General features: G+C 71.5%; 43 protein-coding genes and 1 CRISPR repeat array (2 of these 44 running past the window's edge). Of the genes, 22 read left to right on the top strand and 21 right to left on the bottom strand.

The window, feature by feature from the left end; translation table 11 throughout:
• Positions 1-2,683: a CRISPR direct-repeat array (repeat unit 28 nt; unit sequence GGCTCATCCCCGCGTAGGCGGGGAGCAC); it reaches 1,252 nt to the left of the window's first position.
• Between the two features lie 28 nt (positions 2,684-2,711).
• The 9 genes from cas2e to GCL72_RS08025 all read right to left on the bottom strand — a co-directional run bounded on the left by cas2e (position 2,712) and on the right by GCL72_RS08025 (position 13,692).
• The gene (cas2e, locus tag GCL72_RS08065; RefSeq protein WP_153144186.1) at positions 2,712-3,107 is read right to left on the bottom strand and encodes a type I-E CRISPR-associated endoribonuclease Cas2e; all 396 of its coding nucleotides are present in this window, start codon (positions 3,105-3,107) and stop codon (positions 2,712-2,714) included.
• Entirely contained in the window at positions 3,104-4,048 is a 945-nt protein-coding gene (gene cas1e / locus GCL72_RS08060) for a type I-E CRISPR-associated endonuclease Cas1e (RefSeq protein WP_153144185.1), read from the bottom strand. The genes cas2e and cas1e overlap by 4 nt, the downstream gene beginning before the upstream one ends.
• Before the next feature lies 1 nt (position 4,049).
• The gene (gene cas6e / locus GCL72_RS08055) at positions 4,050-4,739 is read right to left on the bottom strand and encodes a type I-E CRISPR-associated protein Cas6/Cse3/CasE (RefSeq protein WP_153144184.1); all 690 of its coding nucleotides are present in this window, start codon (positions 4,737-4,739) and stop codon (positions 4,050-4,052) included.
• On the bottom strand, positions 4,736-5,431 hold the full coding sequence (gene cas5e, locus GCL72_RS08050) for a type I-E CRISPR-associated protein Cas5/CasD (RefSeq protein WP_153144183.1): 696 nt from the start codon (positions 5,429-5,431) through the stop codon (positions 4,736-4,738). Before cas5e ends, cas6e begins: the two co-directional genes overlap by 4 nt.
• Positions 5,428-6,546: a type I-E CRISPR-associated protein Cas7/Cse4/CasC gene (gene cas7e, locus GCL72_RS08045; RefSeq protein WP_153144182.1), complete on the bottom strand. Its 1,119-nt coding sequence runs from the start codon at positions 6,544-6,546 to the stop codon at positions 5,428-5,430. Before cas7e ends, cas5e begins: the two co-directional genes overlap by 4 nt.
• A gap of 50 nt (positions 6,547-6,596) precedes the next feature.
• Positions 6,597-7,256 (bottom strand): type I-E CRISPR-associated protein Cse2/CasB, encoded by a 660-nt coding sequence (gene casB / locus GCL72_RS08040; protein ID WP_153144181.1) that lies wholly within the window; start codon positions 7,254-7,256, stop codon positions 6,597-6,599.
• A complete protein-coding gene (gene casA / locus GCL72_RS08035; RefSeq protein WP_153144180.1) occupies positions 7,246-8,943 on the bottom strand; it encodes a type I-E CRISPR-associated protein Cse1/CasA in 1,698 nt (565 codons plus the stop codon). The genes casB and casA overlap by 11 nt, the downstream gene beginning before the upstream one ends.
• A 2-nt stretch (positions 8,944-8,945) precedes the next feature.
• Positions 8,946-11,786 (bottom strand): CRISPR-associated helicase Cas3', encoded by a 2,841-nt coding sequence (gene cas3 / locus GCL72_RS08030; RefSeq protein WP_170289594.1) that lies wholly within the window; start codon positions 11,784-11,786, stop codon positions 8,946-8,948.
• A 508-nt stretch (positions 11,787-12,294) separates the two neighbouring features.
• A complete protein-coding gene (locus GCL72_RS08025) occupies positions 12,295-13,692 on the bottom strand; it encodes a galactokinase (RefSeq protein WP_153144178.1) in 1,398 nt (465 codons plus the stop codon).
• Between the two features lie 176 nt (positions 13,693-13,868).
• On the opposite strand from GCL72_RS08025, the gene GCL72_RS08020 reads away from it, so the two are divergent.
• Positions 13,869-14,291, top strand: coding sequence for an organic hydroperoxide resistance protein (locus GCL72_RS08020; RefSeq protein ID WP_153144177.1), 423 nt, complete (start codon positions 13,869-13,871; stop codon positions 14,289-14,291).
• A 237-nt stretch (positions 14,292-14,528) separates the two neighbouring features.
• On the opposite strand, the gene GCL72_RS08015 is transcribed toward GCL72_RS08020, so the two are convergent.
• From GCL72_RS08015 to GCL72_RS08005, 3 genes are all read right to left on the bottom strand, one after another.
• Positions 14,529-16,871 carry an alpha-L-rhamnosidase gene (locus GCL72_RS08015; protein WP_153144176.1) on the bottom strand — a complete coding sequence of 781 codons (2,343 nt, stop codon included), beginning with the start codon at positions 16,869-16,871 and terminating at the stop codon, positions 14,529-14,531.
• A 47-nt stretch (positions 16,872-16,918) separates the two neighbouring features.
• Positions 16,919-18,214, bottom strand: a complete 1,296-nt coding sequence (locus GCL72_RS08010; protein ID WP_153144175.1) for an MFS transporter — start codon at positions 18,212-18,214, stop codon at positions 16,919-16,921.
• Between the two features lie 165 nt (positions 18,215-18,379).
• Complete coding sequence (locus GCL72_RS08005) at positions 18,380-19,423, bottom strand: LacI family DNA-binding transcriptional regulator (RefSeq protein WP_153144174.1); 1,044 nt, start codon at positions 19,421-19,423, stop codon at positions 18,380-18,382.
• Positions 19,424-19,726: 303 nt separating this feature from the next.
• Here GCL72_RS08005 and GCL72_RS08000 point away from each other — a divergent pair, with 303 nt between their 5' ends.
• The 7 genes from GCL72_RS08000 to nagB all read left to right on the top strand — a co-directional run bounded on the left by GCL72_RS08000 (position 19,727) and on the right by nagB (position 29,225).
• Positions 19,727-20,488, top strand: a complete 762-nt coding sequence (locus GCL72_RS08000; RefSeq protein WP_153144173.1) for a GntR family transcriptional regulator — start codon at positions 19,727-19,729, stop codon at positions 20,486-20,488.
• Positions 20,485-21,663 (top strand): anhydro-N-acetylmuramic acid kinase, encoded by a 1,179-nt coding sequence (locus GCL72_RS07995; protein WP_153144172.1) that lies wholly within the window; start codon positions 20,485-20,487, stop codon positions 21,661-21,663. The genes GCL72_RS08000 and GCL72_RS07995 overlap by 4 nt, the downstream gene beginning before the upstream one ends.
• 84 nt (positions 21,664-21,747) lie before the next feature.
• Entirely contained in the window at positions 21,748-23,271 is a 1,524-nt protein-coding gene (locus tag GCL72_RS07990; protein ID WP_153144171.1) for a sodium:solute symporter, read from the top strand.
• Complete coding sequence (murQ, locus tag GCL72_RS07985; protein WP_153144170.1) at positions 23,268-24,194, top strand: N-acetylmuramic acid 6-phosphate etherase; 927 nt, start codon at positions 23,268-23,270, stop codon at positions 24,192-24,194. The genes GCL72_RS07990 and murQ overlap by 4 nt, the downstream gene beginning before the upstream one ends.
• Complete coding sequence (locus GCL72_RS07980) at positions 24,191-25,243, top strand: BadF/BadG/BcrA/BcrD ATPase family protein (RefSeq protein WP_153144169.1); 1,053 nt, start codon at positions 24,191-24,193, stop codon at positions 25,241-25,243. Before murQ ends, GCL72_RS07980 begins: the two co-directional genes overlap by 4 nt.
• Positions 25,240-28,239 carry an FAD-binding and (Fe-S)-binding domain-containing protein gene (locus GCL72_RS07975; RefSeq protein ID WP_246161085.1) on the top strand — a complete coding sequence of 1,000 codons (3,000 nt, stop codon included), beginning with the start codon at positions 25,240-25,242 and terminating at the stop codon, positions 28,237-28,239. The genes GCL72_RS07980 and GCL72_RS07975 overlap by 4 nt, the downstream gene beginning before the upstream one ends.
• A 203-nt stretch (positions 28,240-28,442) precedes the next feature.
• Positions 28,443-29,225, top strand: coding sequence for a glucosamine-6-phosphate deaminase (gene nagB, locus GCL72_RS07970; protein WP_153144168.1), 783 nt, complete (start codon positions 28,443-28,445; stop codon positions 29,223-29,225).
• Positions 29,226-29,470: 245 nt separating this feature from the next.
• Here the strand turns inward: nagB and GCL72_RS07965 are convergent, their stop codons facing one another.
• Genes GCL72_RS07965 through GCL72_RS07945 form a run of 5 tightly spaced genes read right to left on the bottom strand, consistent with a single transcriptional unit; the run spans position 29,471 to position 33,318 of the window.
• Positions 29,471-30,514: an NAD-dependent epimerase/dehydratase family protein gene (locus GCL72_RS07965; RefSeq protein WP_153144167.1), complete on the bottom strand. Its 1,044-nt coding sequence runs from the start codon at positions 30,512-30,514 to the stop codon at positions 29,471-29,473.
• A complete protein-coding gene (locus GCL72_RS07960) occupies positions 30,511-31,335 on the bottom strand; it encodes an S-methyl-5'-thioadenosine phosphorylase (protein ID WP_153144166.1) in 825 nt (274 codons plus the stop codon). Before GCL72_RS07960 ends, GCL72_RS07965 begins: the two co-directional genes overlap by 4 nt.
• A complete protein-coding gene (locus GCL72_RS07955) occupies positions 31,332-31,985 on the bottom strand; it encodes a class I SAM-dependent methyltransferase (protein WP_153144165.1) in 654 nt (217 codons plus the stop codon). Before GCL72_RS07955 ends, GCL72_RS07960 begins: the two co-directional genes overlap by 4 nt.
• Before the next feature lie 8 nt (positions 31,986-31,993).
• Entirely contained in the window at positions 31,994-32,671 is a 678-nt protein-coding gene (locus GCL72_RS07950) for a TIGR04282 family arsenosugar biosynthesis glycosyltransferase (protein WP_153144164.1), read from the bottom strand.
• Positions 32,668-33,318 carry a glycosyltransferase family 2 protein gene (locus GCL72_RS07945; RefSeq protein WP_153144163.1) on the bottom strand — a complete coding sequence of 217 codons (651 nt, stop codon included), beginning with the start codon at positions 33,316-33,318 and terminating at the stop codon, positions 32,668-32,670. The genes GCL72_RS07950 and GCL72_RS07945 overlap by 4 nt, the downstream gene beginning before the upstream one ends.
• Positions 33,319-33,378: 60 nt before the next feature.
• On the opposite strand from GCL72_RS07945, the gene GCL72_RS07940 reads away from it, so the two are divergent.
• The 7 genes from GCL72_RS07940 (at position 33,379) to GCL72_RS07910 (ending at position 39,930) form a co-directional block, all read left to right on the top strand.
• Positions 33,379-34,737: a hypothetical protein gene (locus tag GCL72_RS07940; RefSeq protein ID WP_153144162.1), complete on the top strand. Its 1,359-nt coding sequence runs from the start codon at positions 33,379-33,381 to the stop codon at positions 34,735-34,737.
• Positions 34,738-34,951: 214 nt separating this feature from the next.
• Positions 34,952-36,178 carry a pirin family protein gene (locus tag GCL72_RS07935; protein ID WP_153144161.1) on the top strand — a complete coding sequence of 409 codons (1,227 nt, stop codon included), beginning with the start codon at positions 34,952-34,954 and terminating at the stop codon, positions 36,176-36,178.
• 53 nt (positions 36,179-36,231) lie between these two features.
• Positions 36,232-36,783, top strand: a complete 552-nt coding sequence (locus GCL72_RS07930; protein ID WP_153144160.1) for an NADPH-dependent FMN reductase — start codon at positions 36,232-36,234, stop codon at positions 36,781-36,783.
• A 76-nt stretch (positions 36,784-36,859) separates the two neighbouring features.
• The gene (locus GCL72_RS09795; RefSeq protein WP_211365002.1) at positions 36,860-37,459 is read left to right on the top strand and encodes a TetR/AcrR family transcriptional regulator; all 600 of its coding nucleotides are present in this window, start codon (positions 36,860-36,862) and stop codon (positions 37,457-37,459) included.
• A 45-nt stretch (positions 37,460-37,504) separates the two neighbouring features.
• Complete coding sequence (locus GCL72_RS07920; RefSeq protein WP_153144159.1) at positions 37,505-38,266, top strand: acylneuraminate cytidylyltransferase family protein; 762 nt, start codon at positions 37,505-37,507, stop codon at positions 38,264-38,266.
• 47 nt (positions 38,267-38,313) lie between these two features.
• On the top strand, positions 38,314-39,558 hold the full coding sequence (locus GCL72_RS07915) for a glycosyltransferase family 2 protein (RefSeq protein WP_153144158.1): 1,245 nt from the start codon (positions 38,314-38,316) through the stop codon (positions 39,556-39,558).
• Positions 39,559-39,618: 60 nt separating this feature from the next.
• Complete coding sequence (locus tag GCL72_RS07910) at positions 39,619-39,930, top strand: hypothetical protein (protein WP_153144157.1); 312 nt, start codon at positions 39,619-39,621, stop codon at positions 39,928-39,930.
• Here the strand turns inward: GCL72_RS07910 and GCL72_RS07905 are convergent.
• Positions 39,879-41,948 (bottom strand): glycosyltransferase family protein, encoded by a 2,070-nt coding sequence (locus GCL72_RS07905; protein ID WP_170289593.1) that lies wholly within the window; start codon positions 41,946-41,948, stop codon positions 39,879-39,881. The genes GCL72_RS07910 and GCL72_RS07905 overlap by 52 nt on opposite strands.
• Before the next feature lie 214 nt (positions 41,949-42,162).
• Between GCL72_RS07905 and GCL72_RS07900 the strand changes: the two genes are divergently transcribed.
• A complete protein-coding gene (locus tag GCL72_RS07900) occupies positions 42,163-43,044 on the top strand; it encodes a hypothetical protein (protein WP_153144155.1) in 882 nt (293 codons plus the stop codon).
• A 32-nt stretch (positions 43,045-43,076) separates the two neighbouring features.
• On the opposite strand, the gene GCL72_RS07895 is transcribed toward GCL72_RS07900, so the two are convergent.
• Complete coding sequence (locus GCL72_RS07895; protein ID WP_153144154.1) at positions 43,077-44,669, bottom strand: N-acetylneuraminate synthase family protein; 1,593 nt, start codon at positions 44,667-44,669, stop codon at positions 43,077-43,079.
• Between the two features lie 22 nt (positions 44,670-44,691).
• Positions 44,692-45,567, bottom strand: a complete 876-nt coding sequence (rfbA, locus tag GCL72_RS07890; protein WP_153144153.1) for a glucose-1-phosphate thymidylyltransferase RfbA — start codon at positions 45,565-45,567, stop codon at positions 44,692-44,694.
• A gap of 73 nt (positions 45,568-45,640) precedes the next feature.
• On the opposite strand from rfbA, the gene rfbB reads away from it, so the two are divergent.
• Both rfbB and GCL72_RS07880 read left to right on the top strand, forming a co-directional pair.
• Positions 45,641-46,639 (top strand): dTDP-glucose 4,6-dehydratase, encoded by a 999-nt coding sequence (gene rfbB, locus GCL72_RS07885; RefSeq protein WP_153144152.1) that lies wholly within the window; start codon positions 45,641-45,643, stop codon positions 46,637-46,639.
• Between the two features lie 2 nt (positions 46,640-46,641).
• Positions 46,642-48,108 carry a sugar nucleotide-binding protein gene (locus GCL72_RS07880; protein WP_153144151.1) on the top strand — a complete coding sequence of 489 codons (1,467 nt, stop codon included), beginning with the start codon at positions 46,642-46,644 and terminating at the stop codon, positions 48,106-48,108.
• 21 nt (positions 48,109-48,129) lie between these two features.
• On the opposite strand, the gene GCL72_RS07875 is transcribed toward GCL72_RS07880, so the two are convergent.
• Positions 48,130-48,834 carry an inositol monophosphatase family protein gene (locus GCL72_RS07875; protein ID WP_170289592.1) on the bottom strand — a complete coding sequence of 235 codons (705 nt, stop codon included), beginning with the start codon at positions 48,832-48,834 and terminating at the stop codon, positions 48,130-48,132.
• 200 nt (positions 48,835-49,034) lie between these two features.
• Between GCL72_RS07875 and GCL72_RS07870 the strand changes: the two genes are divergently transcribed.
• From GCL72_RS07870 to GCL72_RS07855, 4 genes are all read left to right on the top strand, one after another.
• The gene (locus GCL72_RS07870) at positions 49,035-50,033 is read left to right on the top strand and encodes a rhamnan synthesis F family protein (protein WP_153144149.1); all 999 of its coding nucleotides are present in this window, start codon (positions 49,035-49,037) and stop codon (positions 50,031-50,033) included.
• Entirely contained in the window at positions 50,026-53,415 is a 3,390-nt protein-coding gene (locus tag GCL72_RS07865; RefSeq protein ID WP_153144148.1) for a glycosyltransferase, read from the top strand. Before GCL72_RS07870 ends, GCL72_RS07865 begins: the two co-directional genes overlap by 8 nt.
• The gene (locus GCL72_RS07860) at positions 53,405-54,736 is read left to right on the top strand and encodes an alginate O-acetyltransferase AlgX-related protein (protein WP_153144147.1); all 1,332 of its coding nucleotides are present in this window, start codon (positions 53,405-53,407) and stop codon (positions 54,734-54,736) included. Before GCL72_RS07865 ends, GCL72_RS07860 begins: the two co-directional genes overlap by 11 nt.
• 341 nt (positions 54,737-55,077) lie before the next feature.
• Positions 55,078-57,671, top strand: the 5' portion of a protein-coding gene (locus GCL72_RS07855; RefSeq protein WP_153144146.1) for a rhamnosyltransferase WsaF family glycosyltransferase. Its footprint extends 442 nt past the window's final position; 2,594 of the gene's 3,036 nt are visible here — the first part of the coding sequence; it begins with the start codon at positions 55,078-55,080; the stop codon falls past the right edge of the window.

Raw genomic sequence — 57,671 nt, 5'->3', positions numbered from 1 at the left:
CGCCGTCAGCACGTGCTCGCCGTTCGAGAGCGGCTCATCCCCGCGTAGGCGGGGAGCACCGACGGGACCGGGCGTGCACCCGACTGCTTCGGGGCTCATCCCCGCGTAGGCGGGGAGCACGGTCTCCCAGCGTGGCGGGCCGGTGCCTGTCGAGGCTCATCCCCGCGTAGGCGGGGAGCACTGAACAGCTCGCGCGGTTTGCCCCGCGCCACTGGGCTCACCCCCGCGTAGGCGGGGAGCACATGGAGAACCCGTTGGCCGACCTGGTGCCCCGGGGCTCATCCCCGCGTAGGCGGGGAGCACTGTGCCGAGAGGAGGCGGACGCGTACCGCGCGGGGCTCATCCCCGCGTAGGCGGGGAGCACGGCCAGCAGCGCCCGAACTCGGATGCGTGTGTCGGCTCATCCCCGCGTAGGCGGGGAGCACGCTACCGCGGTCTCCTGCGCTTCGAGCGCTTCGGGCTCATCCCCGCGTAGGCGGGGAGCACGTGCCCGTACTTTGCGCCGCGCAGGAACACATCGGCTCATCCCCGCGTAGGCGGGGAGCACTTGCCCAGGAGCTCCTTGCCGCCCTGCCAAGCCGGCTCATCCCCGCGTAGGCGGGGAGCACCGGCGACCAACCCACAGGTTCGAGATGGTGCTCGGCTCATCCCCGCGTAGGCGGGGAGCACTCGCCGCACTGTGCGGCGAACTCCCACGCGGCGGGCTCATCCCCGCGTAGGCGGGGAGCACGCGGTCGGTTCCGAGTTCGTGTTTGGTCGCCTGGGCTCATCCCCGCGTAGGCGGGGAGCACTGTACTTGGTGCCGTTGACAGTGACAGTGATCAGGCTCATCCCCGCGTAGGCGGGGAGCACGGTCCCATCTCCTGGCCGCTATGGAGGAGATCGGGCTCATCCCCGCGTAGGCGGGGAGCACGACGCGAAGCACTTCCGTGTGGTCATGGACGAGGGCTCATCCCCGCGTAGGCGGGGAGCACAACGCCTCACCGGATGCGACGATCATTACTCACGGCTCATCCCCGCGTAGGCGGGGAGCACGGTGGAGCATCAGCGACCAACGTCTGAGCCGTGGGCTCATCCCCGCGTAGGCGGGGAGCACGGCGGTTTCGTCGTCTGGGCGCTGGTCGATGGGGGCTCATCCCCGCGTAGGCGGGGAGCACTGACATCCAGCGGTTCTATGACCAGTACGGGAAGGCTCATCCCCGCGTAGGCGGGGAGCACATGGGCTTGGGCTTGCTGTTCACGCTCGGAGGCGGCTCATCCCCGCGTAGGCGGGGAGCACGATCACGTGGCGCGACGCGTATTCGACTCTCGCGGCTCATCCCCGCGTAGGCGGGGAGCACCCGGTCCCGTAGTCGTGGCCGCGTACCCACCCGGGCTCATCCCCGCGTAGGCGGGGAGCACTTGCTGTTGCATTGGGAGCAGATCACCCTGACGGGCTCATCCCCGCGTAGGCGGGGAGCACTCGTCAGGGAACCGCCAGTGGTCCTCCGGGTATGGCTCATCCCCGCGTAGGCGGGGAGCACTGGATGTGGTAACCGAGGCTCGCGGCGGTGCGGGGCTCATCCCCGCGTAGGCGGGGAGCACGCCTTCCACAGCGACTTGCCGGACTGGGTCGGCGGCTCATCCCCGCGTAGGCGGGGAGCACTCGACTTCAAGGGCATTGCCCTGACCGCTGGCCGGCTCATCCCCGCGTAGGCGGGGAGCACTACATCATCCTCGGGAAGTTCGCCGTCGTGAACGGCTCATCCCCGCGTAGGCGGGGAGCACGTCGCCGGTGACTTCGGCGCGCTCGCAGGTGTAGGCTCATCCCCGCGTAGGCGGGGAGCACCATTTACGGGAGTCGATCCAGCCGGGCGCACCGGGCTCATCCCCGCGTAGGCGGGGAGCACGTAGTGCGGGTGCGCGGTCAGCCGCGGTAGGGGGGGCTCATCCCCGCGTAGGCGGGGAGCACGAACAAGGCTATGGCCCGGCAGATGGGGGGCGCGGCTCATCCCCGCGTAGGCGGGGAGCACGTCTGCTCCCAATTCCCGTACTGGTCATAGAACGGCTCATCCCCGCGTAGGCGGGGAGCACTGCCTTCAACTTCATCGACGGCCTGGACGGGCTGGCTCATCCCCGCGTAGGCGGGGAGCACGTGGTCCTGGAGCCCGGCACCGAGAACATTTTCGGCTCATCCCCGCGTAGGCGGGGAGCACTGGGGCTGCTCATATGTCCCTCCTGAACGCGTCGGCTCATCCCCGCGTAGGCGGGGAGCACTGCGGGACCATCGGACCCTCCATGCCGCCAAGGGGCTCATCCCCGCGTAGGCGGGGAGCACGCGCCGCAAACGACCCAGGCAGCACACGCACGCGGCTCATCCCCGCGTAGGCGGGGAGCACAACCCGTCGTCGTCCGCGTCTGGTGCGTACCAGGGCTCATCCCCGCGTAGGCGGGGAGCACATGTCGAATACTCGTTCGACACTCGGAGGGCACGGCTCATCCCCGCGTAGGCGGGGAGCACCCGGAGGATGCCAGCCGCCCGATAGCAGTCGCGGGCTCATCCCCGCGTAGGCGGGGAGCACACCGCCATGAAGCGAAGGTCGGTGATCATGTCGGGCTCATCCCCGCGTAGGCGGGGAGCACAGATCAGGTGTTGTGGTGTGCGGGTCATGATGCGGCTCATCCCCGCGTAGGCGGGGAGCACACTTCCTGACCTGCGATGTTAGCAAGAGTCAGGGAGTTTCAGATGCACTTTCGTCGTTGCCTCCGTCGTAGCGGCGCATCCATGAAGCACGTCGAGCACGCCTCTGGCCGCGTGCGGTGCTCCATCCGGTCCGGGTCTGTGCAGTACGCCGCTTGGTCGGGCGCTTCATGACTGTGATGCCGTCGAGGTCGGTTGGCTGCCAGCTGTGATCATGGACATGAAACTCGAGTCGTTGCTCGTTGGTGCTCGAATGGACGAGCAGCGCTCGTCCTTCCTGACACATGGTTTGCACCCGGGCCCAGAGCTTCTCGCGGACGCGCTTGTTGACATTGCCGACAAAGACGCCCGGGCTGATCTCCAGCAGCCATTTCGTGAGGTCTCCCCGAAGGCCCGGTGGGGAGGCAGTCAGGACCAGAACCATCATGATGAGCCTCCATGGTTCACGCCAGACTTCACGTCACCGTGTGGGTCCCAGAGGCTCAAGTCATCACGGTCTCGATCCCAGAGGTCGGCTTCAGAAACTTTCTCCATCATGAGCAGTCCCTGGATATCTCGTGCTGTCCTGGAGAGAAGATCGGATGAGACGATCAGGTCACGCAGGCGACGACGAACGGCAGTCGAGGGTGTCTCTTCGCCTGCAGCGATCGTGTCGAAAGTCGCCGGAATGACCGTCTCCGCCTTGTAGAGGTCGGCGATGTCATAGACGAATGATCGAGATGTGCCCGAGTGCACGAATCCGAGCCCGGGTGAGCATCCCAATGCGGTGATCACGGATTGTGCGACGCCGTAGAGCGCCGCATTCGCCGCGGAAAGGGCCTGATTGATGGGATTTCTGGCGTCGAAGTTGTCGCGTTCATAGCGGCGACCTGACCAGGAAACCCCCGTGCGTTCGGCATGCTGCCGATAGATCTTCCGTACCCGAGCCCCTTCTCGCCCGCGGAGCTGATCCATCGAGAGCTTCGAGACGTCTTCTCCCGGGAAACGCATCTGGTACATCGCCCGTGCCACGCGCAGGCGGCTCCGCGTGTTGGACACCAGAGCCGCCTGGCGCTGCAGCAGCGCGGAATTCCGCGCTGTCTCGGCTCCCTGAGCATAGAACCGGACGCCCTGCTCTCCGCACCACACGACGCTCACTCCACAGTCACCCAGCAAGGACACGGCAGCATGGGTGATGCGAGTGCCAGGGCCCAGCATGAGACATCCGAGTCCGGCGGCCGGCAGATGGATGGTCCCTTCATCGTCGGTGGAGGTGATGGCATTCTCATCGCGATGGATGACAGATCGTTCGAGATAGACGAACGACAATCGGTCCTCGGCACGGAGCAGTTCCGTCGGCACAGGTGGGGGAACTCCGGGGATCGACATGTCAGATCCTTCTGAGCGTCATCAGCCCGCATCCGTACGCCTTGCCGCGTCCGATCCCGAACACGAGGGCACGCTGGAGCTGAGCGACGTCCGAGACGGTGAGGATGCCGTCGAACTGAGCCTGGCGCAGAGTGACACGACCGCATCCCTGTCCATCCCGATCTGCTCGGCGAAAACGACGATCGTCTCGTGCCGTGACGGTCAGGCTGGGCCCGTTCTCTGAGGCATCCTCGCCGAGAGGATCTGCGACGTCGAAGCCGAGTCCTTGAGACTTCCCCACCAGCCACTCGATCTGTTGGGCGACGGTGACATGGGGGACGACTTTGCCTCGGTCACCGTCGCCCTGGCGAAGAGACTTGACCGGGTTGGCCCGCAGACGGAAGCCCCACTGCTGCCCCCTCGTCAGCTGATTCAGGAAGGCCCCGTAGGCGGCACACTTTGCGGGGCTGGTCTCCCAGCCCGCCTGCTCGACCACATGGCCGAGGTCGGGTTTCTCAGGGGAGACCACATACAGCGTGCGGGTGCCGTCTCCCTCGTCTACACGCCACAGCACTCGACCGTCGGCCGATTCGGTTTCAGCTTCTGGAGGAAAAGCTCCCATCACTGCGGCATGCATCGCCTGTGGACTGCTAAACAGTCGGCGGGCGTCCCGCCGCAGCGGATTCAGCGCGAGTGTGGTGAACCATGTCATGAAGCTTGCACCGCCTCGAAGAAGGGATCAGCGGGTTCTGATCCGTCGGGGTTGTCGATTTCCACAGCTGCCCCGGCGACCACGGTCCTCCAGTCATACTTCCGGTGTGCGCGATCGAAGCTGACAGGGACGTCCCGTCGAGCGTCGCCGGCCTCTCCGGGAGCTGCATCACGGAGCATAGGAAGGTGCGTGACACGTGCACGGGTCCTGCGGTGCGTTCGGGACGCCTGCCACGGGACCGCCTGCAGAGCCTCCTCCACGTCGCCCTCGTGTTGTCCGATGAGCACGTCGGGATTGGCCGGGCAGGATCGTCTGCCCAAGTAGAGTGGGAACCTCGGGGAGCGGAGCGCACCTTCGAGAGCATTGATCATTGTGTTGTCGCCCGAGACTGCCGCGACGAACCGCGCATCGGACAAGTAGTAGCGGTACGAGAGCGGCTGAGACTTTCCAGACCGCCAGTCGATCGCCGTCTGGAAGTCACGCAGCAGGGAGCCGGGCTGGTCCACTCGGACTCCGAACGTCAGGGAGGCGAGGTCCTCCACGGCGTCTGACCGGCGTCGCCCCTGAGCTGCGGCGAGCAGCCCGAGCACTCCGGACTTCGTCGGCTCACTCTGCGTGTCACGGGTGTTGTAGCGACTCGAGGAACCCCAGGCCTGGAGGGGTCCTCGGAGCCTCAGGAGCAAGGAAGTCATGCCGTCTCCTCCACGGCCAGTGCCTCCTCGAGCTCGTCGAGCAGCTGGTTCCTGCTGACCGGGCTGCCGACCTCCGCCAACGCGTTCGCTAGCGACCCGATGGCCATGACCCAGGTCTTCTCCGCCGGAGCGTCGTAGACGGTCTCGAGGTCAGCGGCTTCGCGAGCCAGCTTCTCTGCGGCCTGGACGCGGCGATTCTCCCCCGGCGACTCCGCGACGGGTTCCTCGAAGGCATTGATCCAGGAGACGGGGCGGTCCGAACGCACGGAGACCACGACGGCCTCGGGCATCGTGCGGTTCGCGAAGGTGTTCTGCTTGCCCGTCGGCATCGACGTGATGAAGGACTGCACGAACGCCTTCGTAGCCTCGGCAGCGGCCTCCCGGGAGGCCAGATTCTCCTCGAGTTGAGTCATGTCGATAGTGCTGTATCGGTAGAGGGTGGAGGACATCATCTGTACAGTGCCGATCATCCCGGCCCCAGTCTCTTCAGCGTCCTCGACGACGTCGTCCACGGCGGTGTAGTAGTCGAACTCCGGCTCGGCGGGGCCGACGCTCAGCGCGTGGGCGACCTGGACGGCGGCATCGACGTTGAAGTCGGGCGAATCCGCGACCATGCGGCCGAACATCGCGATGTCGACGCTGTGCTCCTCGTCCAGCAGCTTCTTGGCGTCCTTCTTGCTCGGCTTGGCCCCGTCGGAATCGATGATGCTCCGGGCCAGCCGCTCGATCTGATGTGCACTGAGGAAGAGCAGATAGCCGGTCTCGCCCAGCGCCTCCTCCTCGCCGTCCTTGGGCTTCGGACGGTTCGTCTTGATGCCTGCCGCCTGGAAGGCGGCCTCGACGGCCTCTGCTGCTCGGCCGGTCTCCCAGCTGGGGTCGAGTTCCTGCAGCTTCCCCACGGTCTTCTCCACCACCCGCTTGGTGCGGGTGCCGAGCTGATCGGGTGACAGGTATTCGGGGAAGTCCTTGCGGATGGCGCGCTTCCACGCCTGCGAGGAGACTCGCTGCCGCGGCACACCGCCGAAGGTCGCCGTCTTGGGTGCTCCGGTGTCATCCCGGTTGATGTTGTTCGGTGGCAGCGTGTGCAGGGCGTGGACGTCGATGAAGGTGGACATGGTGTGCCTTTCGTCGTGGAGATGACCGGGGATGTGAAGGTGTCGTCAGGTCAGGAGTCTGCGGCGTCGCCGTCGTCCGCGGTGGCGAAGGCGCCTCGGGCGTACCCGCGGCCCCAGCGCAGCGCCACGCGCCGCCGTCCGTCGCGCCTCGTCAGGTCGCTGAGGTCCTGCGCAAGACGGCCATAGTCGGTGGGGATCTCCTCCGTGCGCAGAAGCTGCACCATGCTGCGCAGGTGATGGCGCACCGCGTTCTCTCCAGGGTTCAGGAGCAGCGCATCGAACCGGCTCTTGATAGAGGCACTATCTCGTCGGCGGGCGAGCTGTCCGACGGCGTAGCCGAAATTCTGATGTCGGCGCTGTCCGGAGACATGCATCGGTCGGCTCAGGGACTGCTGGTGCAGGGCCCAGTGCGTCATAGCGGTGAAGGCGGCCCATTCCTCGCGGCTGGGCTCATCGGACCGCAGCCATCGTTCGGGGAAAGCAGGGAGGATCTCCTCCAGCATCAGAGTCCACGCGCGGATGTGGTCGGCCGGGGCGTACCCGGCGGCGTTCCGCAGTGTGGCCACCAGGGCGCGGCCGCCGCCGCTCCGCCCCGCGTTGTCCTGGGTCACCTGGCTCTGGAGCCGGTGGACGGCGGCCGAGGTGATGCGAGCCAGATCCGGTGCGACGTCGGCAGCATCGGGAGGTGCAGGGGCGGTGTCAGTGGACATGGGTCTTCTCCTGTTCAGCAGGTGGAGTGGTGTCGGGAGCGGCGTGCGGGAGGCTCTCGCTGAGCCGGCGCATCAGCTGAGACCACGCAGTGGACGCCGAGACCAGGCGCGGTCGTTCCGCACCGACCAGCCGGCCGGTCATCGCCGTCGGACTGGTGCCGACGAGCAGGACCTTCGCGTGCTCGAGGACGACGCTTCGGACGGTGCGCTGCCATCGGGCCTGATGGGCCGCCAGGTCCGTGGTCGGGCCCAGGTGAACCAGCCAGCCTGCGAAGGCGGCGTCGAGAGCGTGCAGAGCTGAATGTCGAGCGCTCGGGTTGAAGGTATAGTCGCCGCCGGCGGCTTGAGCGAGAGTGCCGGAGAACTGTCCGAGAGCACGCGTCGCGTCCAAGGCCGCGGTGATGGAGTCGACGGCTGTTTTGGCCAGAGCGGAGTCGCCCGCTGTCAGCAGATTGAGCTGGAACGGTACGGTGGAGCTGATGGTGTTTGCGTGTGTGGCCTGCTGGGCTCCGTACACCGCTCCGACCAGCTCTGCATGGACCAGTCGACCTTCGGGGAAGTCCTCACGGCCGATCCGGTGTAGCCACTCCACGGTCGCCGGCTGTCGATCCAGGGGAGTCTTCTCCGAGGTCGGGACCACGCCTTCGCGCACCAGCAGTGCGGGGACGCCGTGCCAGACGGTGAGCTCGTCGCGATGCTCTCGGGCCATGAAGACGTCCTGCGACTTCGAGGACTGATTGGCGCTGTGTCGGTAGCCCGTCATCGGGTCCTGGAACTGGTTCTTGGTCACGATCCGGTCGCCATTGGAGATCAGGACTCCGGTCACCTGTCCGTCGGTGAGATGCAGCCGAATTCGGCGCGACTGCCAGGTCACCGCATCGCAGGGTCCGGTCGGAGTCGAGGCCTCTTCGTGCCGCGGGACGGCGCTGTGTGGGGAGCGCTCCCAGGCGGGGAGGTCCGACTCCTCGTCAGGAGCCTGTCGGATCGCCGCCGGGGAGGTGTTGAGCAGCAGGGTCTCGGCCAAGGACGCGCCGTGGAGGACGACCAGACCGACCTGCCCGGTCCAGCCGGGGCCGATCGGATAACCTTTCCCGTTCTTCACCCGCGGGTCGCCGAGGGCGCCGGGCTTGATGCCGGAATAGTCGTAGGCCTGCGCCGTGATGAGCCACCGCGCAGCCTCGGCAGGATCCAGGACCTCGCGCCCATCGCCTTCGCGCATCGTGAAGTAGTCGGATTCGGCCTCGGGGACCAGCCGCCTGACTTCCAAGACGCTGCCGTCCATCTTCTGCAGGTCGGCGACCTGCATGAACGGCGCGGAGCTGTCGAGCAGGTCGAAGCGCGGACGGTGCCCTTCGAGGTAGTCCAGGACCGGTTCATGGAGATCCGGCGTATCGGATTCGTCGAAGAGGCCTAGCCACCATACGTCGGCATCTGTGCGGCGCGAGGAGAGGTCTCCCCGGGTGAGGTGACCACGCCAGAAGCCGGCGAGGACGACGCGGAGGATCGCCGCTGCCTGGAGAGGGCTCTCTCCGCTGATGCGCGAGATCTCGGCACTGCAGCGGAACACATCGGTCAGGGAGAGATCAGTCGTGGTGCCGTCGAGCATCAGACAGCTGATCCAAGGACGATCCAGCAGGTTGAAGCTCTGAGACGTCGGTCCGGGTGGAGGTGCGTCGGGTGGTGCCATGGTCACTCCTGCGGGTCGGGCGCGGTGCGCGAATGGTCGATGAGACCGAGCTCGGGGTCGTACTCGAGACACCGGTCGGCCAGGACTGCCTGATTGGCCTCATCGAGGGCCAGCATCAGCTGTCCCTTGAGCGTGAACGAGTGGTGCCACGCCGGGTCGGTCTCGGTCTCGAGCTGGTCCAAGGCGGCGTTGAAGCGATCCGGGCGGGAGAAAGCACGGGGGAGACGGACCGAGCTGGCGGCGATGGTGTGAGCCTGATGGTCCTCCGGCACGGCCTCCGGCATGATCTCGAAGTCGGAGCCCGAGCCAGCAGTGTCCGGATCGAAGGGGCGGTAGCCATGGATGCCCTTCTTGACCAGCAGGACTTCGACCGTCGGGTCGGTGTCCCGCACCTGAGCCATCCCGCGTTCTTCGCCCCAGGAATCCCGGTCGATGTCGCCGGCCGGCGCCTGGAAGAGGTCCGTCAGCGTCTGAGACTGCCAGGGCTCGGGCAGGCGGAAGGCCTGAGCGCGTCGGGCGCTCTCCTGCTCATCGGCGTCGTGTTCGGCTCGCGCCTGGTCGAAGTCGTCCCGCCATGCGTCGGGTACGTCAGGGTTCTCATAGGTCCGGTCCACGAGACCCGGGATGTCTGGGGGGATCGTCACCTCGCCGGCGCCGTGCTCCAGCCGCAGAGCGCTGGTGCTGGCCAGCAGCAGCGCCCGGGGGTAGATGAGCTCGATGGTCTCGACGAAGTCCGGGGCCGTCTCCGCAGCGGGGAGTCGGGTATATCCCCGGATCAGGGTCCGGGGGTGTTCCGCCCATTCGGGACGCTCTCCGTGGGGCCGCGCGTGTCGATGGAGGCGCCCCATGCGTTGCAGAATCAGATCGCTGGGTGCGATGTCGGTGATCAGCAGATCGAAGTCGAGGTCGAGCGACTGTTCGATGACCTGTGTCGCGACGACGATCCGACGGCGGGGGCGTCCGTCATCCCGGGTGCTCTTCGGCCCCAGCTCGTCGAACAGCTCAGCTTCCATCCGCACCCGCTGTGAGGCCATGAAGCGCGAGTGCAGCAGTCGAGCATCGTCGCCGACCAGCTCTCGGGCGAGACGATAGGTCTCCTGGGCTCGATCGACAGTGGAGCACACGACGGCTGCGCATCCACCATCCTCCACGAGCGGGCGCAGCGCCTCGCGCAGCGCCTCCTCGTCGTCGTCGAGGAGGTCGAGCTCCACGTGCTGATTCGTCGGGTCGCTCTCCGTGGAGGCGGTCGTGGTTCCCTCATCCGTCGTGAGTGTCAGAATCGGGTAGTGGCCCCCTGTGTCCGGCCCCGCCGAGGGCGCGGCATCGGGGTCGAGACCCCGTCGGTAGGCATCGATGAGCTCTCGGCGGCGCGACGCCGGAAGTGTGGCCGAAAGCAGCACCACAGGTGCTCGGTATTCGCCGAGCCAGGTCAGCGCGCGCTGCAGATACTGGGACATATAGGTGTCATAGGCATGCACCTCATCGATGACGACCACCTTCTGGGCGAGGCCGAGGTGGCGCAGCATCATGTGCTTGCTCAGCAGCGCCGAGAACAGGACCTGATCCACAGTCCCGACCACGAGGTTGGCCAGAATCCCCTTCTTCCGTCCGCGCAGCCAGTCGTGGGCCAGGACCTGTCCGGTGCGATCGTCCTCGATGTCGCGGAACCGCGGCAGTCGCCGGAAGGTGGTGTTGAGGTGGCTCTTCGAATGCCCGAGGAACAGCGAGGCGGGAGTGTCCGTGGCCACGGCGTCGCGGCCCCATGCGGCGACGCGCTGCAGCAGTCCGTCGGCGGTGGCCATCGTCGGAGCGGCGACCATGACTCCTCCGGCGCCGCTGCGTCGGGCGAGGATCTCCGTCGCGAGCAGCGCGGCCTCCGTCTTGCCCTGGCCCATGGGTGCTTCGATCGTCAGCAGCGCGCCGTCGCCGTCCCGCACGGAGGAGGCCAGCTCGACGGCGGCCCGTTGGGCAGGGTGCGCCGTGCGCCCCTCCGGCCAGTGGAAGCGCGAGGCGAAAGCTGCGGCCGAATCGACCTCCGGAGGTTCGGGGCGCCAGGGGAGCCCGGGGTTCACCGAGGCCAGCGCCGTGCGCGCCCGATTCGGGCCATCGTCCTGGCCCGAGAGGGTCATCGGGCATGCCTCGGCGTTGGAGGCGATCCAGTCAGTCATGATGACCAGTCCGGTCAGAACCATCTGGACCGATGTCTGAAGCGTGCAACGTCGCAGCTGGAGTATGACCTCGTCGAAGCTGGTCTCCTGGCTGAGAGCCTCGAGGAGGTCGGACTGCAGGGTCTGCCACGCCTCCGGCAGATGATTGACGTGGTCACTTGCGTGGGTCACCTGGGTGTGCGCCGGAGGGAGGCCGTGATGTGCCCCCGCGATCGAGGCGAACCGCTTCGTCACCGGTCCCTGCATCCGAGCCTGAAGGCGCAGGTATCTGCTGATCGCCACGAAGCTGATGTGCGAATGCGGAAGCTTGGTCTGGAACTGGGGATGCGTGTGGCGCGGCAGGCCCGCGTCATAGGCCTTGTCCGCCAGATGGGAGAACTCCGGCTGCTCGGCGAGCACGTCGATGAACAAGGGGTCCGCCTTGCCGACATCGTGCGAGCCGGCGAGCCACATCACGACGGTGCGCATCGCGTCGTCGGCGACGCGAAGGTCATCGCGAACGCGATGCTTGACTCCTGGGGCGACCCAGTCGTCCCACAGCAGCCCGGCGATGCGGGCGCTGTCCCGCATGTGCTGCGGCAGGCTGAGCCATCCGAGCTCGTCACCGGACTTCGCCCAGAGGCTCCATCCCAGGCAGGGCCACGCTGTGTCAGTGGCGCCTGGCATGGTGCCCATAGCGAACCTTTCGCGGAGCATGTGGCTCCCCTCACCGAGGGGTATGCACTGAAGAGAATCACACAATCCGCGAGTTTGCAATACGTGTGGTCTCGATAACCATACTATTATAGTCGTGCCAGAAAGTTTATTTTAAAATTTATTGAAGTTTATGTTGTGGAGTGTATGTGTCGGCCCGGCGCGCGCTCGACCTCCTAGACGATGGTCGCCGCGATGTCGGACGCCGCGCTGACCCGATTGCGACGCATGGCCGTGGGCCTATGGAGCGTCACCGTCGATGACGTCGTCGAGGGACGCCGTGGCTCTCGAGCGCGTCAGCGTCCGACTGGTCGCGGACCTCACGGCTGCGATCCAGAGTTCCCTGCGGCGGACGATCCTTCAGGGGTGCCACGACATGGCCGACTCCCAGGACCTCCCGTGAAGCCGGCAGGCCCAGCGCCGCGAGATCTATGCCACGATCGTCAGTGGGGGCGGTGCTCCGGGCGAGTCCGGCCGGCCCGCCGGGGCGTCAGGCGATCACATGCGCCGGATCCGAGGGAGCGATCTCCAGGAAGCGCGGCACCTGCTGGCCCGCCTCCTCGCAGGCCGAGGCCACGGCTCCGGTGATCGTCGCGACGTCCTCGGCGCGGCAGAGGATCAGCGCCGAGCCGCCGAAGCCGCCTCCGATCAGCCGCGCCCCGGGCGCGCCCTTCTCCACCGCAGTCTCGACGACGGTGTTCGCCGCGGGGAAGGAGACTTCGGCCTCGTCGCGCATCGAGGCGTGGCCGGCGGTCATCAGGTTGCCCACCAGCATCGCGGTGGACTCGGCGTCGAGCTCGTCGTCGGAGAGGAAGCCGTGCAGCTCCTCGGAGCGGACCATCTCGGTCAGCGCATGCCGCAGTCGACGCCGGCAGGCCGCACGGTCGCGGGCCGGGACGCCGTCGACGGGCGACGGCAGGGTCTCGCCCGCGCCGGCGCGCTCGTCGAAGCGCCGCAGCACGGCGGCGACGTCGGCGGTGCCGGGGCGCTCGGGCAGCAGGTCGCGCAGCCGCTCGACCTCGAGCAGGCGCATCGCCGCCTCGGAGTCGGCGCGCCGGTCGTCGAACTGGCCGTCGCCCAGCCAGTGCGCCTGGCCGGTGTCCACGGCGACGAACCGGTGGTCGGCCAGCAGGCCGGAGGCCGGGATGCGCTCGACGGTGAAGTCGCGGCAGTCCAGCGAGAGCAGGTGCGCGGCCCGTCCGCGCAGGCTGACGGTCTGGTCGAGCCCGCCGGTGCCGGCGCCGACCATCTCGACCTCCGCGCGCACGCAGGCCGCGGCCAGCCGGGCGCGCAGCTTGTCGGTGAGCGCGTCGTCCAGCGCGGCGCCGGGGTTCGCGCGGCCCAGCGGAGTGGCCATCGCGACGAAGGCCAGCATCGTCGAGCACTCCAGCGCCGCCGAGGACGACAGCCCCCCGCCGACCGGCAGGGTGGAGGTGATCAGCAGGTCGGCGCCGAAGCTCTCGTCCACGGCGAGCTCCTCGATCTCCTCGCCGAGCGCGCGCAGCGCCCAGAGCGTGCCGCCGACGTACTTGGTCCAGCCGCAGGGCTGCTCGTCGGTGATGGTGTGGACGTCGGCGTCGGGGCCGGAGGTGACCTCGCTGATGCAGACCCGCTGGACGCCGGCGTCGAGGCTCGGCTCCAGGGTGCGCAGGTAGAGCAGACCGTCGGTGCGCGGCGCCGCGGCGACGTAGGTGCCGTGGGCCAGGGCCATGGGGAGGCACCGGCCGCCGTGGAAGTCGACGTGCTCGCCGTTGAGGTTCGCCCGGCCCGGGGCGAACCAGACGCCGGAGGGGCCGTGCCCGAACTCCTCGGCGAACTGGGAGGTGAGGCTGCGGCGGATCTCGGCGGCGTCCCCGGGGGACAGCCAGGCGGCGGCTTCGGTGTCCATGCGGGCAATTCTGCCGTCTGGGCGACGGCGGCGCGAAACGGGCGGACGCGGCCCGGTCGGGGCCTCGGCATGAACGTCGCACAGCTCTCAGCGAATATGGGGAGAAAGCCCTGGCCAAGCTTCGGGGCATGTGATGTGCTGATCGACGGATCGACCCCGATCGAGAGGAGTGCACTATGGAGACCCTGTACACCGCAGAGGCGATCGCCACCGGTGGCGGCCGCAACGGCCGCACCCGCACCGACGACGGCCGCGTGGACCTGGACCTGGCCGCCCCGAAGGCCATGGGCGGCTCCGGAGAGGGCAGCAACCCCGAGCAGCTGTTCGCCGCCGGCTACGCCGCGTGCTTCCACGGCGCGCTCCAGCTGGTCGCCAGCCAGGAGAAGGCCGAGCTGGGCGACTCCTCGGTCGGGGCCAAGGTCGGCATCGGCAAGCAGGAGGACGGCGGCATGGGCCTCGAGGTCACCCTCGAGGTCGTGGTGCCGGAGCTGCCGCATGACGAGGCCCAGCGCCTGGCCGACAAGGCCCACCAGGTGTGCCCCTACTCCAACGCGACGCGGGGCAACATCGAGGTCAAGGTCCTCGTCACGGACGACTGATCGAGCCGAGGCCGCGAAGCGCCTGCGCTTCATGGCCGAGGCGATCAGATGCCTCGTCCGCGGCGTTCGCCGCTGCTGAAGGGGGCCGAGCATCACGCTCGGCCCCCTTCTCGCGTCTCGGGGGACGTGCTTGGGCGCACTGAGTGGCCATTCCTGACGGCTCCTGCCCCGGATGAATCGTTCCATCCGGCTGAGAAACCGTCAGGAGTGGCCACTCGAGGCCGCGGCGAGCTCCGCTCACCGCACCGGCGCCTGGGCATCCTCCCGGCTGAACCGCATCCGCCGCTCGGCGCCGTCGCCGACGATCACCTGCGGCGCGGACGACGGCACCGTCGCCGAGACGTCGACGTCGGCCTCCACACCTTCGGGCAGCCGCACGTCGAGCACCAGTTCCTCCTCCACGCGCTCCCAGCGGACCGTCACCAGTCCCTGCGGGGTCTCCTGCGCGGTCTCGGCCCAGGTCAGCTCCTCGGTCATCGCGCCCTGCGGCGGCTGCGGGGCGATCCGCACCCGCGCATACCCCGGCTCGGCCGGGGCGAGGCCGCCGACCACGCGATGCAGCCAGGCGGCCACCGACCCCAGGGCGTAGTGGTTGAAGCTGGTCATCTCCCCGGGGTTGATGCTCCCGTCCGGCAGCATCGAGTCCCACCGCTCCCAGACGGTCGTCGCCCCCATCGTCACCGGGTACAGCCAGGACGGGCAGCCGGTCTCGAGCAGCAGGCGGTAAGCGGTCTCGACGTGCCCGGTCCGGCTCAGCGCCTCGGTGATGTAGGGGGTGCCGGCGAAGCCGGTCGAGACCTTGTACTCGGCGGCGGTTACCAGCTCGGCCAGGCGCTCGCCGGCGGCGGCCCGACGCGTCCCGTCGAGCAGGTCGAAGACGATCGCCAGCGTGTAGACGGTCGTCGCGTCGGAGGCGATCCGCCCGTCGGCGTCGACGTAGTGCTCGAGGAAGGTCTCCTGCACCCGCGCGGCCAGCGCGCGGAAGGTCGCCGCGTCGGCGTCATGGCCCAGGATCTCCGCAGCCTCGGCGACCATGCGCGCGGTGCGGATCACGCAGGCGGTGGCCACCACGGCAGGGTCGGCCTTCGCGTCGGCGGGCCGGTGCGGCGAGGCGTCGGGGTCCAGCCAGTCGCCGAACTGGAAGCCGGTGTCCCACAGCCCGGTCGGCGAGAGCAGCGACTCCACGCGCCGCAGATGCGCGGTCATCGACTCATACTGCGCGGCCAGCACCTCGCGGTCGCCGTAGGCCTCCCAGAGCGCCCAGGGCACCCAGACCGCGGCGTCGGACCAGATCGCCGCCGACTCCACAGGGGTGAACTCCGCGGGCATGTCCTGGTACTTCAGCACGTCCGGCACCACGTACGGGACGAAGCCGTCGGCGGCGCGCTGCTCGGCGGCGACGTCGCGCAGCCAGTCCGCCAGGAAGCCGCGCACGTCGAAGAGGTGGGCGGCCGTCGGCGCGAAGACGGCGATGTCGCCGGTCCAGCCGAGCCGCTCGTCGCGCTGCGGGCAGTCGGTGGGCACGTCCAGGAAGTTGCCGCGCAGCCCCCACACCACGTTCTCGTGCAGCCGGTTCACCAGCTCGTGCGAGCTGCGGAAGGTGCCGGTGCGCGGCATCTCGGAGTGGACGACGACGGCGGTCAGCGCCGCGGCGGTCAGCTCGCCGGGGAAGCCGCTGACCTCGGCATAGCGGAACCCGTGGAAGGTGAAGGTCGGCTCGAAGGTGTCCTCGCCGCCGGAGAGGATGAAGCGGTCGGTCGCGTCGGCGTGGCGCAGCGGCCGGGTGCCGAGCTCGTCGTGCTCGAGGACCTCGGCATGGCGGACGGTGATCATCTCGCCGGCGGCGCCGCGCGCGGTCAGCCGGATCCAGCCCACCAGGTTCTGCCCGAAGTCCACCAGCGTCCTGCCGTTCGGCGAGGTCCAGATCCGCTGCGGGGCGATCTGTTGCTGCCGGCGCACCGGCGGGCCGGTAGGTTCGACGAGCTCGGCGCCGACGGCGACGACGGCCACGGCGCCCCAGCCGGCGTCGTCGTCGGCGCGCCGCGGCGAGGCCCAGTCGGCCTCCCGGCGTCGGGCGTCGATGGTCTGGCCGTCGTAGAGGTCGTCGGCCAGGATCTCGGAGGCGCGAGCCTGCCAGGACTCGTCGGTGTCGACGGTCTGGACGTGGCCGTCGGCGTAGACGACGTCCAGCTGCGCCAGCAGCGCGCGCTGCTCGCCGTAGAGCCGCCGCTTCTCCTGCCAGCCCAGCTGGCCGAGGTGCCAGCCGTTGCCCACGACCGCGGTGAGCACATGCGGGGTCCCGTCCTCGGGGGACGCGGCCCGCAGGCGGTCGGTGAGGTCATAGGTCTGGTATCGCAGACGCCACTCGTAGCTGGACCAGCCGGGGGCGAGGACGTCCTCGGCCACCGGCGCGCCGTCGAGCTGAGCCTCGTAGACGCCCAGGGCGCTGGCGCGCAGCGTGGCGGAGGCGACGGCGCCGTGGCCGGGCTCCAGGCGGAAGACCCGGCGGAAGCGGGGTGCGGAGTCCAGCGCGGCGGCCGGGGCGACGGCGGAGGCGGTGAGCGGGGGGAGCGTGGTCATGGGCACATTCTCTCTGTCACGGGGTGCGGGGCAGGCGGGGGCGTCGTTCAGCGGCCGGAGCGGCGCGTGCTGTCCGCCGCCGGCACGGCGTCGGCGGGAATCTCGGTCTTCTCGTCGCGCAGCACCTGGGGTCGGCGCGAGACCCAGAACAGGCCGATGAGTCCGGACACCAGGATCGCCGCGGCCAGCACCAGGAACATCAGCTCGGCGCTGTAGTCCATGATCAGCGGAGTGACCAGGCCGAATGCCGCGGCGACGGCGCGGGCGAAGGCGATGGAGATGCCCTGGGCGGTGCTGCGGTGCTCCGTGGGGATCAGCTCCTGCGACCAGACCTTGAACATCGGCTCGCCGGAGACGATGCCGGAGATGCCGTAGACGACGCCGAAGATGACCACCGCGGCGATCGAGATTCCGACGACCGCCGGCACCAGGCAGGCGATGATCGCCGCGATCGAGCCCAGCACGAAGCCGAGCATCCGGAAGCGCGTGTCGACGATGCGCATCAGGAAGACGGAGGCCGCCAGGCTGCAGGCCAGTCCGATCAGGCTCACCGCCGAGGCGGTGGAGACGTCGGTGCCGACGACGTTGACCAGCAGGTACTGCGAGAACTGGCCGTGGGTGTTGGCGACGATGTTGGTGATCGCGTAGAAGAGCGCCACGCCGGCGAGCGTGGGCAGCCACCGGCGGGAGAACAGTCGGCGCAGGCTGGTGCGGTCGACGGCGCCGGTGTCGACGCTGATCGCGTGCCGGGTCCACAGCGGCGACTCCGGCAGCCGCAGGCGCAGCAGCAGCACGACGGCGGCGACGACGAGCAGGTGGCCGTACATGATGCGCGCGCCGGCGGCGCCCATGTCGCCGACGATGATCCCGAAGACGTTGACCACCGGGATCGCGGCCATCCACAGCACGTGCGAGAAGGCGACCATCTTGCCCTCGTCGTGCTCCGGGGCGGCCTCGGCGATCATCGCCAGCGACGGCGGCAGGTCGGCGCCGGAGGCGAAGCCCAGCAGCAGGATGCCCGCGTAGAGGGCGCCGACTCCCGGCGCGGCGGCCAGCAGCAGCGCGCCGATCGCGTAGAGCGTCACGGTGACGGTGAAGACGCGCCGGCGGCCGAAGCGGTCGGAGAGGTTGCCGCCGATCAGCGCGCCGAGGCCGATCATCAGCGTCAGCAGCCCGGAGAGCTGGCCGAATTGAGCGGAGGTGATGCCCATCGGCTCCTGGTAGAGGACGAGCGCAGTGCCGGTGGTGACGATGGCGCCGGCATCGAGGTAGGACGCCATGCCGGCGACGCCGGCGGTCCACCAGGCGCGGCGGCGTTCGGGGGTCGAGGGGATCAGGGCCATAGGTGCAGCTCCTCTGGTGCGGAGAGGGTCGCCGGGCGGGAAGGACGCCCGGTGAGGCCGGTCACGTGGTCGTGATCACTCAGCGTAGACAGTCGTAGAACGTTTTACAAACAGGTATTGGAACGATTCATTCGGCGTGTCGACGCGGGACCCGGAAGGTCCAGGTCAGCCCGGGGGAGCGCTGGTCCCGCGGACCACCAGCTCGGGGGTGATCACCCGATGCACGGGGTCGGCCCGGCCGTCCAGGCGCTGCAGCAGCAGTTCCGCGGCGATGGCCCCGGTGGACGGCCCGTCCTGATCCACAGTGCTCAGCGAGACCCGGCCGATGCCGGCGACGGAGGCGTTGTCGAAGCCCACCACGGAGAGGTCCTCCGGCACGTCGAGACCCCGCTCCTCTGCGGCGCGGAGGGCGCCCAGGGCGCTGCTGTCGGCTCCGGCGAAGATCGCCGACGGCGGGGCGGCGGCGTCCAGTGCCTGGCCGGCGGCGCGGTGGCCTCCGGCCTCCGAGTAGTCCGCCTCGATCACCTGGGGCGAGAGTCCGTGGCGTGCCATGGCCGCGCAGTACCCGTCGAGTCGCGGCGTCTGGGACAGCACCGAGGGGCGTGCCAGCTCGCCGATCGGCGCCGTGATGTGGGTGATCTGCCGGTGCCCCAGGGCGACGAGATGGTCGACCACCAGTCCTGCGCCGAGGTGGTCGTCGGTGACCACCGAGTCATAGGTCTCCGCGGGGCCGTGGCGGGCGACGGTCACCAGCGGCGCGCGGCGCCCCAGCTCCTCGAGCCACGCGGCCCCCATGCCGGGTGTGATGAGGATCAGACCGTCCATCTGGCGGTCCAGCAGGGCGTCCACGGCGCGCCTCTGCCGGGCGGGGTCCGGCCCTCCCGTGATGAGGACCTCCTGGAACGGCGTGGGCTCCAGGTGGGTGCTGATCCCCTCGATGATCTCCCACTGGAACTGCGCGGCCACGTCCAGCAGCATCACGCCCACGGTGAAGGACCGTCCGCGCAGCGTGCGGGCTCCAGTGTGGGGGCGATAGTCGAGGGCGTCGACGGCCGTCCTGACCTTGGTGCGCATCTCCTCGCTGACGCCGTAGGCCTCGCGCAGCACCTTCGACACCGCGGCCGTGGAGACTCCGGCCTCGGCGGCGACGTCGGCGATCGTCACCCGGCGGCGCGGCCGTGACGGGGCGTCGTCGGAGTGCTGGTCCATGGGCAGGACGCTACACGAGCGGCGGGTCTGAGCGCGTCGGGTCCGGCGCCTCGAGCCCCTCGCGGATCCTTCCTGGCGCTGAGTGGCCACTTGTGACGGCTTCTGCCCCGGATGGATCGTTCCAATCAGGGTGAGTGTCGTCAGGAATGACCACTCAGCGGCCGGGGCGGCTCGGATCGGCCGCTCAGCGCCCCCCCCCGGCGCCCGATGCGATCGCTCAGCACGCCCCGCGAGAGCCCTCGCGCAACCAAAAGTTAGTCCAGTGGTCTTGATTTCGGCTGTGTGCTGTGTCTCAATAGGTGCGTGACCAAGTACCACGCCGTCCGTGACCAGTTGCTGGACCGTCTCGAGCAGATGGCCTCCGGCGAGCAGCTCCCGCCCGAGCGCGACCTCGCCGTCGAGCTCGGAGTCTCGCGCATGACCCTGCGCCGCGCCCTCGACGAGCTCGTCGCCCGCGGCGCCGTCCGCCGCCGCCACGGCTCCGGCGTCTTCGCCCTGGGCCCCAAGCTGGACCAGGCGCTGATGGCCAGCTCCTTCACCGCGGACATGCGCGCCCGCGGCCTGCGGCCCGGGGCCCGGACGCTCTCCTTCGACGTCGGCCCCGTCGGCGCGCGCATCCGCAGCCGGCTGAAGCTGGCCGAGCACGACGACGCCGCCCAGGTCACCCGCCTGCGCCTGGCCGACGACGAGCCCATCGCCCTGGAGGAGCTGCACGTCCCGCGCGCGCTGGTCCCGGACCTGGCCGCCGCCGACCTGGAGGACCAGTCCTTCTACGACCTGCTGCGTGCACGCTGCGGCATCGTCGTCGCCCGCAGCGTCCAGACCATCGAGCCCACTGTCGTCGACGCCCAGGAGGCCGGCGACCTCGACGTGCCGGTGCATTCGCCGGCGCTGCTCTTCGAGCGCACCTCGTGGAGCGCCGACGACCAGCCGGTGGAGTTCGTCCGCTCGGTCTACCGCGGCGACCGCTACAAGATCCGCACCGAGCTCACCGCCCCCGGCCGCGAGGGCTCGGAGCGTGAGGGTTCAGGGCGCGAGGCCGCCGGCACGGGGGAGGCGCCATGATCATCGCCGGACTGATGGCGGGCACCTCCGCCGACGGCCTCGACGTCGCCCTGGTGGAGTTCGAGCCCGACGGCGACGCCGACGCGCTCATCATGCGCCTGCTCGCCGCGCGCGAGGTGCCCTTCGACGCCGCCCTCGGCCTGGACATCCTGCGCCTGCTCGAGCCTCGGGACGTGCCGCTGGCGCTGGTCAGCGACGTCGACGCCCGCCTCGGACAGGCCAGCGCCGAGGCGGTCGCGACCCTGGCCGCCGAGGCCGGCGTCGAGCCCGAGCTGATCGTCTCGCACGGCCAGACCGTCCGCCACGACGTCGCCGACGGCGCGGTGACCTCCACGCTGCAGCTGGGCCAGCCGGCCTGGATCGCCGAGCGCACCGGGGCCCCGGTGCTCTCTGACGTGCGCGCCCGCGACGTCGCCGCCGGCGGCCAGGGCGCGCCGCTGGTCGGGATCCTGGACCGGATGCTGCTCGCCGACGTCGCCGAGCCGACGGCGGTGCTCAACCTCGGCGGCATCGCCAACATCACCGTCATCTCCCCGGACGCCGAGCCGCTGGCCTTCGACACCGGCCCGGCCAACGCGCTCATCGACGTCATGGCCCGCCGCATCACCGGCGACGAGCGCGGCTTCGACCGCGACGGCGCGCTCGCCGCCCGCGGCCGCGTGATCCCCGCGCTGCTCGACGACCTGCTCGCCGAGCCCTATTACGCCCAGGTCCCGCCGAAGTCCACCGGCAAGGAGCTCTTCCACGCCGCCTACCTCGACCGGCATCTGGCCGCACACCCGGGCCTGGACGAGCACGACGTCATCGCCACGCTGACGGCGCTGACCGCCCGCACCGTCGCGCAGGCCTGCGCCGCGCGCGACGTCGGCGCCGTCGTCGCCTCCGGCGGCGGCACCCGCAACCCGACGCTGATGGCCGCACTGCGCGCCGAGCTGGGCGACGCCGTCGGCGTGCGGACCAGCGACGAGGCCTTCGGGCTGCCCGAAGGGGCGAAGGAGGCCTGCCTGATGGCGCTGGTCGGCTGGCTGAGCTGGCACGGGCTGGACGCCGTCGCCCCGGAGCTGACCGGCGCGCGCCGGGCCACGCTCGCCGGACGGCTCACCTCCGGAGCGCGTCCGCTGCGGCTGCCCGCGCCGCGCGAGACCGCCCCGCGACGACTGATCGTGCGGCGCTGACGCGCGCCGCACGCACCACCTGTACCCCTCACCCGCGACCACCCCGACCCGCTCGCACTCGCATCATGACGAAGGAGATATGCCATGCAGATCATCGACCTCGTGGTGATCGTGGCCTATCTGGCCGCGACCGCCTGGCTGGGCCTGAAGCTCAGCGGACGCCAGTCCGGCCTGAAGGACTACTTCCTCGGCGGGCGTGACCTGCCCTGGTGGGCGGTCTGCCTCTCCGTGGTCGCCACGGAGACCAGTGCCCTGACCGTCATCGGCATCCCGGTGATGAGCTACCTCGGCGACATCTCCTACCTGCAGCTGGGGCTGGGCTACATCATCGGCCGCATCGTGGTGGCCTTCTTCATGCTGCCGCGCTACTACGACGGCGAGATGGTCACCGCCTACGCCTATCTGGGCAAGCGCTTCGGCAGCAGCACCCAGACCACCGCCGGGGTGACCTTCCTCTTCACCCGGCTGATGGCCGACGGCATCCGCGTGCTCGCCGCCGCGATCCCGCTGAAGACCATCCTCGACGGCATGGGGGTCCACACCAACTACTTCACCATCATCGTGGTGCTGGCCGTGGTGACGATCCTCTACACCTTCATCGGCGGCATCAAGGCCGTCGTCTGGGTCGACGTCGCCCAGATGGGCCTCTACGTCGCCGGCGGCATCCTCTCGATCATCGTCATCTCCGCGGCCACCGGCGGCGGCTGGTTCACCGAGGCCGCCGACGCCGGCAAGTTCACCATGTTCCTCTTCGAGGGGAACCCGGTCTCCGCCGACAGCTCCTTCGTGACCTCCCTGGTGGGCGGCGCGATCTTCGCGATGGCCTCGCACGGCTCCGACCAGCTCGTCGTCCAGCGGCTGCTGACCTGCCGCAGCAAGCGGGAGGCGCAGAAGGCGCTGATCGCCTCCGGCGTCGTGGTCTTCGTGCAGTTCGCGATCTTCCTGGTCGTCGGCCTGGCGCTGTGGAGCTACTACGACCAGCAGGCGCCGTCGGCGATGGGTCTGACCCGCGACGACGAGATCTTCCCGCACTTCATCATCGAGGGGCTGCCGCAGGGCATCTCCGGGCTGCTGCTCGCCGGCATCCTGGCCGCGGCGATGTCCACGCTGTCCTCCTCGCTCTCGGCGCTGTCGTCCTCGACGGTCACCGACGTCATCGGCAAGTTCCGCTCCACGCCGCTGACTGACCGCCAGGGGCTGCGCGTCGGCCGCTGGGCGACCATCGGCTGGGGCCTGGCCTTCATCGCCCCGGCGACGATCTTCCAGTCCGACGAGGGCAACATCGTCATCCTGGCGCTGGGCGTCGCCGGCATCACCTATGGAGGCCTGCTCGGCGCCTTCGCCTTCGGCATCCTCAACCGACGGGCGACGGCGGCCGACGCGAACATCGCCTTCGTCGCCGCCGTGGCGGTCAACGCCTACTTCTTCGTCATGGAGAAGTATGTGACCGGAGAGGTCTGGGTCGCCTGGCAGTGGTACCCGCTGCTCGGCGTGATCGTGACCTTCGTCGTCGGCGGTCTGCTCTCGCTGCGCCGCCCGGCGGCGCCGCGGACCGGCCTCGCCGCCGAGACTCGTGACGAGACCCGGAAGGACGCACCCCGCCGATGACCGAGCACGACACCTCGCTGCCGCCCACCGAGCGGCGCAACCCGCGCAGCGCCGCCCTCGACGAGCTGGACACCCTCGGGGTGCTGCAGCTGCTCAACGCCGAGGACCGCGTCGCCGTCGACGCCGCCGCGGCGGTGCTGCCCCAGCTGGCCCCGGTGGTCGAGCAGGCCGCCGAGCGGCTGCGGCGCGGCGGCACCGTCCACTACTTCGGCGCCGGCACCTCCGGGCGGCTCGGCGTCCTCGACGCCAGCGAGCTGATGCCCACCTTCAACCTGGAGCCCGGACGGGTCGTCGGCCACATCGCCGGCGGCTCGGCCGCGCTGGTCGACGCGGTGGAGAACGCCGAGGACTCGGAGGAGGCCGGCCGCCGCGACGCCGCCCAGCTGGGGGCCGACGACGTCGCCATCGGCCTGGCGGCCAGCGGCTCCACACCGTATGTGGGCGGGGCGCTCTCCGCCGCGGCCGAGGCCGGCGCGGAGACGGTGCTGATCTCCAGCAATCCGCGGGCCCCGCTGGCCGACCGCGCCGAGACGGTGCTGACGCTGGACACCGGAGCGGAGGTGGTCACCGGCTCGACCCGGCTGAAGGCCGGGACTGCGCAGAAGCTGGTGCTCAACGGCTTCTCCACCGCACTCATGATCGCCATCGGCCGGACCTGGCAGAACCTGATGGTCTCCGTCGTCGCGACCAACGCGAAGCTGCGGGACCGCACGGTGCGGATCCTGCAGGAGGCCACGGGGCTTCAGGAGGAGCCGGCCCGGGAGCTGCTGGAGCGCGCCGACGGCGAGCTGAAGGTCGCGCTGGTGACCACGCTGGCCGACGTCGCGGTCGAGACCGCCCGGAGTCTGCTGGGGCGGCACGACGGCTCGGTGCGCGAGGCGCTGGCGGCGGCCTACGGGGCTGACGAGGGGAGCCGCGGGTGAGCGAGCTGGTCCTCGGCCTGGACGTCGGCGGCACCGGCAGCCGCATCGCCCTGGCCCCGCTGGATCCGGCCTCCGGCGCCCTGCCGGATGCCGGAGGCGGTGCGGGATCTGCGGTGCCTCGCCGCGAGCTGACCGGCCCCCGGGTGCACATCGGCCCCGAGGGCAGCAGCGCCCCCGCCGTCGTCGACGCGCTGCTCGATCATGCGGCGGAGGCCTGGCCGGAGGTGTTCGACCCTGCCGCGGGCGAGCACCGGCTCCGCGGCGTCGCGCTGGGCGCCACCGGACTGGCTTCGCTGGTCGACGAGCCGGAGACGCTGCCGCGACGGATGGCCGAGCGGCTGTCCGTGCCGGCGGCCGCGGCCATCGACGCGGTCACCGCCCACCTGGGCGCCCTCGACGGCGCCGGCGGGGCGATCGTCGCGCTGGGCACCGGCGCCGTCGCCGTGGGGCACCCCGGCAGCACGCTGGACGGCGGGCCGGCCGGTTCGCCGTCGGAAGCCGCCTGCCCGGCCGGCTGGCGCCGCGTGGACGGCTGGGGCCATCTGCTCGGCGACCGCGGCGGCGGGGCCTGGCTCGGCCGCCGCGGGCTGGAGGAGGCGCTGCGCGCCCACGACGGCGTCGACCCGTCCGGCGCCGCGCTGCTCGCCGCCGGGCGGGAACGGCTCGGCGAGCCGGCGGACTGGCCGGCGCAGCTCTACACCCGCGACGACCGTGCCGGCGTGCTGGCGGGCTTCGCCGCCGACGTCGTGGCCCTGGCCGCCGCCGGCGACGCCGTCGCCGGCCGGCTCGTCGAAGCCGCCGGCCGCGAGGCCGCCGCCAGTGCGCTCGCGGCCCTGGAGCCTGAGCACCCGGCCCGCGTGGTGCTCACCGGCGGGCTCGCCGCCGCCGGAGGGGCGCTGACCGCCGGCTTCACCGCCGAGATCGCCGCCCGCCGCCCGGAGACGGAGATCGCCGCCGTCGCCGGCGACCCGCTCGACGGGGCACTGCACCTGGCCCGGCTGGCCGCCGCCTCCGGGATCGTCACGCAGGAGGGATTCCTCTGGACATGACCGCCGCTCCCGCGGAGTCGACCGGCCCCGCCTCCGCCGACCTCGGCCCCGACCTCGCGACAGACCTCGCCGCCGCCCTGGGCGCCGAACAGGTCCTGGGCCGCGCCATCGACCGCCACGCCCGCGCCCACGACGCCTCGCACTACCTGCTCGTCCCGCAGCTGGCCGCCGTCGCCGAGGACGCCGAGGCGGTGGCCGCCGCGCTCGCCGTCGCCGCCGAGCACCGCACGCCGGTGACCTTCCGCGCCGGCGGCACCAGCCTCTCCGGGCAGGCCTCCGGCGACGGGCTGCTGCTGGACACCCGCCGCGGCTTCCGCGGCATCGAGGTCCTCGACGACGGCGCGCGGGTGCGCGTGCAGCCCGGCGCCACGCTGCGCGCGGTCAACGCGCGGCTGGCCCGCCACGGCCGCGCGCTGGGGCCGGACCCGGCCAGCGAGGCCGCCTGCACCGTCGGCGGGATCATCGCGAACAACTCCTCGGGCATGGCCGCCGGCATCGAGCACAACACCGTCCGCACGCTGGAGTCGATGACCGTGGTGCTGGCCTCCGGGACCGTCGTCGACACCGCCGCAGACGACGCCGAGGCGCGGCTGTGCGCCGCCGAGCCGCAGCTGGTGGCCACGCTGGAGCGGCTGCGCGACGCCGTCCGCGCCGACGAGGCCGCCGTCGCCGAGATCGCCGCGCGCTTCGCGATGAAGAACACCATGGGCTATGCCCTGGACGCCTTCTGCGAGGTCGACTCCCCGGTGGCGCTGCTCTCCCGGCTGCTCATCGGCTCCGAGGGCACGCTGGGCTTCGTCGCCGAGGCCGTGTTCACCACGGTGCCGGTCCAGCCGCGGGCGGCCACCGGGCTGCTGGTCTTCGACTCCGTCGACGCCGCCGCCCGGGCGCTGCCGGCGCTGGTGGACACCGGCGCGGCCGCCCTGGAGCTGATGGATGCGACCTCGCTGCAGGTCGCCCGCCGCGGGCCCGACGCGCCGGAGGAGATCACCGCCCTCGACGTCGACCAGCACGCCGGGCTGCTGGTGGAGTACCGCGGCGACGACGACGCCGCCCTGGCCGCCCGCGTCGCGGACGCCGCCGAGGTCCTCGCCGGGCTGGAGACCACCCGGGAGGTGGATCCGGAGGCGGATCTGACCCGCGATCCGGCCCGGCGCGCGGCGCTGTGGGGCGTGCGCAAGGGCCTCTACGCCGCCGTCGCCGGGGCGCGGCCGCCCGGGACGATCGCGTTGCTGGAGGACGTCGTCGTGCCGGTCGAGCAGCTGGCCGAGACCTGCGACGAGCTGGCCGAGCTGCTCGCCGCCCACGACTACGCCGACCCGGTGATCTTCGGCCACGCCAAGGACGGCAACCTGCATTTCATGCTCACCGAGGACACTGAGGATCCGGCCGCCGTCGCCCGGCTGGAGGCCTTCACCGAAGATCTGGTCGAGCTGATCCTGCGCCGCGGCGGGAACCTGAAGGCCGAGCACGGCACCGGGCGGGCGATGGCGCCGTTCATCGACCGGCAGTACTCGCCGACCCTGGTGACGGTGCTGCACGAGATCAAGGCCGCCTTCGACCCCGCCGGCATCGTCAACCCCGGGGTGGTGCTCACCGAGGACGCCCGGGCCCACGTCCACGACCTCAAGCCCGTCGACCGCGTCGACGAGGAGGTCGACCGCTGCGTGGAATGCGGCTACTGCGAGCCGGTCTGCCCGAGCCGGGATCTCACCCTGACCCCGCGGCAGCGGATCGTGGTGCGTCGGGCGCGCGAGCGGGCGCTGGCCGACGGTGACGTCGAGCTCGCCGCCGAGCTGGACGAGCAGCAGGCCTATGACAGCCTCGACACCTGTGCCGCCGACGGCATGTGCGCCACCGCCTGCCCGGTGCAGATCGACACCGGTGCGCTGGTCAAGCGGCTGCGCGCCGAGTCCCGCGGGCCTGTGGAGCAGCGGGCCTGGCGCACCGCCGCCGACCACTGGGGCGCGGCGACGACGGCGGCCTCGCGCGGGCTGGACCTCGCCGCGACGGTGCCCTCAGCCGCGGTGACCGGGCCGAACGCGCTCGCCCGGGCGGTGCTCGGCGCGGAGACGGTGCCGCAGTGGAGCGCGGACCTGCCGCGCGGCGGCCGACGGCGCAGCGCGACGCCCGGCGGCACCGGCGTGCCGGCCGGGGCGTCGGGTGGTCCCGATCCGGGAGGATCCGGTGCCGGCGAGGTGGCCGCCGTCTTCCTGCCCAGCTGCCAGGGGGCGATGTTCGCCCCCGCGGAGGGATCCGTGGGAGTGCAGAGTGCAGTCGCCCGGCTGTGCGCGGCCGCCGGGCTGAGCCTGGTGGTCCCGGAGGGGCTGGACGGGCTGTGCTGCGGCACCCCGTGGTCGTCGAAGGGTTTCACCGGCGGCCATGAGGCGATGGCCGAGAGGGTCCTCGACGCCGTCGCCGCCGCCCGCGAACGGGTCTCCGCCGGCGACGGCCGGGACGCGGAGGCGGTGCCTGTCCTCGTCGACGCGAGCTCCTGCACCGAGGGCGTCGCGGCGATCATGGAGGCCGCCGAGCGCGCCGGCGATCCGCGGGCCGGCGCCGTCGTCGACGCGCTGCGGCTGGTCGCCGACGACGTGCTGCCGCGGCTGCAGATCCCGGACGGGTCCCAGGTGGCCTCGCTGACGGTGCACCCGACCTGCTCGGCGCATCGGGCCGGGCTCGACGGCGACCTGCGCGCCGTCGCCGAGGCCGCCGCGGCGCAGGTGCACATCCCCGTCGACTGGGGCTGCTGCGGCTTCGCCGGCGACCGCGGGATGCTCCATCCGGAGCTGACGGCCGCGGCCACTGCCGCCGAGGCCGTCGAGGTGGAGGCGTTCGACGCCGTCGAGCATGCCTCCTGCAACCGCGCCTGCGAGATCGCGATGACCCGGGCGACCGGCCGGGACTATCGGCACGTGCTGGAGGTGCTGGCCGACGTCGTCGCCGGCGGCCCGGCGCCTGCCCCGGGACCCGGCGTGGGGCCCGGCGCGCACTGAGTGGTCACTTGTGACGGCATCTGCCCTGGACGAATCGTTCCAACCGCAGGGGATGTCGTCAGGAGTGGCCACTCAGCGGAAGGCCGCGGCGACGTCGACACGCCGCGGCCCGAGGATCTTCGCGCTCGGTGACCGCGCGCGAGAAGCTGACCCTGCTGATCCGGAGGACCAGTCCGGTACGAGACGAGAGGACGTGATGGGTGATGGAGGTCGTGATCGCTCCGGCCGATGAGCTGGCCCGACTGGCCGCCGACGCCGTGGAGGAGCTGCTGCGCGCGAAGCCGGCGGCGGCGCTGGGGCTGGCCACCGGATCGAGCCCGTTGGCCGTCTATGACGAGCTGGCCCGCCGCCACGCGGAGGAGGGGCTGTCCTTCGCGCAGGCGCAGGGCTTCATGCTCGACGAGTACGTGGGCCTGCCCGCCGACCATCCGCAGCGCTACCGGAACGTGATCGCGACCGAGATCGCCGACCGGGTGGCCTGGCCCGCCGACCAGGTCCACGGCCCCGACGGGCTCGCCGAGGATCTGCCGGCCGCCTGCGCGGCGTTCGAGCAGGCCATCGCCGAGGCCGGGGGAGTGGACCTGCAGCTGCTGGGCATCGGCACCGACGGCCACATCGGCTTCAACGAGCCCGGCTCCTCGCTGGCCTCGCGCACGCGGATCAAGTCGTTGACCGATCAGACGCGGCAGGACAACGCCCGGTTCTTCGACGACGACGTCGACCAGGTCCCGCCGCACTGCCTCACCCAGGGACTGGGCACGATCAGCGACGCGCGGCACCTGGTGCTCCTGGCGGCCGGCCGGCACAAGGCCGAGGCGGTCCACCAGCTGGTCGAGGGCCCGGTCTCGGCGCTGTGGCCGGCCTCCGTGATGCAGCTGCACCCGCATGCCACTGTGCTGCTCGACGAGGGTGCGGCCTCGCGGCTGCAGCTGGCCGACTACTACCGGCAGGCCTACGCCTCGAAGCCGAGCTGGCAGGGGCTGTGATCCGGCGCTGAGGCACGCCCCGCCCGCGGTAGTCACCGGGCTGAGTGCCTCCACCCTGCGCTGAGGCACGCCCTGCCCCGCGCCGAGGGCCCTCGCCCGGCCCCGCCCCGCGCCGAGTGGTCACTTCTGACGGCTTCTCCCCCTGATGGAACGTTTCAGCGGGGGGGGGGGATGCGCCGTCACAAGTGACCACTCAGGGCGCCGCTCCAGCCTCCGTCCAGCCTCCGTCCGGCCGGTGCCGACCGCTATCGGTGCCGCAGCGGGGCCGTCGCCAGCTCGGCGATGCCCTCGTGCGGGCCGACGGCGGCCTCGAATCCGAGCTCCGCCCGGGCGGCCTCCGGCGAGGCGGTCACATGCCGGACGTCGAAGGCCCGATGCTCGCCGGTGACCACCGGCTCCGGCCCGCCCATGACGGCGGCCAGCCGGCGGGCCATGTCGCCGATGGTGAAGGTGCAGCCGGAGCATACGTTGTAGGCGCGCAGCCCGGCCGGTCCGGAGCCCACCGCCTCGATCGCGGCGAGGTTGGCCCGGGCGATGTCGGTCACGTGGACGAAGTCGCGCCGCTGCTCCCCGTCTTCGAGGACCTGCGGCGGCTCCCCGTGCTCGAGCGCCGAGCGGAAGATGGCGGCCACGCCGGAGTAGGGAGTGTCCGCCGGCATGCCGGGGCCATAGGCGTTGTGATACCTCAGCGCGATCGCCCGGGCCGACTCCAGGGTGCACCAGGAGGCGGCATAGTGCTCCTGCGCGATCTTCGAGGCGGCGTATCCGGACCGCGGGGCGAACGGCGCGTCCTCGTCGACGAGCCGAGGCTCGACGTCGTCGCCGCATCGCGGGCACCGCGGATCGAACAGGCCCCGGGCCAGGTCGCTCTCCCGCCGCGGCGCCGGAGGCACGTCGCCGTCGCGGGGGCACGTGTACCGTCCCTCGCCGTAGACCACCACCGACGACGCCAGCACCAGCCGCTTCGTGCCGGCGCGGGCCATCGCCGCGAGCAGCGTCGCGGTGCCGAGATCGTTGTGCGCCGCATAGCCGGGCAGATCCTGGGCGTCGACGCCGTTGCCCACAGTGGCGGCCTGGTGGCACACCACGTCCACCGTCGGCAGCAGCCGGTCCAGCAGATCCGGATCGCGGACGTCGCCCCGGACCACGCCGTCAGGCGTCGTCGAACTCTCCCCGTGGGCCTGCGGCAGCAGCATGTCGACGCCGACGACCTCGTGGCCGGCGTCGGCGGCGGCCTCGGCGATGTGGCGGCCGATGAAGCCGGCCGCGCCGGTCAGCAGCACCTTCATGGCAGCTCCAGCGGCGGCGTCATGCCGGCCAGCGCCGCGGAGCAGGAGCAGTCGCGCTCGCCGGAGAGGGAGGAGATCACCGTGTGCAGCCGGCGCTTCAGCGCCGCAGTGTGCTCGGCGAACACCCGGAAGACCTGCTCCTGGTCCACGGCGTGTCCGGCGCTGATCCCGGCATCGAGATCGGTGACCAGGGCCGTCGCCGCGTAGCAGAGCTCCAGCTCGCGGGCCAGCGTCGCTTCGGGCTGCCCGGTCATGTTCACCAGGTCCCAGCCCTGTTTCGCATACCACTGGGACTCCGCGCGGGTGGAGAACCGCGGGCCGTCGATCACCACCATGGTTCCGCCGTCGACGGGCGGAGACTCCTCGTCGTCGAGCCCGTCCACCAGGGCTGTGCGCAGCCGAGGACAGTACGGGTCCGCGAAGGAGATGTGGCAGGCGCCCTCATGGAAATAGGTCTGCTCGCGGCGGCTCGTCCGGTCCACCAGTTGGTCCGGGACCACCAGGGTCCCCGGTCCCAGGCCGTCGTGGAGCCCGCCGACCGCGCACGGCGCCAGCACCTGACGCACGCCCAGGCTGCGCAGCGCCCAGAGGTTGGCGCGGTAGTTCACCCGGTGCGCGGGGAACTCGTGGCGCCGCCCATGTCGAGGCAGGAATGCCACAGTGCGGCCGGTCCCGCCGGGCTCGTCGGGTGTCACCGTGCCGACGGCGATGGGGGAGGACGGCGTCCCGAACGGCGTCTCGACGTCCACCTCCTGAGGGTCCTCCAGGAACGTGTAGAACCCGGATCCGCCGATGATGGCTATCTCCGGTCTCGGAGTCATGCGGTCTCCTTCCCTGCGGCTCTCGGCATCAACCGTGCCACGCACCGGCCGTCGCGGCGGCGGATCTCGCCGACGGCGAGTCCGGCCTCCGCCGCGAGCTCGTCGACGGCGTCGACGCCCACCCAGGTCCAGGGGAAGGCCTCGGTGAGCCGCCCCGCCACGCGCAGCCGGATGATGTCATGGACCACGCCCGTCCCCGGGCCGTCGACCTCGACGATGACGACTCCGTCCGGACGCATGAGGCGTCGGAGCCGACGGAGCAGTCGGACGGGATCTCCGCCGATGCCGATGTTGCCGTCGGCCAGCACCGCCTCCTGCCAGCTCCCCTCCTCCGGCACCTCGTCGAAGATGTTCCGGCGCACTGCGTCGGCGCCGCGTCCCCGGGCCATCCTCACGGCCTCGGGGGAGATGTCGATGCCCAGGGCCCTGATGCCGCGCGCCGCCAGAGCCTGCGTCACGCGTCCGACGCCGCAGCCGACGTCGAGCGTCGGACCGGTGCAGCGGTCCACCAGCAGGGCGTGATCGGCGGCGTCGGAGAGGCTCATCCAGCGGCGGACGTCCCAGGAGGTCACCGTGCCGTCCGAGCCGATCGCCTCGCAGGCCTGCCCGGCGTGGACGGCGTCCCAGCCGGTCGGCGGATGCATGTTCATCAGGTCCCTCATGCGGAAGGCCCCGTCTGCCGGTGTGCGCGGGTGCGGGTGACCGCGGCGGCGAACCGGCTGTCGGGGACCAGGTCGGCCACGGCCAGAGCGTCGTCCCAGGTGTCGACATCGGCCAGGACCGGGAGGCTCCCGACCCGTGCGCCGGTGCCGACGAGGGCGGCACGGGTCCGCGCGCCGGTGTCCGGCCGCGACATCGGCACCTCGGCCAGACAGCTCGTCCAGCGGGGCTCCCGGACGCCGAGCACCCACCAGCCGCCGTCCTCCGCGGCGCCGAGGACGGCCTCGTGATGGTCCAGCGACGCCGCCGCCCGCTGCAGGTGCTGCGCGGTGACCTGGGGCGTGTCCATGCCGATCTGGATCACGCCGCGTCCGGCGTCGGCGTCGTGGTGGGCGGCGATCAGCCGATCGGCGAAGTCGTCGCCGCGCTGGTCGACGACCCGATGCCGGGCGCAGACGGCCGCGAGCTCGGGGGACTGTGCGGCGTCGTCGAGGTCCCCGGTCATGGCGACGACGAGGGGCCAGGCGAGCTCCTCGAGCGTCTCCAGCGTGTCGAGCAGGGCGGCGGCGGCCATCTGCGCCGCCGGCGCGTCGCCGACGGTGGCCGCCAGGCGGGATTTCGCCTGCCCGGCGACGGGCGCCCGGGCGACGATCAGGAGAGTCGGCGGGGCGGTCATGTCAGCACCTTGGCGAAGTCGACGAGAGTCCGGGCGGTGCCGCGGAGCGACCCCGACACCTTGGACCTGGTGCCGCGGGCGCGCCGGGAGTAGGCGATGTCCTGCTCATGGACGGTCCAGCCGGCGCGGGCGGCCTTGATCATCATCTCCAGCGGGTAGCCGAACCGTCGGTCGGCGACGTCCAGGGCGAGGAGGTCCTCGCGGCGGCAGACCCGCAGCGGCGCGAGGTCGTGGATCCCGACGCCGCTCCGGCGGCGGATGAGCCACGCCAGCACGGCGGTGCCGGCGCGGGCGTGCCACGGCCAGACGCCGCGTTCCCGGGGCCTCCGGCGGCCGACGGCCATCGTGGCCTCGCCGCGGGAGACCACGGCGGCCAGCTCGGCGAGGTCGGCCGGATCCATGGACCCGTCGCCGTCGATCACCGCGACCAGCGGCGCCGCGGCCGCGAGCACCCCGGCGTGGACGGCGGCCCCGTAGCCGGGGACGCTCTCCTGCACCACGGAGGCGCCCAGACGCCGGGCGACCTCGGCGGTGTCGTCCGTCGATCCGTTGTCGACGACGATCACGCCCATGTCCCCAGGCATGGTGGCGAACACCTGGGGCAGCGCCGGCGCCTCATTCCGACAGGGAATGATCACCTCGCACATCGGGGGTTCACAGGGGGAACCACACATGAACAGATGTTATCAGCGAGGTATCCTGTGCCGATGGTGGACCATCCGCTCCGGGCGTCGCGTCTGACGTGGATCGCGGCCGCGTCCGGTGTCCTGCTGGGGGCGGCGCTGGTCGCCGCCGCCATCATCTGGCCGCGGGCATCGGGGACCGACGTCGCGACGGGCAAAGCGGTGTTCGACGACTGGACGCCGCTGAAGGCCGCGTGGGAGCCGGAGCTGACGGCAACCCTGCTGCCGCCGATCGTGGCGGCGGTCCTCGGACTCCTGTGTTGGCGGCGCGTCAGCCGCCGACTGACCTGGGGCCCCTTCCTGCTGCTGACGTTCGCCGCGTCGTGGCTGTGGACGGCCGCTCTGGGGCACGTGGGCGGGGCCGAGAGCATCGGCAGGGTCTTCGGCCGGGACAGCGAGTACTTCGTGGGCGCCAAGGAGGTCTCCTCCGTCCCGGAGTTCCTCTCCGGATTCATCGACCGCATCCCCCTGGACGCGCCGGACAACTGGCCCGTCCACATCGCCGGCCATCCCCCGGCGGCGACGATGTTCTTCATCCTGCTGGACCGGCTGGGCATCCAGGACCCCTACACCGCCGGGATGATCGTGCTGAGCCTGGGCTGCACGGCAGTGGTCGCGGTCCTGCTGACGCTGCGGACGCTGGGTTCCGAGCGGCTGGCCCGGCGCGCCGCGCCCTGGCTGGTGGTCGCGCCGTCGTGGATCTGGATGGGCGTCTCGGGCGATGCGCTCTTCACGGCGGCGGGCGCCTGGGGGCTGGCGCTCCTGGCGCTCGCCGCCACGGCCGGACGTCGCACGCGCCTGGTGGGATGCGGCGTCGCGGCCGGGCTCGTGCTCGGTCTGTGCGTCCATCTGTCCTACGGGCTGGTGCTGCTGGGCGTCCTGGCACTCGCGGTGCTGTTCCTGGGCCGGCGATGGTGGGCGCTCCCCTGGGCCGCGGGCGCCGCGCTGCTGGTCGCCGGGGCGTTCTCCCTGGCCGGCTTCAGCTGGTGGGAGGCCTACCCGGTGCTGGTCACGCGCTACTACGACGGCATCCAGACCGAGCGGCCCTACGGGTACTGGGTATGGGCGAATCTGGGCGTCTGGACCTTCACCGCGGGCCTGGCGACATGGGCCTCCTTCCCTCGGGCGGTCGCCGAGGTGCGACGGCGCGCCAGCCGGGATCGATTCGTGGTCGCGGTGCTGGGCTGCGCGGGGATGGCGGCCATCCTGGTGGCCACGCTCTCCGGGATGAGCAAGGGGGAGGTCGAACGGATCTGGCTGCCGTTCACCCTCTGGGTCCTGATCCTGCCGGTGCTGCTGCCCGTGCGCTGGCACCGGCCGCTGATCGCGAGCCAGATGGCCACGGCGATCGTCATCGAGCTCCTCTGGACGACGCAGTGGTGACCGGTGACGCAGGCATGCCGGGCGGGGCCGCCCGCCCGGAGCCTCCCCGCCCGGAGCCTCTCCGCCCTGCGCCGAGTGGCCATTTCTGACGACATCGGGGACGGATGAATCGTTCCACCCGGGCGACTCGTCGTCAGAAGTGACCACTCAGTGCTCGCGGGGGCTCTCCGCTAGGCTGGCCGCACCAGGCACGACGCCGACGTCGGAGGTCAGCATGAGCAACACCGAACCGCGCCCCGCCGAGCAGGTCTGCGTCAACGGGCCGCAGGATCCGACGCCGCCGCCCGGCGCCCCGGACGCCCCGGAGACCGCGACCGGAACCGCCGGCGACGCCGCCTCCGGGCTGCGCGACGGCGTCACCCGCACCGCCGCCGGCGTCGAGCTGCTCGAGCCGCGCGACGTCCCGCTCGGCGGCCCGAGGGCGATGACCGTGCGTCGCACGCTGCCGCAGCGCGCCCGGTCGCTGGTCGGCGCCTGGTGCTTCCTGGACTTCTACGGTCCCGACGACCTCTCCGTCTCCACGCCGATGCGCGTCCCGCGTCACCCGCACACCGGTCTGGCCACCGTCTCCTGGCTCTTCTCCGGCCGCATCGACCACATCGACTCCGCCGGCAACTGGGCCACCGTCCGGCCCGGCGAGGTCGCGCTGATGACCGCCGGCCGCGGCATCACCCACTCGGAGCACTCCAGCGTCGACACCACCACGCTGCACGGCGCCCAGCTCTGGTACGCGCTGCCCGAGGAGCACCGCTTCACGACGCCGCGGCTGGACTCCCGGCCGGCGGAGGTCGCCTCCGGCGACGGCTGGCGGGCGACGGTCTTCCTCGGCGAGCTGCTCGGCGTGCGCTCGCCGGTGCCGACCCCCGTCCCGCTCACCGGCGCCGAGCTGCGCCTGGAGCCCGGTGCGGAGCTGGAGATCGAGGTCCCGGCCGAGCATGAGCATGCGCTGCTGCACGTCTCCGGCGCAGTGGCCCTCGACGGCGTCGACGTCGCCGCCGACCATCTGGCCGTCGTCGACGTCGGCCGCGAGCGGCTGCGGATCACCGCCGGGGAGGAGCCGGTCATCGCGCTGCTGCTCGGCGGCGAGCCGCTGGGCGAGCAGATCGTGATGTGGTGGAACTTCGTCGGCCGCTCGCATGAGGAGATCGCCGCCTATCGCGCCGCATACCAGGCCGAGATGGGCTTCGAGGCCCCGGAGGAGGGCTCGCCGCTGCGGCGGGCGCCGGGCACGCTCGGCGTCGCCGACGACGGCGGCCGCGGCGGGGCCGACGGCGGCGTCGCCCTGGGCGAGCCGGTCCATGGGACGCTGCGCGACGCGTTGGCCGGGTCCACCTACGCCGACGGTCGCCCGTTCCCGCAGTTCGGCGACTTCCCGCCCGGCCAGGAGGCTCCGCTGCCGGCGCCCGAGCTGCCCGGCGTGCGCATGCGGCCACGCGGCTGAGCCGCCTCGCGCACCGACCCGATCCCGTGATCGTCCAGCAGGAGAGGAACACCATGACCCGCATCGGATACCTCGTCGGCAGCTTCGCCGAGGTCTCGCTCAACCGTCAGCTCGCCGAGGTGCTGGTCGCCGAGGCGCCCGGGCGCGCCGAGACCAGCGAGATCGACCTGCGTCCGCTGCCGCTCTACGACCGCCACCTCGACGACGCCTTCCCCGCAGAGATGACCGCGTTCAAGGAGCAGGTCGCCGCCGTGGACGGCCTGCTGCTGGTCAGCCCGGAGCACAACAAGGGCGTGCCGGCCCCGGTGAAGAATGCGATCGACATCCTCACCCGTCCGCCGAAGCAGGGGGTGCTCTCCGGCGTGCCGATGGGCCTCGCCGGCGCCTCGAAGAGCCGCTTCGGCACGCTGAGCTCGCAGACCCAGCTGCGCGGGATGCTGCCCCAGCTCGGGGTGCCGCTGATGGGCACTCCGCAGATGACCGTCCAGGTCACCGATGAGACCTTCGCCGAGGGCGCGGCCGGCGCCGAGCAGCTGCGCCGTCGCGCGGGGCACTACATGGAGGCGCTGACGGCCTGGATCGAGCAGCACGCCGCGCGCGGGTGAGCCGCCGGTCCGACACGATCAGCTCACCGGAACCGGACGGGTGTGTTCAGAGTGGTCTGTGCGGTAGCCTCGTCGCGTGCCTCACCCCACGCGTGAACTGACGACTCCCAGGTCAGAAGCTCCTCGGCCCAACCGCGGCCCGGCGGCCGGCCCGCGGAACCGTGCGGCGATCATCGACGCCGCCAGGGTCGAGTTCCGCGACCACGGCGCGCGCGTGCCGCTGACACGCATCGCCCGCCGCGCCGGCGTCGGGCAGGGGAGCCTGTACCGCCACTTCTCCGACCGCACGGATCTGGCGGTCGCCGTCTTCTCGGAGAACGTCGAGCGGCTGGCCGCCGCGGTCTCCGCCTCCGACACGCCCTACGTCACCTTCATGGATGGCGTGATCGACGAGGCGGTCGAGGCGGCCGTGGTCATCGACCTGATCTCGCAGCCCGAGGAGATCGAGCGGACTCGGGCCCTCGCCGACCGTCTGCAGGAGATCGTCGTCGACGTCGCCGTCCGGGACGGGAGGACGCTGAACCCGGAGGTCGACGTCGAGGACTTCATCAACGGGATCTTCATGCTCTCGCTGGCGCTGTCCCGGATGCTGCCGGAGGAGCGGCGCAGCCGCGGCGGCCGGATGCGCCGCATGCTCGACGCCTGGTTCCTCGGCGCGCCCCTGACCCCGCCCTGACCCCGCCCAGATGCCGTCCCGCCGCTGGGGATAGACTCGGGATCCGTGAGCAGCCTGCATCGAACCACCGAGACCAGCCCGACCCGTGACGACGCCGAGCAGATCACCGTGGTCGTCCCCGCGCGCGCCGGCAGCGAGCGGGTCAAGCACAAGAACACCCGGCCGTTCGCCTCCTACGAGGGCGGGCTGCTGGAGCTGAAGCTCAAGCAGCTCACCCGCACCGGGGAGTTCGACCGCATCATCGTCTCCTCCAACGACCCGGCGGTGCTCGACTACACCGCGCAGTTCGCCGCCCAGCACGACGACGGCCGGATCGAGGCGCTGGAGCGTCCGGACGAGCTGGGTCGCTCCTCCACTCCGATGAGCGTCTTCCTGCAGTACGTCGCCGAGCTGCAGGACGCGGGCACGATGATGATGACCCATGTGACCCACCCGCTCATCGGCTCGCAGCACTTCTCCGAGCTGGTCGGCGCCTGGCGCGAGGCCGCCGACGCCGGCCATGACAGCCTGCTGACGGTCACCAAGCTGCAGACCTTCCTCTGGGACGAGAACGGCCCCTTCAACTACGACGCCTCGCAGGAGAAGTGGCCGCGCAGCCAGGACATCAAGCCGCTCTACGAGGTCAACCACGGCGCCTACTTCATCCCCTTCCGCACCATGCGCGAGGTCGACGACCGCGTCGGCGCGGCGCCGCGGATGCACGAGCTGCCGGAGAACGTCGTGCTCGACATCGACTGGGAGGAGCAGTTCGCCCTGCTGGAGGACATCGTCCGCGCCAAGGAGCTGCGCGGCATCAGCGTCCTCTGACCCCGCCCGCACATACCAGAGCACGACGAGCTCGAGGAGCTGACGCCATGACCGTCGCGACCATCGCCGAGCGGCTGCTGGACCGGCTGCCGGCCCGGCTGCGGGCGCCGGCGCGGCAGCGGGTCGCCGCCGTGTCGACGGCGGTCGCCTCCCGGCTGCGCCCGCGGCCCGCCCCGGACCTCGCCGCGCGCCGTCGTCCGCGCCCGGTCCCGCGGGACGCGGCCTCGCAGCGTCCGGAGGGCGCGCCGCTGGTCACCGTCGGCATCACCTCGCACCACGAGGCCGAGCGGATCGGCCGCTGCCTGGAGAGCCTCGCGGAGCAGACGCTGGGCGCCGAGCAGATCGAGGTGCTGGTCGTCGACGACGGCTCCACCGACGACACGGTGGAGACGGCGCGGAGCTACGCCGAGGCGGCGGACTGGGCGGCGTTCACCGTGACCAGCCATGCCCCCACCGGCAGCCCCTCGGCCGGGCGCAACACGATCGTCGACGCCGCCGCCGGCGAGCACGTCTTCCTGCTCGACGCCGACGACTACCTGGGGCGTCAGGCGCTGGAGGCGATGACTCGGGCCGCGGCGCGCGAGTCCGCCGACGTCGTCGTCGGCCGCTACGTGGGGGTGAACCGCTCGGCGCCGAACGTGCTCCCGCCGAAGATGGCGACTCAGCGCCGCGACGACTACCACCCCGGCTGGTTGAACAGCCTGCACGTGCAGAAGCTGTTCCGCACCGACTTCCTCCGCGACCTGGGCTGCCGGTTCAACGAGTCGCTCATCTACGCCAGCGACCACCCGTACATGATCAGCGTCTTCCTCCACGCTCGCGCAGTGGCCTTCGTCGACGACGTCGACTGCTACTTCCTCACGCTGGAGGATCCGAGCCCGACGGCGGCGTCCGACCGGCCCGGCCGGTCCGGCCGGCCGGGGCGGCGCACGCACGTCTCGCGGGCCGAGATCTCCGCCCGCCGGCAGCTGCAGTTCCTCCACGACTGCTTCGGCGTGCTCGCGCTGGCCCGCGGCGAGGGCGGGGAGGCCGCCCGGCGGGCCGGCCGGATGCGGGCGCACTACTGGAACCGGCTGCTGAAGGTCCATCTGCCGGTGCTGGTCCGGCGGAAGACCGACGACGACGCCGTCGTCGACCTGGCGCGCGAGGCGACCACGCTGGCCGAGCTCTACGGGGCGGAGACCTCGCGGACGACTCTGGTGCCCGAGGCCCGACTGATGCTGGAAGCCTTCGCCTCCGAGGACGCCGCGACGATCCGGGCCGCCGCCGAGGCGGCGCGCGGCGTGGAATAGACTGATCGTCGGCGCCCCGGCGGACGGGGCGGATCGAGCAGACGGAAGGCGGACTCGCCCGTGAGCGCAGCACCCGACTCCCCGCAGGACCAGCAGCAGGACCAGCAGCAGGACCTGGAGCAGCAGGTGCAGAGCCTCGACGTCGAGAACCGGCGGATCACCGAGGAGCTGCAGCGGCTGCAGAGCGAGTGCGCCGAACTGCTGGTGGTCCGCGAGCAGCAGCGCGTCGAGCTCGGCGAGCAGCGCACCAGGGTCCGCGAGCTCACCGGCCGGCTCCGCGACGCCGAGGCCCGCGCCCGACGTGCGGAGAACTCCCGCGCCTACCGGGCGGCGAAGGCCGTGCGCCGGCTGCTGCGCCGCTCGGCAGACTGAGCCGACCCGGCAGACTGAGCTGACCCGGCCGCCTGAGCCGCGGCGAGGCGCCGCAGCACCAGGGTCAGCTCCCAGGCCCGGTGGTCGAAGGTGTGCCGGGCCAGCACCCGCTCGCGCGCCCGCTCGGCCCGGGCGCGGCGCTCCTCGGGGTGCTGCAGGTACCAGTCGACAGTGCGCCGCAGCGCCTGCGGCGAGTCGACCACGGGGATGTCCTCGCCGAAGGTCTCCTCGATCCCGGCGGCGGGGTCGGAGACGACGAAGGCCCCGGCGGCGCTGGCGTCGAAGAGCCGGTTGGAGAGATACCCGTGCGCGGCCATCGTCTCCCAGTGGTCGTTGAGCACGATGGCGGCGCCGGCATAGTGGGCGGCGAGCTCGTCGTTCGGGACGTGGTCGCCGTGGACCATGCGCTCGGGCAGGAACCGCTCCCACCGGGTGCCCCAGACGGCGAGGTCGACGTCGGCCTCCACCGCCCAGGAGACCAGCCGCCGCCGCACGCCGCGCGAGTTGCCGATGAACGCCACCGGCTCCGGCAGCTCAGCCGGCTGCTCGGGGTCGGCGAAGACCTCCGGATCGGTGGCCTGGTGGAGCACCGAGACCGGGGCGTCGGTGAGCTGATCGAGCTCCGCGGCGAAGGGCGAGGAGGCGACGAAGACGTGGTCGTAGGCGTCGAGCTCCTCGCGGCCGACGAGCCGGTCGGGATGGCTGATGCTCCACAGCAGGTTCCGCGCGGCGCGGCTGCGGTCGGGGTCGAAGCGCACGCGCCCGCGCAGCACCAGGTTGATGTCGGCGTCGTGGGTGTACCACCGGTCGAGGCAGTGCACGGCGCAGCGCCAGCCGAGCCGCTCCAGCGCATCGGCCAGATGGCGGGCGAAGTGGAAGTCGCCCCATTCCCAGGCGGTCTCCCGGCTCGGGGCGGCGATCTTGATCGCGATCGTGCGCGCCGGATCGGTCACTGGGCGCCAGTCGTCGAGGGCGCGCGGCCGCAGCGCCGTGTCGATGGCGGCGTCGACGGAGGGGGCGGCCGCGGCATCCACGGCGGCGTCCACCGCGGGGCCGCCCTCGGGCGCCGGGCCGACGGCGTCGCCCGCTGCCGGGCGGCGTCGCAGGACCAGCGGCGCGTCGAGCTGCACCGGCGTCCAGTGCCGGGCGCAGCGGGCGAGCAGCTCGCGGTCCTGGGCGCCGTCGAGCCGCGGATCGAAGACGCCGACCTCGTCGAGCGCGGCGCGGTGCAGGCTGACGGTGCTCAGCGCCGCCTCTGCGCGAGGCTCCGGCGTCACCGAGGCCGCCACGAGGTCCTCGCCGTCGAGCGCGGCCTCCCACTGTCCGCTGCGGACCACCGGATGCGGGCCCGCGCGGTGGACGCGGACCACCTCCTCCAGGTGGCGCGGATGCCAGACGTCCTCCGGGGCGAGGAAGGCGAGGATCGGCCCGGCGGCGCGGGCGATCCCGTGGTTGCGCGCCGTCGCGCCGGCCGCTCCGGGCAGCCGGTGGTGGGCGAGTCGGCGGTCCGGGTGCAGATGGACGACTTCGGCGACGTCCTCGGCGTCGGAGGCGTCGCAGACCAGCAGCTCCCAGTCCGGGCAGGTCTGGTCCAGCACGCTGCGCACGGCCTCGCCGACGACGGCGCGCGGGCCGTGGCCGAGGCCCTCCGGGACGTGCTCGATCGGCATGATCACCGAGACCAGCGGGCCCTCGGCGGACGGCCGGTCCGCGGAGGGCGAGTCCGGCTCGGCGTCGGCCGGCAGCTGCTTCGCGTCCAGCAGCCCTGCCGCGGCGGCCGCGGCCCCGTACCGCCGGTGCACGCCGGGGGCCACCGGCTGCGCCGGGGAGTCGCGCGCGGCCCGGCGGCGGGCCAGGTCGAGGGAGAAGTCGACGACGTCGGCGAGCTCGCCGAAGGTGCGCTTCGCCTCCTCGTAGGCGCCGATCGCCCGGGCGTGCCGCCCCTGCCGCAGCGCCTCGTGCCCGCGCCGCAGCAGCGCGTCGAGCGCGGCGGCGTCCGGGACGGGGTGAGTGGTCATCACGCACAGGTCCTTCGTCGCAGAGGGAGGGGAGGGGCGGCCGTCCGTCATGATAGCCGCTGGGGTCCCGGCGCGACCCGGCCCCGGGGCCGCGGCCCCGGACTCGCGCCGCTGCGCGGGCGGTGCGGCGACGGCGCCGCGACGGTGCCGCGACGGTGCCGCGACGGTGCGAAGACATTTGACGCGCCCCCGTGCACGCCGTATACCTGATCCGGTGGAGACCGAGCCGACGTCCGTCGAAGAGTTCATCGTCGACCGCATCACCCCGCGGGAGGGCATGAGGTACTGGCCGCGGGACGGCGTGGTCTCGACCGGGGGTCTCCTGGAACGGGCCGCGAAAGCCCGCGGACTCACGCTGCGGCGGGTCGGCAAGACCCACCTGCTCTTCTACGCCGGCGCCCGGCTGGTCGGCAGCTTCGACGGGCGGGAGACGAACCTGGTCAGCGCCCAGGCCGCCCAGGCCGCCGGATCGTCCCGCCTCCAGCAGGGATACCTCCGCGCCGCCGGCGTGCCGACGGCGTCGGAGGCCGGCGATTCCGAACCCTCCGCCCACGGCGCGGTCGGAGACTCCGCCGACGGCGGGGCGCTCGCGCTGCGCTGCTATGTGCTCGGCGAGACCGTGGTCGCCGCCGTCGTGCGCGTGCCGCGTCATGTGGTCGGCACCGGCGAGGACTCGCTGGCCGGACTGATCGCCGCGGAGCAGAGCGTCTGGCGGAAGAGCGCCTACCTGGCCGACCTGCCCCGCAAGCGGGTGCGCCGCCACCTCGCGCGGCAGGGGCTGGACGAGGAGCTCGTGCCCGAGGAGGGCCGAGTGATCTTCCTCGAGGAGCTCAGCGGCGCGCCGGGCCGGGCCATCACTGTGGATGTCCTCGACGACCTGGGCGAGGACGTCGTCTCGCTGGCGGTGGATGCGATGTGGGCCTTCCCGGGTCTCGACGGCGCCGTCGTCGATCTCCGCACGCCGCGCCTGGACGCCGCCGAGGGCGCGGCAGCGGCCGGCGTGGATCCGGCCGGCGACATCGTGGAGTTCCGCCACCCTACCTACGGCGCCGACCGGCGCGTGGCCGTCGACATCATCGATCGCATGAAGCGCTGAGCCGCCGTGCCGGTCGGCTCGGCCCCCGCGGCTCAGTACTTGTGGTGCTCGCTGGCGGTGATCCGCTTCTCCGCCGACCCCACGTGCACCTGCGCCTGACGGATCGCGGAGACGTACTCGGCGAATTCCTCGGTGGTGAGGTCCACGGCGACGGCGTCGAAGTGCGCCCACTCGGTGTTGCCGAGCTTCACGTGCTTCTCCACCATGCCGGCGCCGCCGGCCACGGCCAGCGCCGAGGCCATCCAGCCGAAGTCGTGGCTGGAGTACCCCGGCACGATCCGCGGACCGGATTCCGCGGCCCGCTGCGCGGCCAGCTGGGCGTAGTGGCGGACCACCCCGATGTTCGTGTGCTCGTCCGGGGTGGGGTAGGCGGAGTTGCAGTGGAGCAGGTAGAGCGTGTCCTGGCGGGTGAAGGTCTCCAGCAGCCAGTCCTCGTAGCTGGCGTCGGTCATGCCGGTGGAGATCACCAGCGAACCGGTGTACTCCTCGGCGACGAAGCGCAGATAATCCCGCTTCTCCGAGATGGTCGAGGGCAGCTTCACCCGCGGGACGTCGAGGTGGTCCAGCATCCATTGGAAGGACGGCTGGTCCAGCACGGAGGCGAACCACCCGATGCCCAGGTCGTCGCAGAGCTCGTCCAGCACGCGGAAGCCGTCCAGATCCAGCTCCAATTGCTGGCGGTAGGCGCCGAAGGTGGTGCCGAAGGGCGACTTATAGGGGGCGGCGAGCTGCTCGCGGGTGTAGAAGGTCTCGACGTCGCGCTTCTGCACCTTCACCCAGTCGGCGCCGGCGGCGTGCGCGGCGCGGACCAGCTGCTCGAGGCGGTCCAGGTCGCCGAAGTGGTTGGTGGTGAGCTCCGCGGTGATCTCCACCGGCGGGACCACGAGCTCCTCCTCGTCCGCGGCCCGTCCCCGCGTCGACTGGGAGACTTCGACGCGGTGCCGGGCGTTGAGCTCCTCGACGGTCAGCGCGGAGAACTCCTTGGCGCCGACATGCTGGACGTCCAGGTTGGAGTCCTGCAGCGCGTAGAGCGCATTGCGCATGATGTACTGCTGCAGCTCCAGGTTCGCCCGCCGGATGGAGCTGTCCGGGGCGAACTGCGTCGTCGCCGAGCGGGCCGGCCCGGTGCCCGGGGTGAAGTCGAAGCCCACCATCCAGACGGTCTGCGTCCGGCCCCGCTGGTCGGCCACGGCGCGGGCGATCTCCAGGGCGCTGAGGAAGATCGCGCCCTCGACGGCGAACTCCTCGCGGTCCTGGAAGCGGGAGAGCATGAGGTCCTCCTCATTGCTTCCCAGCGGCTGGTGCGGCGCCCGGACGACGGCGCGTCCCGGCGCCTCGAACTCCGCGGAGGTCACGTAGGCGGAGGCGCGCAGCCCGCCGTCGTGCAGCGAGTCGGCCACCCAGTCCTCGTGGAAGATGGTGACGTCGGTGGGCTGGATGCGCTCGGCGTCGTTGATGCCGATGACCAGGTTCCCGGCGAAGACCTGCGGCGAGACCCCCTCGGCGGAGGGACCCTTGCCGAGGATGACGATGGTGTCGGTGCTGGAGGCCGGCGCGAGGTCGGCGGCCAGCCGATTCACCGCGACCGCGGGATCGACGGAGGGATCGGGCGGATCGACGGTCATGGCGGGAGGCACCTTCCGGCGCTCAGCGGCCCTGCACCCGCTGCAGGAGGTACTGGCCGTAGTCGGTCTTCTTCAGGGCGGCGCCGGCGGCGGTCAGCTGCTCGTCGGTGATCCAGCCCTGCTGCCAGGCGACCTCCTCCAGACAGGCGACCTTCAGGCCCTGGCGCTTCTCGACGGTCTCGATGTACTGGGCGGCCTCCAGCAGGCTGTCGTGCGTGCCGGTGTCCAGCCAGGCGAAGCCGCGGCCCAGCCGCTCGACGGTGAGCTCGTCGCGCTCCAGGTAGACGTTGTTGATGCTGGTGATCTCCAGCTCGCCGCGTGCGGAGGGCTGCACGCCCTTGGCGATCTCGACGACGTCGTTGTCATAGAAGTACAGCCCGGTCACCGCGTAGGGGGAGCGCGGGTGCTCCGGCTTCTCCTCGATGGTCAGTGCCCGGCCCGCGTCGTCGAACTCGACGACGCCGAAGCGCTCCGGGTCCTTGACCAGGTAGCCGAAGACCGTGCCGCCGCGCTCCTGGGCACTGGCCCGCCGCAGCTGTTCGGAGAAGTGCTGGCCGTGGAAGATGTTGTCGCCGAGCACCAGGCAGACCGGGTCGTCGCCGATGAACTCCTCGCCGATGATGAAGGCCTGGGCCAGCCCGTCCGGGGTCTCCTGGACCGCGTACTCGAAGCGCACGCCGAAGTCCTCGCCGTCGCCGAGCAGCTGCCGGTACTGCGGCATGTCCTCCGGAGTGGAGATGATGAGGATCTCGCGGATGCCGGCGAGCATCAGCGTGGAGATCGGGTGGTAGATCATCGGCTTGTCGTAGACGGGCAGCAGCTGCTTGGAAACAGCCCGCGTGATCGGGTGGAGCCGCGTGCCCGATCCCCCGGCGAGGATGATTCCCTTGCGTGCCATCGAGTGCTCCTGAGTCCTTCCACATCCGTGCGGCGAGTCCGTGGTGCATACTACAGCCCATATGCTGGAGTCCATGAGCAGCCTCTTGGTCACCGGCGGCGCCGGTTTCATCGGATCGAACTTCGTCCACCACGTCGTCCAGCACACCGACCACGACGTCGTCGTGCTGGACAGCCTCACCTATGCGGGCGACGAGGCCTCGCTGGCCGGGCTCCCCGCGGACCGGGTGACGCTGGTCGTCGGGGACATCGCCGACGCCGAGCAGGTCGACCCGCTGGTCGCCGCGGCCGACGCGGTGGTCCACTATGCGGCCGAGTCGCACAACGACAACTCGCTGGCCGACCCCTCGGCCTTCCTGCAGACGAACATCGTCGGCACCTACACGCTGCTGGAGGCGGCGCGGAAGCACGGCACCCGCTTCCACCACATCTCCACCGACGAGGTCTACGGCGACCTGGAGCTCGACGATCCGGAGAGGTTCACCCCGGAGACGCCGTACAACCCGTCCTCGCCCTACTCCTCGACCAAGGCCGGCTCCGACCTGCTGGTGCGCGCCTGGGTGCGCAGCTTCGGCGTCGAGGCGACGATCTCGAACTGCTCGAACAACTACGGCCCGCGCCAGCACGTCGAGAAGTTCATCCCGCGGCAGATCACCAACCTGCTCGACGGCGTCCGTCCCCGTCTCTACGGCGAGGGGCTGAACGTCCGCGACTGGATCCACGCCGACGACCACTCCGCGGCGGTGCTGCGCATCCTGGAGGCCGGCCGGATCGGCGAGACCTATCTGATCGGCGCCGACGGCGAGGTGAACAACCGTGAGGTCATCGAGACGATCCTCACCGAGATGGGCCGGTCGGCCGACGACTTCGACCATGTGAAGGACCGGCCGGGCCACGACATGCGCTACGCGATCGACGCCGCCAAGCTGCGCGAGGAGCTGGGCTGGGAGCCGCAGTTCACCGACTTCCGCTCCGGGCTGCGGGACACCATCGCCTGGTACCGGGACAACGAGAGCTGGTGGCGCGGACAGAAGGCCGAAGTCGAGGCGAAGTACGCGAAGGCGGGGCACTGAGCATGACGGAGAGCACTGAGGCGAACAGCGGGGACAGCACCGACACGACGACGCATGAGCTGCGGACCGGCGGGCCGCTGGCCGTCGAGGACACCCCGATCCCCGGATTCAAGGTCATCGACCTGGCCGTCCACGGGGACAGCCGCGGCTGGTTCAAGGAGAACTGGCAGCGCGAGAAGATGACCGCCCTGGGCCTGGAGGACTTCGGCCCGGTGCAGAACAACATCAGCTTCAACGCCTCGCCGGGGGTGACGCGCGGGATCCATGCCGAGCCCTGGGACAAGTTCATCTCGGTGGCCGCCGGGCGCGTCTTCGGCGCGTGGGTGGACCTGCGCGAGGGCCCGACCTTCGGGGCGACCTACTGGTGCGAGATCGACCCGTCGGTGGCGGTCTTCGTCCCGCGCGGCGTCGGCAACGCCTTCCAGGCCCTGGAGGAGGGCACCGCCTACACCTATCTGGTCAACGACCACTGGTCGGCCGAGGCGCAGAGCGAGTACACCTTCCTGAACCTCGCCGACGAGACCGCCGCGATCCCGTGGCCGATCCCGCTCCAGGACGGCGAGCTCTCGGCGAAGGACCAGGCGCATCCGCGGCTGGCCGAGGTCACTCCGATGAAGCCGCGCCGCACCCTGGTCCTCGGCGCCTCCGGCCAGCTCGGCCGGGCGCTGGCCGCGCTGTGGGACTCCCGCGACGACGTCGACGTCGTCGGCCGCGAGACCCTGGACCTCTCCCGACCGGAGTCGCTGGCGCAGTTCTCCTGGGCGGAGTACGACACGGTGGTCAACGCCGGCGCGTACACCGCCGTCGACGCCGCCGAGACGCCCGAGGGCCGCGCGGCCGCCTGGGCGGCCAACGCCGCCGGGCCCGCCGCGCTGGCGCGGATCGCCGCCGAGCACCGGCTGACGCTGGTGCACCTCTCCACCGACTACGTCTTCGACGGCACCCGCGAGCTGCATCCGGAGGACGAGCCCTTCGCCCCGCTGGGCGTCTACGGCCAGTCCAAGGCCGCCGGCGACCACGCCGTCGCCGTCGCGCCGCGGCACTACATCCTGCGCACCTCCTGGGTGATCGGGGAGGGGAAGAACTTCGTGGCCACGATGGCCGCGCTCGCGGAGAAGGGCGTGGACCCGACGGTGGTCAGCGACCAGATCGGCCGGCTGAGCTTCACCACCACGATCGCCGCCGCCGTCGACCACCTGCTGGTGAGCGGGGCGCCGTACGGCACCTACAACGTCTCGAACAACGGCGAGCCGGTCGCCTGGGCCGACGTCGCGGCGAAGGTCTACGAGCTCACCGGCCACGACCCCGCCCGGGTCGCCCCGATCACCACGGCCGAGTACTTCGCCGGCAAGGAGGGCGTGGCCCCGCGTCCGGCGCAGAGCACCTTCGACCTGTCCAAGCTGGAGGCGACCGGATTCGCCCCGGCCGACCAGTTCGAGGCGCTCGCCGAGCACCTGAGGAGCAGCTGAGCGGCTGAGCGGATGAGCGCGTCAGCGCCGGATGTCGACCCGGTGCTGCATGCCCGGCGCGAGGTAGCCGCCGTCGTACTCGACGTCGTCGACCAGCACCCGGCAGCCGTGCTCGCGGGCCAGCGCGAGACCGGCCAGCAGGTCCCAGGAGTAGGCGCCGACGGGGTTGACGAAGCGCGCGAAGCGGCCGGTGACCACCCCGTGGAGGTTGTAGACGGCCGCGCCCATGATGCGCGCCTGCGGGGTCTCGGCGATCTGCCGGACCAGGGCATCGTCGACGCCGGAGGAGAAGGCGGTGATCCGCGAGTTCGCCGGCTCCACGACGTCGCCGGTGATCAGCCGCAGGCTCAGATCCGGCAGGGCGATCATGCTGCCGGCGTGGCGGCCGTCGCGGAAGATCGCGATCGCGGTGCCCCATTCGGGCAGGCCGGAGGCGAAGTTCTCCGTGCCGTCGATCGGGTCGACGACGGCGACCCAGCCGCTCGCCTCCTCGTCCCAGCCGGCCCGGTCCTCCTCGCCGACGAAGGTCAGCTGGTCGAACTGGGCGTGCAGCAGCTGCGCCAGCTCGGCCTGGACGAGCCGGTCGGCCGCAGTGACCGGGGTGTCGTCGCCCTTGACGGCGACGTCGGCGCGCAGCGCGTGCAGCCGCGGCAGCAGCTCGAGGATCAGCGCGTGGGCCTCCTCGAGGGCGGCGCGGGCGGCCTCGGAATCGTCGGCAGGAGTCATCGTCGGCAGTCTACGTCGCATCTCGCGCGGCGGCGGGCGCGGGGCCGTCGTCGACGGCCGGTACACTGACCGGCGGCACGGACACGACTGCAGGCGACAGAGCGAGACGAGCGAGAGAGGGGCTCCGCAGTGACGACCCAGGGGACGAGGCGTGCGGCGGGCTCCGCGGGAGCTGTCGACGGCGGCGGAGGAGCCGGCCGATGAGTCGCCTGGTCGTGATGGCGCTTTTCGACGTGCAGCGCCGCCTGCGCCCGCACACGCTGCGGGCCGTGCAGGACTATTCCGCCGCCGCCGACCGGGTCATCGTCGTCTCCACCTCCGGCGCCGAGGACGCCGCGGCGCAGCTGCCGCCGAGCGTGGAGTTCGTGACCCGGGAGAACTTCGGCTACGACTTCTACAGCTATAAATGGGGCCTGGACGTGGCCGGGGATCTCGGGCAGTACAGCCAGATCCTGATCTGCAACGACACCTTCGTCGGCCCCACCGTGCCGACGGCCGAGATCTTCGACAGCCCGCAGGCCCGCGCCGTGGACGTCATGGGGATGACCTACTCCCACCATCACGGCGGCCATGTGCAGAGCTTCTTCATGCTGGTCAACGGCTTCGTGGCCGGGTCGCAGGCCTTCCGACGGTTCTGGAAGGACCTCGAGCCGGTCTCGGATCGCATGGCGGTGATCCAGCGCTACGAGGTCGGCTTCTCCCGCGCCATGGCGGCCGCCGGCTTCTCGCTGGGCGCCTACTTCCAGCCCACGGCGGAGGAGGAGGCCCTGGCACGGCGCCGCTATCACTGGTTCACCACCCACCGGCTGGATCTGCAGGATCCGAGCAAGGTGATCGCCGACGTCCACCGCTTCAACCTGGACGGGAAGCCGTGGAATCCGGCGGTCGCCTTCGCCGACCGGATCCTCGACGACTCCCGACTGCCGCTGCTGAAGTTCGACACGCTGCGCTTCGACCCCTACGCGCTGGGCGCCGACGACCTCCTCGCCGCCTGCGTCGCGCGCGAGCCGGAGCACTTCGGCGAAGTCCGCGAGTTCCTGGACGCCACGCGGGAGAACTACCCGGTCCGCCCCGGAGAGAAGAACCTTCCGGTCACCCGCCAGGAGCTGCGGAGGAAGCGCATCGGATACCTGCTGGACGAGGCGACGACGGCGACCGGCGCCCCGGCGCCGGCGCGTGAGGAGGCGCGGCATGCGTGAGCAGAGGGGACGACTCCTCGCCGTGGCAGCGGCGGCGCTCGCCGGGCTGGTGGTCCTCGCCGCGGTCCTCGACGCGCAGCGGGCGATGCCGGTGCTGATGAGCACCTTCGCGCTGGCGACGCTGGGGCTGCAGACGCAGTTCTGGACCCGGGCCCGGCAGCTGCTGGCCGAGCTGCGCACCCGGGTGCGCCGCGAGACCGCCCGCGCGGCCGGCCGGAAGGTCTCGGGCATGACGACGGCGCCGCAGTCCGGGCGCGACGCCTGGCGCGGCGCCGCCGTCGGGCTCCTCCTCTGGGCCGCGGTGCTGGTCGCCGGTCTGCTCGGCGCCCAGGCCGTGGCCTGGATCGGCACGGCCGGACTGTGGCTGGTCGCCGTCGCCGTCCAGCTGCGCGCTCAGCGCTCGCTGCGGCGCCGGATCACGAGCATCGCCCGCCCGCCCCGCTCCTCCGGGGCCGGCGGCGCCGGCTCGGGCCCGGGCAGCCCACGGCGGCCCGGCGAGGCCGAGGAGATGCCGGACGAGGAGACGCTGCTGCGCGAGGTGCTCGCCGCCGGGCTCTTCTCCGCGGAGGAGTGCCGGAGTCGGCTCGCCGCCGCCGGCGTCGGACTGCCCGAAGAGGAGAGCCTGCTGGACCACTTCCTCGCCGGGGCCGCGGCGGAGAGCGTGGTGCCGGTCGATCCCGAGCTCTTCGGCGAGGAGGTCACGCTGCAGGCTCTGCGCGGCAGGGTCGCCGCCGCCCAGTCCGACCACGCCGAGGCGGCCCGACGGCACGATCCCCTGGTCGGCGCCTCGGAGATGCCCGGGACGACGCCGGAGCTCGACGCGGCGCGCGAGGACTTCCGCCCTGTCGAGGACCGGGGCGAGGCGCCGCTGGCCTCCGTCATCCTGCCGACGTGGAACCGTGCTTCCGTGCTGCGCGCGGCCGTCGAGTCGGTCCAGCGCCAGACCTACACCCGCTGGGAGCTGCTGGTCGTCGACGACGGCTCGACCGACGACACCGAGTCCGTGGCGCGTTCCCTCGCCGCACGCGACGAGAGGGTCCGGTACATCGGCCTGGACCACGGAGGCGTCAGCCGCGCGCGCAACCAGGGCCTGGCCGCCGCCCGGGGCGAGTACGTGGCCTTCCTCGACTCGGACAAGGAATGGGATCCCGAGTTCCTGCGCACGATGCTGGCCGTGCTCGTCACCGAGGGCCACCAGGTCGGCTTCGCCGCCTGCGAGGTGACCATGGGCGGTGAGCCCGTGCTCCGCGCCGTCCCACCGACGCGCGAGTCGCTGCGGATCGGCAACTCCGTGGACCAGACGGCGATCGTCGCCGTCCGCGGGATCCTCGACGAGGTCGGCGGCTTCGACGAGGGCCTGCGTCGCGCCGTCGACTATGACCTCGTGCTGAAGCTCTCGACGGCCGCGGAGATGCATCAGGTGCCGTTCGTCGGCGTCCGGTACAGCGAGGCGGACTCGGACCCGCACCGGATCAGCGAGTTCGAGTCGAAGGCGTGGAACTTCCACGTCGGCGACCGGCAGGCTTGGCGGGAGTTCGAGGCCGAGCCCGCACCGTCGCTGGACGAGGATCTGGTCACCGTCGTCCTCGACGATGTCGCCGACGTCTCCGAGGCGGCGGAGTTCATCACCGGGATGCTGGCCGGCTCGCCGTCGTGCCGCGTCGAGTTCCTCCTGACCCCGCGGACCCATGACGCCGCGCTGCTCGCCCAGTGCCGCGCCCTGGAGCTCTCCGATGCCGAGGTGCGCGTGCTGCCGGCCGGACTGCGCGGCGACCGTCCCAGCTACGTCAACGCCGCGCTGCGGCAGGCCCGCGGCGCGCAGACGCTGATCGTCGACGCCGGCGCCGCCCCCGCGGTGCAGTCCGGCGGGCTGGACGAGCTGCGGACGGCGCTCGACGGCTCGGCAGCGGTGCATCCGACGGTGCTGGGCCGCACGCTGCTCGTCGAGGACGCCGGCGTCGTGTATCCCCGGCACGGACGCGACCCGGTGCCGCTGCTGGCCGGGATGCCGACGACCATCCTGGACTCGGGCCAGGTGATCACCGTGCCCGGAGCGCCGTTCCCGCTGCTGGCGCGGACCCGGGATCTGCTCTCCGTCCGCGGGCTGTCGACGCAGCTGGCCGGCCTCTGGACGGACATCGATCTCTCGCAGAAGCTGGCGCGGGCCGTCGAACTGCCGGTGCGCACACAGACTGAGGTCACCGTGCGGACGGAGCGGCGCGGCTGGGCCGGCCACGGCAACCGGCACCCCGACGACGTGCGGACTTTCGCCGAGCTCTGGCCGACGCCGCCGTCGGGCAGTGAACAGGCGCTGGCCGCCGTCGGGGCGGAGGCGCTCTACTCGCAGTACACCGCCCAGTCCTTCCCCGCCGACGCCGCGCGCTGGACGGATGCTACCTGGGTGCCCTCGGGCACGGTGCAGGTCGCCGAGCGTCCGGAGCAGCTGCGCTGGGCGATCCGCACCGGAGCGCCCGCCTCTGCGGAGGCGGCGAACTGGGGCGACTTCCACTACGCGAACTCGCTCGCCGACGCGCTGCGCCGCCTGGGGCAGCAGGTGCACGTGGATTACCAGGAGAACGCGCTGCGCGGCACCACGGACTTCGAGGATGTGGTGCTGAATCTCCGCGGGCTGCGCGACGTGCCGCTGCCGGCGAATGCCACGAGTCTGCTGTGGGTCATCAGTCATCCGGAGCAGGTCTCGGCCAAGGAGCTGGAGAAGTACGACCTGCGCTATGCGGCGAGCATGCCGTGGGCGCGGACGGCCGGCGAACAGTGGGGCGTCGCCGTCGAGCCGCTGCTGCAGTGCACCGACGCGCGGCGCTTCCACCTCGACGAGGAGCTGATCCCCGAGCTGGAGAGCCGGGCGCTGATGGTGGGCAACTCGCGCCGTCAGTACCGGCCCGCCGCCTGGCACGCCGCCCATGCGGGAGTGCCGCTGAGCATCTGGGGGAAGGACTGGGAATCGCAGGTTCCCGAGGAGGTCATCGCCGGCGAGACGCTGCCGAACGAGCAGCTGGCCCGTTACTACGCCTCGGCGCGGTGGGTGCTCAACGACCACTGGCCGCAGATGCGCGACGAGGGCTTCCTCTCCAACCGGATCTTCGACGTGCTGGCCGCCGGCGGGCGCCTGGTCACCGACGACGTCGTGGGGCTGGAGGAGGTCTTCGGCGACCGCCTGGCCGTCTTCACCGCGCCGCGGGAGCTGCTGCAGATCTTGGACAGGGATCCGGAGGAGTTCTACCCGCAGCAGGCCCGCGAGGAGCTCTCCGCCATGGTGCGGGAGCAGCACAGCTTCGACGCCCGAGCACGCCGACTGGTGGAGGACGTCCGCCGGTCGCGTGCCGCCCGACAGACCGAGCAGATGGTGACCCATGACGACTGACCACCCGACGGCCGAACAGCACGCGTCGGACACACAGGCCGCCGACCAGCCGTACGGCTACTTCCGCATCGATTTCGCCCAGGCGACGGCGTCCGGCTGGGCGGCGCATGCTGAGTACGTGGAGCTGGTCCATGACGGCAGGACGCTGATGACGATCACGCCGCAGGGCACGGACACGACGCTGCAGCGCGCCGTCCCCGAAGCGGTACCCTTCGAGCTGGATCTTCCCCGACGGTATTCGGCACTCGCCTTCGTCGCGGAGAAGGTCCGCCTGGTAGCGGTGGCCGGGCGGCGTCGGACGATCCTCAGTCCCACCGACGGCTTTCGGGTCGTCTGCGCGGACAAGGCCCGCCAGGAGCTGGAGAACAAGGCCGCCCGGGGAGGCGCCGGCGGCACGGACCATCCGCAGCGTGTGGGTCACCCCCGCCCGGAGGACTTCTCTCCGGTCCATCTGCCGGTGGGGTATTCGGCGGACCCGGCCGTCTTGGGCCATGACGGCGTCATGTTCCTCACCGGGGGATCGAACAGCCTGACGGAGCAGTATCGGATGGATCGCGAGGACGTGCGAGAGCTCTCCGCCCAGTGGGTCGAGCTCCTCCAGAGGCGCGCTGAGCGGTGCGCCGAGCTGGGCATCACCTACGTCCAGACGATCCTGCCGGAGAAGCTGAGCATCCTCCGCGACCTGGCGCCGGTCCCGGTGAGCGGCCCCACTCCGCTCCTCCGGGAGGTCAGCTCCGCGCTGCGCAGCGAGCCGTGGTGGGTGAACGTGCGTCCGACGCTCGAACAGATGAAGCCCAAGCGCTCGGGCTTCTTCGCCACCGACACGCATCTCTCGCCGCAGGGCACCCAGAAGGTGGCGGCAGGTCTCTTCGCCGCCGTCGAGCCGCGCCTGCGCGCAGTCGTCGAGCGCGTGCCGATGAGCACCACCCAGGCTCGGCGCGGGGACCTCTCCAAGTATTTCGGCACGCTGCCGTTCTACGAGCAGGTCACAGTGGCAGACGACCGGGACTTCCAGCCGTACGCAGAGGCCGCCAGGATGACCGCCCGCGGCGAGGTCGGGTCCGGGCGGCATCGCGGCCTGTGGTTCGACTTCAAGAACAGCACGGCTGCGTCGCCGAAGAGCGCGATGGCATTCGGCAGCTCGTCCTTCGGCCCGGGCGAGGACTCCGAGCATCTCGGATGGTGGGCGAAGCACCTCTTCGCCGAGTTCCGGATGCGCTGGCAGGCGGAGTTCGACTGGGACGAGATCGAGCGTGTCCGGCCGGATGTGGTCATCGGCCAGACGATCGAACGATTCATGCCGCAGATCCCGGAGCAGTGAGCCGCGCCGATGAATCGACCCGATGAACCGAGACCTGAGGACCTCGCGGAGGCGCGCCACCGGGTACCGGCGGGTAGGGCGCCGGGCGCAGGTAGACTGCGCCAGCGGCAGAACCTGTGCAGCGCGGCGCAGTCCATGTCGCCGCGTCTCGGAAGCCCGTCCGGGCGCGAGGGGAACACCCGGCGGCGACGTCCTGCACTCCGGGATCGGCATGTTCCGTCCGGCCCGGAGGGTCGTCGGAGGCTCCAGCGCCCGTCCTGTGCGACGCCCTCGGAACAGGTCTGCCCGCCCGCCGCTCGCAGCAACTCGTCCGACACCTCTGGATCAAGGGAGAACGACTGGTGAACACCCCGCACTTCGACAGTGACTTCTACACCTCCTGGTACGAGGACGCCCGCGGGCTGAACGCCGCCGAGGCGGAGGCGCACTGGAGGGAGAAGGGCGGAGCGGCCGAGCGGCATCCGACCTTCGAGTCGCTGGCCGAGTCGAAGAACGTGGACCCCGCCGACGTCCCGCCCACCTTCGACTGGCGGCAGTATCGCGACCTCAACGCGGACATCCCGCAGACCTGGGGACGTTGGCTGATCACGCTCCACCTGCTGACGCACGGGCTGGACGAGGACCGCCCCTATACGGCGCCGGCCACCGGCATCTCCAGCGGGGCCGGGGTCGACGAGATCGTCGAGCTGGATGCGGAGTGGTACGCCGAGGTCCACCGTCTGAGCGGCCCCGACGAGGCACGGAACCACTACAGCCGGGTGGGGCGGCAGAACCTGCTGGCCCCCAACCAGAACTTCTCCCCGATCGACTACTGGAAGCGCTTCGGCGATGTGGCGGCGAAGCGCGTCCACCCGGTGAAGCACTATCGCCAGTTCGGGCACCTCGAGGGCCGCGAGATCACCTCGCCGACGGCGGCGACGGAGCGTGGGCGCACGCTCCACAGCCGCGCGGCGCTGCACGCCGCGCGGCAGTTCTTCGACTTCGACGCGGTCCACTATCGGAATCGGCGGCCCGATCTCACGAAGGCGGGCGACGACTTCGACTTCGTGCTGCATTACCAGCTGAACGGGGAGCGCGAGGGCACGCAGCCGTCCCGCTTCTTCGACCCCGGCTACTATCGCGAGCGGTATGCGACCGAGCTCCAGGGCTGGGACGGCACGGCGCTCGCGCACTTCCTGTCCATCGGCATCCTCCTGGGGCATCTGCCGTCCCGGGAAGTCGCCGCCGGCATGCAGCGGGCCCGGCTGGCCTCCGCAGTGGCCTGGGTCGGCCACTGGACCGGGCAGGACTGGATCGACGTGCAGACACCCGCCGAGGTCCTGGAGTCCGAGGTCGATCTGGAGACCACCGAGGTGCTCTCCTCCGTCCGCGTCGGTCGCCGGCGGATCAACTGGGTCGTCCCCGCCTTCAGCAAGGGCGGAGGCGGTCACACCACCATGTTCCGTGCGGCGCGCACGCTGGCTCGCCTGGGCTGGGAGTCGGTGTTCTGGATCCCCGGAGAGAAGACCGTCTCGCAGATCGACGACCTCTACGCCGAGTTCATCGGGCATTTCCCGATCAGCCCGATCTCCTTCCGTCGGTTCGAGGACGGCTTCCATGAGGTGGCGGGCGAGGTCCTCGTGGCGAGCTCCTGGGACACGGCGTACTTGACCACGGAGAACAAGAACGCCAATGCGCGCCTGTACTTCGTGCAGGACCGCGAGTCGCTGTTCCTCCCCGCCGGCGCTGACGCTCTCCGGGCCGAGTGGACCTACCGCCTCGGGCTGGACTTCATCTGCGCCGGGCCGTGGCTCGAGCAGCTCGTCGAGCCCTACGGCGGCATGCACACGAGCTTCGAGCTGTGCGCGGAGCCGATGTTCTCCCAGCGCGACCTGCCGCTCGCCGAGCGCGACGTGCTCGCCGCGGTCTACGTCCGCGGCCACTCGGCGCGACGGGCCTCCGAGATGATGGCCGACGCCGCCAACAAGCTCGCCGAGCTGGGCCTGGGCGAGGTGGTCGTCTTCGGCGACGACCACCCGGCCTATCCGCTCGGCGACAAAGTGGTGAACGCCGGGGTCATCTCTCCGGCCGAGATGGCGGAGCTGTTCCAGAAGTCGCGATTCGGGCTCGTCGCATCGGCCACCAACTACTCGATCATGCCGGTGGAGCTCGCCGCGGCCGGCACCGTCGTCGTGCAGCCGGCGTCGGAGTCGACGCGGGAGACGACGGACGCCCGCGGCGCCCACTCCGTGGAGCCGTCCGCGGAGGGGATCGTCCGGTTCGTCGCCGAGCAGGCGCGTCGGCTGACGCAGGAGTCCTTCGACGAGCTCCGCGGGGCGTACCACAGCTTCGCGCGCTCGCTCTCCTGGGAGGGCGAGTTCGAGAAGATCGGCGCGTGGATGGAGGAGAACTTCCTGGTCGCCGAGGAGCAGCGCGAGCCGGCCCCGCGTCGACGGAGCGTCGGCGTGGTGATCCCGACCTATTACCCCGGGGAGGAATTCAGGGAGGTCGTCGAGGCGGTCCACGGCCAGCTGACGTCGTTCGACGTGGAGCTGCAGATCATCGACTCGCGGCTCGACGGCGAGGTCGCGCCGGTCGTGGCCGAGGTCGAGCGGCGCGGACTGGCGAAGGTCCACCCGATCGACGCCCGGACCTTCTCCCACGGTCCGGCGCGGACCGAGGCGGCTCGCCTGCTGGAGACGGACTACTACGCCTACATCACGCAGGATGCCATCCCGGCGCACGAGTACTGGCTCGAGTCGCTGATCGCACCCATCGCGATGCTGCCCAGCTGCGGCTACTCCTTCGGCAGCCACCGCGCCTACTCGGAGCACCATGAGCTGTACGACGTCGAGCTGAAGCAGCACTTCAACGGACTGCGCGGTCTGGGCTACGTGATGGAGCGCAAGGATGTCGCCGAGCGGTTCGACAACGACCCGTACTTCGTGGCGACCGT

The sequence above is a fragment of the Nesterenkonia halophila genome, from assembly GCF_009467795.1.
Lineage (GTDB): Bacteria > Actinomycetota > Actinomycetes > Actinomycetales > Micrococcaceae > Nesterenkonia > Nesterenkonia halobia.
The sequence above is the reverse complement of the archived record's forward strand: the minus strand, read 5'-3'. Positions and strand labels throughout refer to the sequence as shown.

What these genes read in the sequence shown, in the direction of transcription:
- cas3 (WP_170289594.1), bottom strand. Translation starts at nt 11,786, where the DNA reads ATGGGCACCATGCCAGGCGCCACTGACACAGCGTGGCCCTGCCTGGGA.
- GCL72_RS07955 (WP_153144165.1), bottom strand. Translation starts at nt 31,985, where the DNA reads ATGAACATGCATCCGCCGACCGGCTGGGACGCCGTCCACGCCGGGCAG.
- GCL72_RS07945 (WP_153144163.1), bottom strand. Translation starts at nt 33,318, where the DNA reads ATGTGCGAGGTGATCATTCCCTGTCGGAATGAGGCGCCGGCGCTGCCC.
- cas1e (WP_153144185.1), bottom strand. Translation starts at nt 4,048, where the DNA reads ATGTCGATCCCCGGAGTTCCCCCACCTGTGCCGACGGAACTGCTCCGT.
- GCL72_RS07930 (WP_153144160.1), top strand. Translation starts at nt 36,232, where the DNA reads ATGACCCGCATCGGATACCTCGTCGGCAGCTTCGCCGAGGTCTCGCTC.
- casB (WP_153144181.1), bottom strand. Translation starts at nt 7,256, where the DNA reads ATGTCCACTGACACCGCCCCTGCACCTCCCGATGCTGCCGACGTCGCA.
- GCL72_RS07880 (WP_153144151.1), top strand. Translation starts at nt 46,642, where the DNA reads ATGACGGAGAGCACTGAGGCGAACAGCGGGGACAGCACCGACACGACG.
- GCL72_RS07940 (WP_153144162.1), top strand. Translation starts at nt 33,379, where the DNA reads ATGGTGGACCATCCGCTCCGGGCGTCGCGTCTGACGTGGATCGCGGCC.
- cas5e (WP_153144183.1), bottom strand. Translation starts at nt 5,431, where the DNA reads ATGACTTCCTTGCTCCTGAGGCTCCGAGGACCCCTCCAGGCCTGGGGT.
- cas2e (WP_153144186.1), bottom strand. Translation starts at nt 3,107, where the DNA reads ATGATGGTTCTGGTCCTGACTGCCTCCCCACCGGGCCTTCGGGGAGAC.
- casA (WP_153144180.1), bottom strand. Translation starts at nt 8,943, where the DNA reads ATGGCACCACCCGACGCACCTCCACCCGGACCGACGTCTCAGAGCTTC.
- GCL72_RS07895 (WP_153144154.1), bottom strand. Translation starts at nt 44,669, where the DNA reads ATGACCGTCGATCCGCCCGATCCCTCCGTCGATCCCGCGGTCGCGGTG.
- GCL72_RS08010 (WP_153144175.1), bottom strand. Translation starts at nt 18,214, where the DNA reads ATGGCCCTGATCCCCTCGACCCCCGAACGCCGCCGCGCCTGGTGGACC.
- GCL72_RS07875 (WP_170289592.1), bottom strand. Translation starts at nt 48,834, where the DNA reads ATGACTCCTGCCGACGATTCCGAGGCCGCCCGCGCCGCCCTCGAGGAG.
- GCL72_RS08015 (WP_153144176.1), bottom strand. Translation starts at nt 16,871, where the DNA reads ATGACCACGCTCCCCCCGCTCACCGCCTCCGCCGTCGCCCCGGCCGCC.
- cas7e (WP_153144182.1), bottom strand. Translation starts at nt 6,546, where the DNA reads ATGTCCACCTTCATCGACGTCCACGCCCTGCACACGCTGCCACCGAAC.
- cas6e (WP_153144184.1), bottom strand. Translation starts at nt 4,739, where the DNA reads ATGACATGGTTCACCACACTCGCGCTGAATCCGCTGCGGCGGGACGCC.
- GCL72_RS08025 (WP_153144178.1), bottom strand. Translation starts at nt 13,692, where the DNA reads ATGGACACCGAAGCCGCCGCCTGGCTGTCCCCCGGGGACGCCGCCGAG.
- GCL72_RS07995 (WP_153144172.1), top strand. Translation starts at nt 20,485, where the DNA reads ATGATCATCGCCGGACTGATGGCGGGCACCTCCGCCGACGGCCTCGAC.
- GCL72_RS07860 (WP_153144147.1), top strand. Translation starts at nt 53,405, where the DNA reads ATGACGACTGACCACCCGACGGCCGAACAGCACGCGTCGGACACACAG.
- GCL72_RS08020 (WP_153144177.1), top strand. Translation starts at nt 13,869, where the DNA reads ATGGAGACCCTGTACACCGCAGAGGCGATCGCCACCGGTGGCGGCCGC.
- rfbB (WP_153144152.1), top strand. Translation starts at nt 45,641, where the DNA reads ATGAGCAGCCTCTTGGTCACCGGCGGCGCCGGTTTCATCGGATCGAAC.
- GCL72_RS07870 (WP_153144149.1), top strand. Translation starts at nt 49,035, where the DNA reads ATGAGTCGCCTGGTCGTGATGGCGCTTTTCGACGTGCAGCGCCGCCTG.
- GCL72_RS07990 (WP_153144171.1), top strand. Translation starts at nt 21,748, where the DNA reads ATGCAGATCATCGACCTCGTGGTGATCGTGGCCTATCTGGCCGCGACC.
- GCL72_RS07865 (WP_153144148.1), top strand. Translation starts at nt 50,026, where the DNA reads ATGCGTGAGCAGAGGGGACGACTCCTCGCCGTGGCAGCGGCGGCGCTC.
- rfbA (WP_153144153.1), bottom strand. Translation starts at nt 45,567, where the DNA reads ATGGCACGCAAGGGAATCATCCTCGCCGGGGGATCGGGCACGCGGCTC.
- nagB (WP_153144168.1), top strand. Translation starts at nt 28,443, where the DNA reads ATGGAGGTCGTGATCGCTCCGGCCGATGAGCTGGCCCGACTGGCCGCC.
- GCL72_RS07965 (WP_153144167.1), bottom strand. Translation starts at nt 30,514, where the DNA reads ATGAAGGTGCTGCTGACCGGCGCGGCCGGCTTCATCGGCCGCCACATC.
- murQ (WP_153144170.1), top strand. Translation starts at nt 23,268, where the DNA reads ATGACCGAGCACGACACCTCGCTGCCGCCCACCGAGCGGCGCAACCCG.
- GCL72_RS07935 (WP_153144161.1), top strand. Translation starts at nt 34,952, where the DNA reads ATGAGCAACACCGAACCGCGCCCCGCCGAGCAGGTCTGCGTCAACGGG.
- GCL72_RS07960 (WP_153144166.1), bottom strand. Translation starts at nt 31,335, where the DNA reads ATGACTCCGAGACCGGAGATAGCCATCATCGGCGGATCCGGGTTCTAC.
- GCL72_RS07975 (WP_246161085.1), top strand. Translation starts at nt 25,240, where the DNA reads ATGACCGCCGCTCCCGCGGAGTCGACCGGCCCCGCCTCCGCCGACCTC.
- GCL72_RS07950 (WP_153144164.1), bottom strand. Translation starts at nt 32,671, where the DNA reads ATGACCGCCCCGCCGACTCTCCTGATCGTCGCCCGGGCGCCCGTCGCC.
- GCL72_RS07905 (WP_170289593.1), bottom strand. Translation starts at nt 41,948, where the DNA reads ATGACCACTCACCCCGTCCCGGACGCCGCCGCGCTCGACGCGCTGCTG.
- GCL72_RS08005 (WP_153144174.1), bottom strand. Translation starts at nt 19,423, where the DNA reads ATGGACCAGCACTCCGACGACGCCCCGTCACGGCCGCGCCGCCGGGTG.
- GCL72_RS07915 (WP_153144158.1), top strand. Translation starts at nt 38,314, where the DNA reads ATGACCGTCGCGACCATCGCCGAGCGGCTGCTGGACCGGCTGCCGGCC.